Consider the following 56604-nt stretch of genomic DNA (forward strand, 5'->3'; position numbering starts at 1 on the left):
CCTCCCGGGTCCGGCCGCCGTCGGACGGCGACGCGGCGGCGCCGAGCGAGCCCGACGCGCTGGACGGCTGGCTGGCGGCGTCCACCGGACAGCTCCTCGACGCGCTGCGCGAGGCCGGGCCGGAGCGCGGCTGCTGGACGTGGTGGGGCGACTCGCAGTCGCCCGGGACGTGCGGCGCGGTCGCGCGGCACCAGCTCCAGGAGATCGCGGTGCACACGTACGACGCCCAGCTCACGGTCGGTACGCCTCAGCCGCTCCCCGACGCCGTGGCCCTCGACGGTGTCGAGGAGTTCCTCTCCACGTGCTGCGCGACGACGAGCCCGTGGCCGCACGAGCCCGCCGTCGTCGACTACGCCGCGACCGAGGGACGCTCGTGGCGGCTCTGGGTCTCGGGCGACGGCGCACGCACCGCCCCCCGGCCCGAGACCGCCGGGCCGGTCGATGCCCGCGTCACCGGCACGGCGAGCGAGATCGTCCTCGCCGCGTTCTACGGCCGCCGTCCGCTGGAGGCACTGACGATCGAGGGCGACCGAGAGGTCATCGACCGGCTCATCGCCTGGGAGCCCGAGTAGCCCGACCGGGCGCGCCCTCGTGCAATGGGCGTATGCCGTCCTCCCACTTTCGGTGGGGGTGATCGTGCGGGCCGGTCGACAAACTGGAGGATCAGGCAGCCGCAGGATGGGAAGGACGAGTCATGGCCCCCCCGCACACCCCCGCTCGACGAGCCGTCCTCGCCCTCAGCACCCTCGTGGCCGGCCTGGGCCTCGCGGTCAGCTCCGTCGAGGCCGCGGCAGGCGCCGCCGCCTACCTCTACGTGGGCGGCGGCGGCTGCTCGGACACCGGTGCAGGCACGGCCGCGGTGCCGTTCTGCACCATCGCCAAGGCCGCGAAGGTCGCCGTCGCGGGGCAGACGGTGCTCGTGTCCTCGGGGACGTACACCGACGAGGTGTTCCCCTGGCACTCCGGCACCGCCGGCTCCCCCATCATCTTCCAGCCGGCCGCGGGCGCGGTCGTCACCATCGCGGGGGCCAAGCACGGTTTCACGATCTCCAACCAGAGCTGGATCACCGTGTCGGGCTTCACCGTCCGGGACACCACGAGCAACGCGTTCTACGTCTTCAACGCGACCGGCGTCCGGCTGTCGAACAACACGGCGCGGGGGTCGGGTAGCCCCGTGGCGGGCGCCACGGCATACGGCATGTACCTCAACTCGATGACCGGGTCGGTCGTCACCGGCAACCTCGTCACCGACAACTCGGCCTCCGGCATCTACCTGACGAACGGCTCGACCGGCAACCAGATCACGGGCAACGAGAGCTCGTGGAACGCGTACGGCTACGTGCGCAACGCGGTCGGGATCGACCTGCGGGCGCCCGGCAACCTCGTGAGCGGGAACCGCGTCCACGACAACGAGGACTCCGGCATCCAGTCCTACCCGGGCGGCGACCGCAACACGATCGTCGACAACGTCAGCTACCACAACAAGGGGTTCACGACCGCGGCCCTGACGAACTGCAGCGCCCCGCCGACCGGTAACACGGCCGGGTGCATCACCGGCGACCACGGCATCGACGACTTCGGCGTCACCGGCAGCTCCGTCGTCGGCAACACCGTCTACGACAACGTGGCGGCCGGCATCAACCTCGAAGGCGTGGCGTCGGGCACCCCGAGCGGGTTCACCTTCGCCGACAACATCTCGGTCGACAACGCGGCCTCGTGCCCCAACGGCGCGGGCGGCACCGTGAAGTGTCCCCGGACGAGAGGTGACATCCGCGTCGACGCGACGTCGCAGCTCGGCACGAGACTCGACTACGACCTCGTCAACCTCAGTGTCAGCGGCACGATGATGGTGTGGGGATCGACGTCCTACACGTCCCTGGCGGCGTTCCAGGCGGCGAGCGGACAGGAGTCGCACGCACGGCAGGCCGACCCTCGCTGGAACGGCCCCGCGCAGGCCGACTTCAGCCTCCGCGCAGGGTCACCGGCGATCGACTCGGCCGACTCGGGCGCGCCCGGCCAGCCGGCGCTCGATGCCGCCGGCCGTCCTCGGGTCGACGACCCGAGCACCCCGAACACCGGGGTCGGCGTGCGCTCCTACGACGACCGCGGCGCCTTCGAGTACCAACCTCCGACCACGAGAGGGGCGACATCATGAGCGCGTCGACGACCTCCACCCACCGCTGGCAGCTCCTGCTCGGCGTCGCTCTGACGATCGTCGTCGCGCTCGGATCAGCCTTCGTCCTCACCGGCGCCACACGCGGGGCCGCCCCTGCCGCGCAGAGCGCCGCAGCCCAGCCGCTCGGCGGTGACTGCCCCGACATCGGGTCGCTCGTCGCGGCCGCCTCGACGACGACCGCGTCGACGACCGCGACGACGCACGGCGCGTCCGCGGCGGCCGTCCGTGCCGGGCTCGACACCGTTCTCTCCCGGGCCAGGGGCCTCGCGAGGACGACGGCCTCCGACGACGCCCGCGAGTCCGTGCAGAACCTCGCCGACGACCTGGCCGCCTACCGGCTCAGTGTGACCCGACCGGCCACCGACCGCCACGCCGACATCGCCGCGACCGTCCGCGCCGACCTGACCGCCCTGCGTCGGCTCTGCGGACACTGAGGCTCCGTCAAACGACGTAGACGCGGGTCAGGCCCACGCGGGTGTCCAGCGGACGCGCGGCAGCGGATCGTCGAGGCATGAACGGACCACTCGTCACCTCCCTCGGCCACGCCGGTCTGCGCATCGACGCGCCCGGCATGCGGATGCTGTGCGACCCGTGGATGTCGCCACGCGGCGCGTTCCTCGGGTCCTGGTTCCCGTTCCCCGACAACGCCCACGTGCGGACACCGCAGATGCTCGATGCCGACTGGGTCGCCATCTCGCACGAGCACCTCGACCACTTGGATCTGCCGCTGCTGCAGGGCCTTTCGCCATCGACGCGTCTCGTCATCCCGCGCTACCCCTCGAGGGAGATGCGCAACCGCATCGCGGGTGCGGGCATCCGCAACGTCGTCATCGAGCTCGACGCGTGGGAGCGGCTGGCCCTGAACGACCGCGGCGACTGGGTCACCGTCATCCCCGAGCTGAGCCCGATGTGCCACGACGCCGCGATCCTCGTCCACGTCGACGGGCACGCCGTGCTGCACACCAACGACGCGCGTCTCAGCGTCAGCCAGCTCCGCCGGGCCGCCGAGGAGTGCGGGCGTCCCCTCGACGTCATGGGGGTGCAGATGTCCGGGGCCTCGTGGCACCCCATCTGCTACGACTACCCGCCCGAGGTCGTCGAGCGGATCAGCTCCGAGAAGCGCCTGGGCAAGTTCCGCGCGGTGACCCGCCTGCTGCGGTCGGCGCCGCCGAAGATCGTCATGCCGTATGCCGGCCCGCCCGCCTTCCTCGACCCCGCCCTCGCGCACCACAACGCCGCGGTGCAGGCCCCCGGCATCTTCCCCGACCAGGCCCAGGCGCTGGCGTTCCTGCGCGACCGGCTCCCGGGCCAGACCTCGCTCTACCTGCTGCCCGGCGACCGCCTCCACGTCGGGTCCGGTGACGTCGAGCGCGACCCGAGGTGGGCCGACTTCTCCTTCGACGACACCTCCGAGTACCTCAGGGCGTATGCCGCCCGGCGCGCCGACGAGATCGCCGCGGTGTACGCAGAGCTGCCGGACCCCCCTCCGGAGAGCCGGCTGGGCGAGCGCTTCCGCGACCACTTCCTCGCACTGGGAGCCCTGTCCGGCTACTTCCTGCAGAGGATCGGCATGACGGTGCGGTTCGAGGTCGTCGGCCGGGCGGGCGGCACGTGGGACGTGCGGCTGGGGCCCGAGACGACGGAGGTGGACCTGTCCCCCGTCGGTGGGACGCCCGGCTACCACCTGACGGTCGAGGCCCGCTGGCTCGATGCGGTGCTCACGGGTCGCATCCGGTGGGAGGACCTCTTCCTCTCCCTGCGCATCCGCGCCAGCCGGGATCCCGACGTCTACAACGACTACCTCGTCGGCCTGCTCAAGCACGCGGACCGGGACGCCCTCGAGGCCGTCGAGGGGTACGAGACGAGCCGCGACCCGGCCGAGACGGTCGTGCTCTCCGACGGCCGGACGGACTACGTCGTGAGCCGCTACTGCCCCCACGCCGGCGAGGACCTCCAGTACGGCGGCGTCGTCCGCGACGGGAGACTCCGGTGCCTCGGGCACAACTTCGAGTTCGACCTCGAGACCGGGACCTGCCTCAACGCCAGGTGCGACCCGCTCCAGGTGACCCGGGCGCCGGCGCCGCTGCCGTCCGGTCGCTGAGGCAGAGACCGGAGGGCGGGTCGTCGCGTCGTCGGCGGCGGTTCACTGGGGGTGGAGCAGGTAGACCGCGGTCTCGAGCAGCACGGCCACGGTGCGCGACAGCGACGGAGCAGAGAGGTAGCCGGCATCGAGGTCCACCCGGCGCGGGACGACGTGCTCCAGGTACCACGTCTCGGGGTCCGGGGCGGGCGCGGAGGAGACCGCGGCGAGCGGTGGCTCGAGCACCCGTGAGTCGCGCATCCTGATCTGCGCCGGTCCGGTCAGTCCCGGTGTGGCCTCGAGCACCCAGCGGCACCCGGACGGGTAGCGGCGCGCCAACGCGACCGTCTCAGGCCTGGGGCCGACGAGGGTCATCTCGCCGCGAAGGACGTTGAGCAGCTGCGGCAGCTCGTCGAGCGAGGTGCGCCGGAGCAGGGCCCCGACCCTCGTGACGCGAGGGTCGCGCCCCATCGTGATGTCGAGACCCTTGCCACCCGAGGTCATGGTGCGCAGCTTGAGTATGGTGAAGGGGCGTCCGCCCGCGCCGACCCGCTCCTGGCGGAACAGCACGGGCCCCGGGCTCGTCGTGCGGATCGCGACCGCCGCCGCCACGACGACCGGCGCGCTCAGCACGAGGGCCACCGCGGCGACCACGACGTCAAGTGCCCGACGAGCGCGGCTGACCCGAGTGGATTCCGTCGTGCTCAGCCGGTCCCGGCCGCGACGAAGACGACGTCGAACTGGCTCGTCACCGCGCGGACGTCGTGTCCCCGGTCCACCACGTAGGCCGACGGCGTCATGTGTGTCCACAGCCGCGCTCCCTTCTTCCGCCTCTGCTCCAGCGCCCTGGTTAGCGCGTTCGGGACGTCCCCCGGGTCGACGAGGGTGACGAGCTGGCCGCGGTAGTGCTGCGCCCAGGTCCAGATGTCGACCGCTCTCGCCCCCTCGGCGAGGGGGATGTCCACGTAGGTGTGCACGTCGGCCTCGGCGCGCGCGACGTCGCCGGGATACGCCCCGGGGTGAGCCAGTGCCTTGCGCGCCTGGAGGGTCACCCGGGTGCCCCACCGGCGTACGGCCTCGCGCCAGCTCTGCTGCATCGCGTCGTCGCGGGAGCTGCCCTGGGAGGCGTACCAGGCATCGTCCTGCAGACCCGGGCTGAGGTCGATGACGTCCACCCCGGAGGCGGCGTAGCCGTCGACCGCGGCGAGGCTCGCTCCGGGGCTCGTGCTCGCGGAGCCGGCACCGCACATGCGCATGACCGCCGTGGACGAGGCGGTCCACGACAGGCAGCCCAGCTCGGGGACGACCACGTCGATGAGCACCTTCGTGCCGGGCGAGGAGGCGTGGATGTCGGCGACGGTGCGCCTCAGCATGTCCGCCGCCTGTTCCGGGGTCGTGCCGTCGTGGTAGCCGAGCTCGTCGGCGATCTTGATGCCGGCCACCCCTCGGCGGCGCGCGAGAGCGAGAGCGGTGCCGAGAACCTGACGGTAACGGGTCGGTCCTGCGAGGTAGGCCTTGACGACGTCGGACTCGACCCAGACGCCGGTTCCCGTCGCCCTGAGGTCGTCGACGAGCTCGGCGTACCGTCCGTCCGTGGGCGTCTGGGTGCCGAGGACGCTCGCCGCCCGTGGGGTCGCGCTCGGGGCCGGCGCACCGCAGCCGCCTGCGAGAAGGGCCGACGCCGCGACGACCGAGGCCAGCACGCGCCTGGTCATCGCGGGGTGCCTGCCGTGAGCCGTCGCACGACGAGCACGGTGCTGACATCGGTGACGAGGTAGGCGACGGCGCTGGCCACGGCTGCCCCGGTCACCCCGAACGACGGGATGAGGGCGAGGTCGAGTCCGAGTGTCGCGAGCAGGCCGACGGCCTGCAGCACCGAACCGGTGCCGGGGCGCCGGGTCCCCAGCAGGTAGCCGCCGGCCAGGCCCCCCGCGGGTGAGGCGCAGAGGCCGACGGCGATGATGGCGGCCGGCACGACGGAGGCGACGAACTCCTGACCGTAGAGGGCCGGCAGCAGGGGTCCCGCGGCGAGCGCCAGCACGACGGCACCGACGATGCCCACGCCACCGAGCCACGGCAGCTGTCGACGCACGACCGTCGCGGAGGCCTCCGGCCCGAGGCGGGCGATCCGCGGATAGCTGACCCAGGTCACCGCGAGCGACGGCAGCCTGACGAGCTCGGCGAACTTCGAGGCCACGGCATACACGCCCAGCGGTGCCGGACCGGCGATGGAGCCCAGGACGAGGAAGTCCAGCCGCAGGTTGAGCAGGTTGACCAGGCCGCCGACCTGACCGAGCAGGCCGAACGACACGATGCTGCGGCCGAGCGGGCGGTCGGGACGCCCGGTCATCCGCATCCCCCGGCCGTGCACCTGGCGCACGAGACGGGCCCACCCCGCCCCGGCGACGACGACGTCGGCGACGATGAGCACGACGACCAGCAGCAGGGGCCCGCGCAGTCCGAGCAGCCAGGCGACACCGAAGGCGGGGAGGAAGGCTGCTTCCTCCCCGGCAGTGACCGCGTTGGACCCCTTCCGGTCGTCGAGCCCCTGGAGGCTCGACTTGGCGACGGCGAGCGGCAGCTGGGTCGCGACACTGACGCCGGCGAGGAGCATGACCAGCGGGCTCGCCGTCGGGAGCAGGACCGCATGGATGACGGGAACGAGCAGCAGCCACACCGCGGTGCCGATCCCCATGCCGGCGCCGAGCAGCACGAGGATCGTGGGCCACAGCCGCGAGTGCCCGGCGTGGGGGCCGGCGAGGAAGTAGCCCATCGCACCCGGCAGACCACAGGCGGCGAGGACGCCGACCAGACCCGGCAGGACGCGCAGCAGGGCGAGGACCCCGACGTCCTCGGCGCCTCCGACCCGCGCGACGAGGATCGTGCCGATCCCGAGCGCGACCACGGCGACGAGCCGGGCGCCGAGGTTGTCGAGGACGGCCCGCCCCGGGATGCGGAGGCGACGGGAGGCGTGGCTCGGGTTGAGACGCACCGACACGTCATCGCCTCCCCGGAACGGGGGCGGGCAGGACCTCCGGAGCCGGTCGCCGCGACTCGGCCACATCGGCGAGGATCAGGTCGAGACCGGCGACGAGGCCCAGGACCGCCCACAGGTGCCGGAAGTGCAGCACCTCGTAGAAGAGGCCCGACATGAGGAACGCCGCGCCGAGGGCGGCGAGGAAGTGCGGCGACGGGACGAGCCGCGTCACCGGCCCCGGGTCGCCGCTGCGTCCCCGACCTCCCTCGGCCACGCCACGTCCCCGGCGTCCCGCGACGCGCGCCAGCCGTGCCGCCACGGACGCGAGCAGGACGACGAGGCCGACGCCTCCGATGAGGCCGAGCTCGACGAGCGTCGCCACGTAGTCGTTGTGCGCCTCCTTGACGTAGGGAGCAGGGATCGACGCCAGGGCCTCCTTCGTCCGCCCGGGACCGACACCGACCAGGGTCCCGTCCCAGAAGAGCCGGACGCCTTCGGAGAAGAGGACCTGCCGGTCCTGGCTCGACGAGTCCCCCCGACCGAACGAGTCGTGCAGGACCGGACCACCGGCGGCGGCGCTCGCCTGCACCGACCCCCAGTCGACCGAGGTGACGACCACCCCGGCGGCCGCCGCCAGGACGCACGCGAGCCCGGTCGCGGCGATGGCACCACGCGACCGCCATGACCCGACGACGACCCCGACGCCGAGGCCCACCACCATGCCGAGCATGGCGCCGTTCGACCCGGTGAGGACGGTCGCGACGACGAGGAGGAGCACGGTCGCAGCGCGCGCGAGGCGGCGGCGCGGGTGTCGCGAGGCGAGGACGACGAACAGGCACGCGACGAAGTAGTTGCCGGCGAGGTTGGGGTCGCCGAAGGTCAGGGCGGACCGCGAGCCGTCCCGGGTGGTCTGGCCGGCGAGCCACGGGATCCCGGCGAGGCGACCGGCCACCAGCAGGCCGGCGCTGACGATCCCGCTCCAGCACCACGTGACGCACACGAGTCGGACGAGGGAGTGGTCGGCACGCACGGCGTTGGCGATGGTGGCGGCCCAGAGCAGGAGGAACAGGTCCTGTCCGAGGACCGTCGTCGAGAGGAGGTCCCGGCTGGCGAGCGCGGCGACGGCACCGGCCAGGACCAGGAGCCACATGCCTGCGGCGTACGGCACGTGGAGGCGTACGCCGTTGCTCGACAGCCAGAGGAGCACCCCACCCATCGCGAGGAGGATGGGCAGGTCCGCAGGTGAGGTGTTGCCGGGACCGGTGGGCGTGAGGACCGGCATGCACGCGATGGCTGCGGCGATGAGGAGGCGCACGGACCGTGACGCCGGCACCACGGTCCGGCGCGCCGGCAGCGGTGCGGACGCAGCGGCCCGTCCTGTCGTCGTGGGCGCAGCGGCCGCCGTCGTCGTCACGACCCCACCTCCGCGAGGAGAGACGCGTGGGCGCGGGCGAACGGCGGTGAGTCGCTCGTCGTCGCCACCTCGCCGAGACCCACGAGCACGGCGTCCCGCCAGGCCGTGGTGCTCGGGTCGCGCCCGAGCGCGGGCGCGATGAAGTCGGCCACACCGGCGGCATACCACCCCTCGCCCCTCAGCAGATGCCGCACGGGGTCACCCCATGCACCCGCGCGGAGGCCCGCGTGCCCGTGGACCCGGGCACCGCTCGGGGTGTGCCGGTCGAGGTAGAGCGTGTAGGCGAGGGCGAAACGCACGCGGTCCCACAGTGGGGATCCACCGAAGCGAGCGTGCTCCCAGTCGACGACGCCGGTGACCCGACGACCCGTCCGCAGGAGGTTGCCGCACCAGAAGTCGCCGTGGGTGACGTGACCCGTGTCGAGGTCGCCCACCCGAGCCCTGGCGCGCCGGCACGCCTGCGCTGCCGCCATCCCGACCTCGTCCGGCCAGCGGCTCTCGAGCGCAGCGGCGCCGTCGACCTCCGGCTGCGGCGGGACCGTGAGGCCGTGCAGCTGGGAGAGCCACCCGGCCGCCGCGTCGAAGTCGGCCCGCACGTCACGGCGACGGCCCGTGTGGTGCCAGCGGTGGTAGTCGACCGAGAACGGCCGACCCGACGAGACCGTCGTGACGAGGAACGTGCCGGCCACGGTCTCGTGCAGGGCGAGCAGGCGGGGGACCGTCCCGCCGACGAGACCGGGGTCGAGCTGCCCCAGCTGCTCGAGTGCGGCGGCCTCGGCACGGACCGCCCGGGCGGCCCCACCGGTCAGGGCCACCTTCACCGCGAGGACCGGCGTCGTCGCACCGGAGGGCGTCGCCATGACGACCGCCTTGGGATGGTCGTCCCGCGACATGGCCACGACCGCGAGCCGGACCGTCCGGTCGTCCAGGTGCCGCCGCAGGACGTCCTCGACGGCCCCGAGGTCGGGGAACGCCGTCTGCCTCGTCGACGTGGTCATGGTCGGTGGACGATGACCATGCGCCCGGCCACGAGCGGACCGACCCAGCGGACGAGGTGACGGTTCCGGCCGAGGCACGTCGTGGCCGTGATGAGCAGGGATCCACGGGACCGCCCCGGGGGGACGGTCGCGAAGGCGTTCCAGAACCACGTCAGGCTCTCGACCGAGTCCTCGACGACGAAGGCTGCCGTCCTCAGGCCCGGCAGCACGACGAGCTCACGGTCGACGACGAGGCCGGCCTCCCGTGCGAGACGTGTCAGGCGCCTGGCGCTGAGCCGCCGCCCGTCGAGGAGGACGAGCCGCTTCGCCGACGACACTCCCGCGATCGCCGCCGCCGAGCCCCGTCGGGAGCCGCGGACCTCGACCACCGGCGTGCCACCCGGCACGAGCAGGGCCAGCGCGGCCTCGAGGGCGCTCACGAGGCCCTCCCCCACCCGGGCACCGACGCCAGCAGCGGCCGGCGGACCTCGGGGTCGCCGGTGTAGACCTCCTGCAGGGTCGCGCCCAGGGTGCTCGCGTCGTAGCGGGTGCCGAGATGGGCCCTGGCCCGCTCCGCCCAGGCCGCGGCCTGTCTCGGGTGGGTGAGTGCGTGGTCGAGCGCCCGGGCCAGCTGGTCCGGGTCCTGGGGCGCCACGAGCAGACCGGTCACTCCGGGGACCACGACGTCGGAGACCGCGTTCACCGACGTCGCGACCACGGGTATGCCGCACGCCTGGGCCTCGACGATGGCGCACGGCAAGCCCTCGTAGCGGCTCGACATGGCGAAGACGTCGAACGCCGGCAGCAGCTCGGCCACGTCCGTGCGGTGACCGAGCAGCAGCACGCGACGTTCGAGGCCCGACGCCTGCGCTCGACGGGCGGTCTCCTCCAGGAGGGGACCGCCACCGACCCAGACGAGCACGGCCGGCGTCGCCATCCGGGCCAACGCCTCGAGCATGACCTCCGGCGCCTTCTGGAAGTCCATCCGTCCGACCGTGCCGACGACCGTCGCGTCCGCGGGCAGCCCGAGCAGCGCCCGCGCGCGCAAGCGTGACGCCGGCGACGCGGTGACCGACGCGGGCTCGACCGCCGGACCGATCGTGACGAGCTGCTCGGGGCGGACCACCTTGCGCCGCAGCGCCTCGACCGCGACGCCGGTGCCGATGGCGAGATAGGCGTCCGTGACGTGCGAGAGCTCGCGCTCGGTGCGGATGTAGGCGTGCCGCACGGCAGCGGACTGGAATTCGTGCCAAGGGAATCCGTGCAAGGTGTGCACGATGCGGGGCACGCCTGCTCTCGAGGCCGCCACGCGTCCCAGGACGCCCGCCTTGGCGCTGTGGGTGTGCACGACGTCGAAGCCCTCGGCCCTGAGCAGCCGCGAGATCGACCGGAAGGCCCTGGCGTCCTGGGCCGGGTTGATCGGTGAGACGAGCTCCGGCACGACGACCACGTCGACGCCGCTCGAGCGGGCGACGTCGAGGAGAGCGTCACCCGAGCCGACGACGAGAGTGCTCGCGTACAGCTCTCGGGGCAGGCTCACCGCCCCGCGCACGGCGACCCCGCCGGCCCCGGCGACGCACCGGGTGATGATGTGCGCCACACGCTGCGTCATGCCCGCGCTCCTGTCATCCCCGGGTTCGTCGCTCGCCCGGCTCGCGCGGCCTGCTCGGCGCGGTCGACGAGCTCGACGAGGGACGTCCCCGGGCGTGCCGGGAGCACGACCTCGACGCAGTGGAGGGACCGGGCGAGGCGCTCCGACTCGCCCACGATCGACGGATGCGCCGGGCCGAGGCCGGTGCCCAGTGCCAGCGTCGCGGCGAAGGCCCAGTACCGGCGCAGCTCACCCGCGGCGTACGTGCCCGTGGCGAGGGCTCTCGCGGCGACCACCGGCGGGACCGGCCTCACCGAGGGTCGCGCCCCGGAGCCACGTCGGAGCACGAGGAGCAGGGACGGCGTCATGGCGGGCAGCGTGCCGTCCCACGGCTGCTCCACCCGGCCGTGGGGCATCGCCCGACGGCCGGCCCGGACCGGGCCCGCGTCGACGCGTCGGGGCTCACGCAGCCCGTGGATCATCGCCCCGTCGTAGGTGCAGAGGTTGTCGCTGACCGACGCGCCCTGGTCCGGCCCGAGGCCGGCGACGAGCGTCGACTTGCCCACGCCCCCCGGCCCGGCGAGGAGCACGCCCAGACCTGCGACCTGCGCCGCCGAGACGTGCAGCGGAACGGCTCCCCCGACACCGGCCCACCACAGGGTCGGGTACTGCAGGAGCGCGGCACGCCAGAGCAGCTCGGTGCGCCCGGGAGCCACGAGGCGCAGGGCGCGGTGGGAGGGCCCCGGGCGGGAGCGTCCCGTCACCGAGACTGCCCTCGACGACGGCTCGACGAGCAGGTCCAGACCGCTCGCGCAGGCGTCGGTGAGCACGACGCGACGGCCGTCTGCGAAGGCACCGCGGGTGAGCGGCGTCAGGCCGTGCACCTCGAACGGCTCGCGGGAGGACTCCAGCTGCACGACGACATCGGCGTCCCGGCCCGGCTGCGGCACCTCGGCCCGGTGCGGCGCCTCCGCTCGAGGAGGGTCGCCGAGGGCGCGGTCGATGACCTGCGACCAGCCGCGTGGCACCGACCGGACCTCCAGGGTCAGGCCGCAGGACTCGCCGCGCCGGCTCACGGCATCCTCCACATCTTGTGGCTGCTCAGGGCCCCGTGGTCGACGCGACGTGGCTCGGGGACGCCGTCGGCCGGATCCACCGGGATCTCGGGGGTGACCTCCGTGAGGGGGGTGATGGGGGGACGGTGGACCCGGCCACCCTCCGCGAGGGTCTGCCGGTCGATGAGCCACCGGCGCCGGAAGGTGAGCACGCCGACGACGGGCCAGTCCATCACCGCGGCGGTGCGCGCCAGCTCCTCGAGGCGGCGCTGCGCCTCGACGCTCGGGCTGAGCACGATCACGACGGGGTCGGGAGGGCGACCGACGTCCTCGGCCGGCCGCGCGACCGTCGCGTCGGGGGCGTGGTCGACATGCAGGCCGGTGAGCGCCTCGAGCTCGGCGCAGACGCGCGCAGCCCACCGGTCGTGCTTCCTCTCGACCGGGAGCAGCAGCAACGGCCGCCCGGTGAACCGGGCGGCGAGCACGGCTGCAGCACCGCCGAACTCACGCAGGGCGCGGGCACCCCGTGGTCCCCCGAGGTCGAGCGTGGGCAGGTGCCCGAGGAGCGGGGCGTGCAGCTCGGCCGCCACCCACCGACGGCCCCGGACCCGGGGGTGGAGCGCCTCGAGGATCGCCACGAGGCCCAGAGCGAGGATCAGCGCGGCCAGACCCGCCAGAGCCACGAGCTGGCCGACCTTTGGGCCGACCGGATCAGAGGACGCCGTCGCGGGATCGAGCAAGCCGATGCTCGATCGCTCCGACGCCGCCAGGACGAGGTCGGAGCGCTGCCGCAGCAGGTCCGTGAGGGTCGGTGCGTCCGCCGCGATCCGCGCCTGCAGCTCGAGTACCGCGCCCGGGGCAGCCGCCGCCAGCTGGTGGATGAGGCCGTCTCGCTCCTTCGTGAAGCGACTGATCTGGTGGTCGAGAGCGGTCATCTTCACGGCGTCGCTCTGGTGAGCGGTGTTGGCGTACTTGAGAGCCTGCTGGACGAGCGAGTTCGCGACGATGACCGAACGGTCCGCGTTGCCCGTGGTGACGAGGACGTCGTTGACCGTGGAGACGCCCACTCGGTTCACGACGATCGAGTGGGTGGCGAAGGGAGTCGGGTCGCCCTCGAGCCCAGCTGCAGCCATGGCGTGACGCACCGTGTTGGGGGTCGTGATCACACCCTGGAGCCACTGTGTCGCAGCGTCCGCCTGGACATTGGTGCTGGCGAGACCACCGGACATCTGGACCCGCGCCGAGGCCTGGTACTGCAGGTCCTGGTTGGTGGCGTAGACGCCCGCCGCCAATGACGCCACCAGGACCAGCAACCCGATCAGCCACCAGTAACCACCGATCATGCGGCGGAAGGCTTCATCGATGCGCATGTCTTCTCTCTCTCAAGACGTCCGGGAATCAGTGCAGGACGGCGAACGGCCGCATCCGCGCCACCGGGCGGATGATCCGGTGCGAGGACAGGACCGACATCGCCGCGTTGACGCCGGCGTCGTCGAGGTGCGCCGTCTCGCTCGGAGCGGTGTCGTCGTAGCGGAACCGGAGCGTGGAGCGCCCCGCGGGATCGGGCTGGGAGGCCCCGCTCGTCGCGAACTGGTCGATGACGGTGCCCGCCCCGTGGCAGGCGGAGTGGAGGCTCTGGCCGCTGGACGGGCCGGCGACCGCGAGGTACGACGACGTCCGGTGCGTCCCGGGCAGCAGGACCGCCTGACCCGTCTGCGCGAAGGTGGTCCCGGGCACCATGAGGTGCGCCGGGTAGGCGCGGCACGAGTTGTGGCGGTGCACGACGGCACGTTCGCCGGCGACGTCCTCCTCGTAGATCGAGTTGTGGGGCGAGTCGACGACGAGCCTGCCCGGGGCGCCGCCGAAGGCGTCCGCCGCCAGCTGCCGGAGTGCCTGGTAGGTCGCCATGCGGAAGGCGAAGCCGTAGTTCATCGCCGCCGCGTTGGCGAGCATGAGCCGCTTCCCCTCGTCCGAGTCGAGACCGACCGGCGGGCACGCCGAGCTGAAGAAGAGGCGCATCCGCTCGCGGACCTGCTGGGTGGATCGCGCCGTGGCGATGTGGAACAACGGCTTCTGGACCGCCATCGCCGCCCTCATGACGCGGGCGGTGTCACGCCGGCGGGCGAACAGGTGACCGATCTCGCCCGTCAGCACGCCGCCGCCGGCGTGGTACTGCAGCGTCACCTGGCCCTCGTGGACGCCGAGCTGCCGGGCGGCGACCGGGTCGAGGATCTCCTCGACCACCTGCAGCTCGACGAAGTGGTTCGTCGGACCCACGGTGCCGAAGCGGAGCCGGGCCAGCTGCCACGTGAGCGCGGGGACCTCGGCGACGAGACGCTCGCTGCCGCCCCACGCCGCGAGGTCGATCCGGCCGCTCTCCTCCACCCGCTCGAGCTCGGCGGGGTCGACCCCGTTCCGCTCGACGGCGAAGCCGGCGCCCTCGGTGGCGGCGGCGACCACGTCCCGATACGACAGGTCGCGCCGGTTGGTCGTGGGATAAGGGTAGCGCTCGCGCACCCGGCGGTAGAAGTCGCTGACGGCGGCATCGGTCGGTCGGTCGCAGCCCAGGGCGATGAGCGCCATGCCGCAGTTGACCGAGGAGCTCGTGAGCGTCGGTCGGATCGTCCCTGCCGTCGCCACGGCGATGCTCGAGGGCATCTCCATGGCCGACTTGTGGTGGAAGTCGGGAAGCACGACCGGTGGCGCCACGAGGTCCATCCCGAGCGTGGCGGAGTTCAGCGACGCGACGAGGTCTCGGTCCGCCGGGACGCGGTCGCTGTCGAACACGCGTGCCTCGTGGTGGCCTGCCGGCCGGACCGACGTCGGCTCCGCGGCGCGACCGGCGATGACGGTGATCTTCATGGGGCGAACCTGTCCTCGTGGGGTGCGGGCTGCATCAGTAGTCGTCCGGGTACGGGGCGGACGTCTGGAGGGCGAACACGTCGCCGGGTTCGGGGCGGTAGACCGGCAGCACCGCAGCGAGGGCGCGGCGCACGTCGTCCGCCGCGTTCCGCCGGGCGGCGTCGTAGAGCGCGAGCATCAGGGCGTCGAAGTGCTCGTGCACGGGGACGGCCTGCGCGCCGAAGATGCGTGGATGACTCGTGGGGAGGCATTCCTCGTCGTCGCTGAACAGCGACTCGTGGAGCTTCTCCCCGGGACGGAGCCCGGTGAACCGGATGTGGACGTCGCGGACGCCGAGCTGCCGTGCGAAGTTGGCCACGAGGTCGACGATCCGGACGGGTGAGCCCATGTCGAGCACGAACGTCTCCGAGCCGGTCGTCAGGTGCGCGGCCTCGAGCACGAGCCCGACCGCCTCCTCGATCGTCATGAAGTACCTCGTGACGTCCGGATGCGTCACGGTCACGTCCCGTCCGGCCGCCATCTGGGCCACGAGCACGGGCAGGAGCGAGCCGCGGCTGCCGAGCACGTTGCCGAAGCGCACGGCCGAGACCACGGTGCGGCCTCCCGCGTGCTTCTTGACCACCTGCTCGGCCAGGGCCTTGGTCGCTCCCAGGACGGAGGTCGGGTCAGCGGCCTTGTCGGTGGAGATGGCGACGAAGCGCTCGACTCCCGCCTCGACCGCGGCGACCAGCACGTTCTCGGTGCCCTGGACGTTCGACTTCACGCCCTCGCACGGATGCTCCTCGAGCATCGGCAGGTGCTTGAGCGCCGCCGCGTGGAAGACGACCTGCGGCTTGTACTGCCCCATGACCTGCCGCATGCGTTCGGCGTCGCGGATGTCGGCCACGACGGTGTCGTGCGACTCGAGGAACGCCTCTCCCCGCAGCTCGAGCTGGAGGCGGTGGAGGTTGGACTCGTCGTGGTCGAGCATGACGAGGCGGTGGGGCACGAAGCCGTTGACCTGGCGGCACAGCTCGCTGCCGATCGAGCCACCGGCCCCGGTCACGAGCACCGTTCTGCCCGTGATGATCTCGGCCACCTCCGGTGACGCGACGTGGAGCTCGCAGCGGCCGATCAGGTTGGCGACGTCGAGCGAGCACATGTCCGTGCCCACGACGTCGCGTCGCAGCAGGGCCACGAAGGACGGCAGCCTGCGGACACTCGCCCCGACGCGGGCGGCGGCGGTGGCCAGCCTCGTCACCTCGGCCTCGGGAAGCCCCGGGATCGCGAGGACGACGACGTCGATCCGCTCGGCCGTCGCGACCCGCAGGACGTCGGCCAGCCGGCCGAGCACGGGGAGGTGGCGAACCCGGCGCTTGCCGGGGTCGTCGTCGAGGAAGCCCACGGGACACAGCCCGAAGTCGTCGACTCGCTGCAGGTCCCGCGCGAGAGCCTTGCCTGCTGCCCCGGCTCCGACGATGAGGGTCCGGAGCCTGAGTCCGGGACCGGCGCTGCCGAGCCCCGGCAGGGTGACCAGCTGTGACGTCATCGCGTGCCCCCGATCCGCCAGAGCGCCGCACAGACCTCGTCGACGTCGTCATCGGTGAGGTTCTGGTCGAAGGGCAGCGACAGGGTGGTGGCGAAGACGGCGTCGGCGCCGGGAAGCCCGCCGGCAGGCACGACGCAGTGCTCGACGTGCCACGTCAGCCGGTGCAGGGGGATGAAGTGCACCGAGGTCCCGATGCCCTGGTCGTTGAGCCGGTCGATGAGCTCGTCGCGGGCGACCGGGAAGCCTGAGTGGACCCGCACCGCGTAGAGGTGCCAGGCGTGTCGGCCCTCGACCGGGCGCGGCGGCAGGCTGACCCAGGGGAGGCTGCTGAGCTGCGCGTCGTAGCGCGCCGCCACCTCGCGACGGCGTGCCTGGTCGGTGTCGAACCGGCGCAGCTGCGCACGACCGATCGCTGCCTGGACGTCCGTGAGGTTCGCCTTGAGGCCGTCGTCGGCCACGTCGTAGCGCCAGCTCGCCCCGGGCGAGTAGCGGCGCCAGGCGTCGCGGGACATCCCGTGCAGCCGGGTGCGGGCCATGACCTCGGCGAAGTCCTCGTCGAGGGTCGTCACCATGCCGCCCTCCCCGATCGCCAGGTTCTTCGTGGCGTAGAAGCTGAAGCAGGTCGCGCGGGAGATCGACCCGACCGGTCGCGTCCCGACGCACGTGCCGAGCCCGTGCGCGGCGTCCTCGATGACGTGGTCGAGTCCGATCCCGGCTGCCGCGGCGGCGGCCTCCACGTCGACCGGGTTGCCGCCGAGGTGCATGACGACCATGGCCGACACGCCACCGACGTCGCGCACGGCAGCGCGGATGTGCTCCTCGGCCGGGACGGCCGTCCAGGGGTCGACGTCGACGAGGACCGGCACGAGGCCGGCATGGGTGATGGCTCCGGCTGCGCCGCAGAACGTGTTCGTCGACATCAGCACGCGCGACCCACGGGCCAGACCCAGGCCCCGCAGAGCGAGCTCCAGTCCCGCCGTGCAGGAGCTGACCGCGACGCCCCGGGCGGCACCGACGTGGTCGGCGAACTCTCGCTCGAAGTCGGCGACCTGCTGCCCCGTCGTCACCCACCCCGACTCGAGGACCTGGGCGACGGCGGAGCGGGCATCGGGACCGATCACCGTGCGCGCGAAGGGAATCGAGCGAGCCGCGGCCACTCGTGGTGCGGATGTGTGGACCGTCATGGCTACCCCTGGACGTGAAGAGACTGCGAACGTGGGCGCGGGTGGTGCCCGCTCCCTCGACGGTAGGAACAGGGCGGCAGCCCCACACCCGCTCAGCGCCCGAGTCCGCCTACGCCATTCGCGGTAGACGCTCCCTCGGCACTCCGACCGAGGAGCCCGCCGCGGCGGGCCTCCGCCACGGCCGCGAGCGTCGAGTGGACCTGGAGCCGCCGCAGGATGGCTCCCACGTGCGTGCGGACGGTGTTGGGCGACATGTCGAGCAGCCGTCCCGTCTCGTCCCGCGAGCACCCGTCCATGAGGCAGCGCAGGACGTCCTGCTGACGCGGAGTCAGGCGCAGGAGAAGGCGGTTCGACGCGTCCGACGTCGTCGGGACGCTCTGTGGGGCCAGCACGGCGGTCATCCGGGACACCGGCATGAACACCTCGTGCGCCCCGACCTCGCGAACGGCGGCCACGAGTCGGTCGAGCGACTCGTCGCTGCACACCCATCCACGGATGCCGGACTCGAGGGCGTCACGCACGAGGTCGGCCGCGCCCGCCTCGGTCAGGAGCACGATCCCCAGGTCGTGATCGCGTGCGAGTGCAGTGCGCACGAGGTCGGACGACAGCTCCTGGCGCGTGACCGCGTGCAGGACGAGCACGTCCACCCGGCCCGAGCCGAGGAGCTGGGGCAGACCCGCCGACGTGCTCGTGCGGCCCACCACCCGCATGCCGGGTCGCGTCTCGAGGGCCTCCGCCAACGCCTCCAGAACCAGCTGCTGTCGGGCGAAGACCGCAACCCGAACAGGTTGGGGCGCCATCGACACAGCATCGTTCGGGACGGTGCCTCGCGCACCCGCCGTCTGGACGACCTCCGGCTACGTCACATGGCCGACCGTGTCGTCCTCAGGCGCGCAGTCGCGCCGGCCAGATCGCCGCGCTCCCGTGGTCGGCGAGCAGCGCTGCAGCCTCGAGCCGGGAGTGGACCCCGAGCTTGGTGAGCAGGTTCTGCACGTGCGTGCGCGCCGTGCTGTTCTGTACGCCGAGCCGGTGGGCGATCTGCTGCGTCGCCAGTCCCCTCGTGATGCACCACAGCACGTCCCACTCCCGGTCGGTCAGGAAGCGGAGGGCCCAGAGCGGGTCGTGGGCGGACGGAGGCAGGAAGGCGCGCTGCAGCAGCGTCGCCTCCACGGCGACCTGCCCCTCGACGGCCCGGTCGAGCATGAGGCAGATCGCATCGAGGGACATCGCCTTGCAGAGGAAGCCGGCAGCACCGACGGAGAGGGCCCCGACGACCGCCTGGGGGTCGGCCGTCGCCGAGAGGACGACGACCTTGGTGCCCGGATGGCGTGCCGTCAGGACGCGCACCGCCTCGAGGCTCGTCCCGTCCGGGAAGTGCAGGTCGATGAGGCACACGTCGGGTGCGTACTCAGCGACCGCGGCGACGGCGGCGTCGGGCGCCAGGGTCAGCGCCACGACGTCGTGGCCGCGGGCCTCGAGGGAGGCGCCGAGAGCCTCGAGCAGGAGGCGATGGTCGTCGCAGACCACGATCCTCATCGCGCCTCGGCCCACGGCAGGAGTGGCAGCTCGACCGTCGCGACAGCGCCCCCGTGGACACCGTTCTCGAGCCGGAGCCGTCCACGACACTCCTCGAGAACAGCTGCCACCGTCACCAGACCGATGGAGTGCTGGGGCACGAGGCGCCCCAGCCCCGGCCCGTCGTCGACGACCGTCAGCACGGCCCACGGGGCGTTCGCACCGACGGCGACCGCCACGTGCCCGTCCGTTCCTGCGGCCCGAGCAGCGTTGTCCAGCAAGCAGATCAACGCCCGGACGAGCGAGATGCGCGACGCGAGCACGGGCACGGGCCCCTCCGCCTCGATCGTGACCGTGGACGACGTGACGAGGGCACAGCACGACACCGCGTACGTCGCGACGTCCCTCAGGTCGAGCAGTCCCGGGTCGTCTCCGGGTGCGTCCCCCAGGACGGATCCCACGAGCTCGGTGAGCCAGGCGACCTCGTGCTGGATCCGGCTCAGGCGCTCCTTGCTGTCGAGGACCTGCGGGTCGGCGAGCAGGCTGATCGTGGCCAACGGCTGGATGAGGTCGTGGCACAGCGCGCGCATCGCGTCATCGCCACCCGGACGACGCGGCGCCCGGTGACCACCCTCGATGAGTACGTCGCGACGAGGCTGCGCCTCACGACGGATGTAGTCCGACTTTCGGTTCGACATGCGGTCCCCCCGGACTTGTCTTGTGTACTCAGGCCGAGAACCCCGCTCGGCCCGGGTCAGGCGGTGACACGGCAGAGCACCGTCGCGTCCGGCGACGGATCATCACCCATCCCAACGGGTGACGTGACGGGATCTGACCGACGCGGCGGCAGCCGCCGGGCGCCCCAGCACCCGACGCACATCCGACCCCCCAGGTCGGAAGGCTGCCGTCTCACTGTCATCACTCAGGTCCAGAACTGTAGGAGCCAAGGCCCACTCCCGACCCTCCGCCGGTCGTGGACCTAGTGGTGAGGAGTCGGCGACCTCCTGCCGTTTCACGGTAACACCGGGTCACTGCGACTGAGCACGATCGAGCGAGGATCGCCGAGTTCCCTTGCACGAACTGGACATCCGACACAACTCTCCCGTTCGCAGGCGAAAATCGCCGACGAGGAGATCCTCGACTCAGCGGCGGACGAGGCGCGCCCGGCGGCGCACGACCGACCGCGGCACGACGCGGAGCAGCCCGACGATCGCCTTGTACTGCAGGCCCGGGACCGAGACGACCCGGCCCTTGTCGACGTCGTCGAGGCAGTCGGAGACGAGGCGCGTCGGGTCGAGCCACATGAAGTCGGGGCCCGGCTTGCTGATCCCCGCGCGCTGCTGGAACTCGGTGTTGGTGAAGCCGGGGCACAGGGCCGTCACCGTGACCCCCGAACCGGCGAGCTCGCTCGCGAGCCCTTCGCTGAAGGTCGTGACCCACGCCTTGGCTGCGGAGTAGGACCCGGAGGCGATGAAGCCGGCCACCGACGAGACGTTGACGATGCGGCCCCGGCCGCGCTCGCGCATCGCGACACCGGCCGCGTGCGAGAGGACGAGCACCGCCCGCGTCAGCACGTCGAAGGCGGCCTCCTCGACGGCGACGTCGTTGCGCAGGAAGCTGCGGCGCTGGCCGTAGCCGGCATTGTTGACGAGCACGTCGACGGGACGCTCGGGGTCGGCGACGCGGTCGGCGACCGTCTGCAGGGCCGACCGGTCCGAGAGGTCGGCGACGAGCACCTCGGCCGTGACGGCATACCTGCTCGTCAGCTCGGCGGCGACGGCGTCGAGGCGCTCACGGTCGCGCGCGACGATGACCAGGTCGTGCTGGCGGGCGGCGAGCTGCCGCGCGAACTCGTGTCCGATGCCGGCGCTCGCGCCGGTGACGAGGGCCGTGGGTCGCGTCGTGCGCGGTGCAGTCATGTGGCTCACCCTAGGGATCGGCCGTCGGCGCGGCGGTCTAGGGTGGCCGACTGTGCGCATCGCCACCTGGAACGTCAACTCCATCCGATCCCGCGTCGACCGCGTCGCCGCCTGGCTCGAGCGCAGCGACGTCGACGTGCTCGCGATCCAGGAGACCAAGGCGCGCGCCGACCAGTTCCCGCTCGAGCGGTTCGAGGCTCTCGGCTACGAGGTCGCCCACCACGGGCTGAGCCAGTGGAACGGCGTTGCCGTCGTCTCGCGCGTCGGTCTCGAGGACGTGCAGGTCGGGTTCGACGGGATGCCGGGCTGGGGCGACCCGGTCGCGCCCGAGGCGCGCGCCATCAGCGCGCTGTGCGACGGCGTACGCGTGTGGTCCCTCTACGTCCCGAACGGCCGCTCGCTCGACGACCCGCACCTCGCGTACAAGCTGGGCTGGCTCGAGGCGCTGGCGGCTGCCGGTCGCGGATGGCTGGCGAACGACCCCGGGGCGCAGATCGCCCTGCTCGGCGACTGGAACATCGCGCCCACCGACGCCGACGTGTGGAGCGTCCCGTACTACGAGGACAAGACCCACACCTCGCCCGGTGAGCGCGCCGCCTTCCAGGGCGTCGTCGACGCCGGCTTCAGCGACGTCGTGCGCCCGCACACGAGCGAGCCCGGCACCTTCACCTACTGGGACTACACGCAGCTGCGCTTCCAGAAGCGGCAGGGCATGCGCATCGACTTCGCGCTGTGCTCCCCCGCCCTCGCCGACCGCGTCGTCGGTGCCGCCATCGACCGCGAGGAGCGCAAGGGCAAGGGTGCCTCCGACCACGCGCCCGTCGTCTTCCAGGTCGGCAACGCCGAGCCCGTCGGGACGACGGGATCCGACGCGTGAGGCGCCACGACCGCCGCGGCATCGTCACGCCGGACGGCGCCATCCTGTCGGTCCACACGTACGCGGAGCCCGACCTGCCGCCGGACGCGCCGACGCTCGTCCTTGCCCACGGCTGGGCCGTCGACCACGAGAGCTGGATGCCGGTCGTCGAGCAGCTCGCCGGCGAGCCGATCCGGGTCGTGCTGTGGGACCAGCGGGGGCACGGACGCTCGACGCTCGGGCTGCGTCGGGCCGAGATCGCGTCGATGTCGGTCGGGCACACGGGACGCGACCTCGACGTCGTGCTGCGCAGTGTCGTGCCGCCCGCCTCCCCGGTGCTGCTCGCCGGACACTCGATGGGCGGCATGACCGTCATGGCGCTCGCCGAGCAGCGGCCCGACCTCTTCGGCACACGCGTGCGGGCGGCGCTCCTCGTCGCGACCGCGGCCTCCCACGTCGCCCTCGGCGAACGCACCGGTGAGGCGGCCGTCATGCGGCTGGCCGCCCGCGGCCTGCCGCTTCCCCCCGGCGGCAACGCCAGGATCCGCGCCCTCGTGCGCGGCCTCTTCGGCGAGGACGCCGACCCGGCGGACGTGGAGACCGCCTGCGAGCAGGTGGCCGCCACGAAGCTGACGACGTTCGCCGCCTTCTACGGTGCGCTGCTCACCGTCGACCAGCGGGCCGGCTTCCCCGCCCTCGAACGCGTGCGTGTCGCCATCGTCGCCGGCCGCCTGGACCCGCTCATGCCGGTGACGCGGGCGCGCGCGCTGCGCGTCGCCCTCCCGCACGCGACGTTCGTCGACATCCCCCGCGCCGGCCACATGCTGCCGTGGGAGGCGACCGACGTCGTCGCCGACGAGGTACGCGGTCTGCTCGCCGAGCTGCGCGCCCGGCCCGCCACCGTCTGAGTCCCGGGCAGGACGTCCGAGCGGCGTCGCCTCAGAGGGCGACGAAGCGGGGTGCGTCGGCGTCTGCAGGCTCGGCAGCGCTCGTCCGGCGGCCCACCCCGAGGGTGAACGCCACGCCGGCCCCGAGCAGGGCGGCGATCGCGCCCCCGAGGAAGACCGTCTGCACCTGCACGACGCCGGCCCCGATGAGCGCGTCCGTGTCGAGCTGGTCCGGCAGCCGGCGCACCGCGTCGAAGTAGCGGTTGAGCCCGATCGACGTGAGGAGCGCGAGCCCGACGACCATGCCGACCATCCGGGCCACGACGACGAGCGAGCTCGCGACCCCGTGCGCGTCGGCCGGGGAGTCTGCGAGCGCCGCGTTGTTGACCGGTGCGAGCGCGAGGCCCATGCCCAGGCCGACGACGACCAGGACGACGGTCGCCGGGACGGTGTCGCCGACCGACGCGAGCGTCCAGCGCGACATGACGACGAGGCCGACCCCGGCGAGGAGCAGGCCGGCGCCGGCGACGGCACCGTCACCGAGGCGGCGCAGCGACCAGCCGCCGACGAGGGCCCCGACGGGCACGGCGAGGAGGAAACGGACGAGGACGAGCGCCGCACCGGTCTCGTCGTAGGTGTCGGTGAGCCGCGCGAGGAGCGGCACGTCGACGACGACCGAGACGAGGGCCGCCCCGACGAGGAGGCTGACGACGAGCGAGCGGCTGCCACGGGCCCCGACGACGCCGCGAGGGATGAGCGGGTCGGCCGCGTGACGGTGCCACCACACGAGGGCGACGAGGGCGACGGCGCCGACGGGCAGCAGGCTGTAGCCGAGCGGGCCGACGACCTCCTTCTCCGGGTCGGAGGACGCGAAGGTCAGCACCAGGCTGCCGAGCGCGACGGCCACGAGCAGTGCGCCCACGAGGTCGGCCCGCCGCAGGACGGCCCACCACCGGGGCGCCGTCAGCACCGCGACGACGACGAGCAGCGCGAGGCCGACGACACCGACCGGGGTCAGCACGCGCGAGCTGCCGGCGAAGGGCACGAAGGGCGCGCCGAGGGTCACGTCGGTGACGAGCGCCTCAGGAGCCGCGAGCGCGAGCCCGGTCACGGCGAGACCGACGACGAGCAGCACGGCCGTGATCGCCGACAGGACGCGGCGGCTACCGGAGGGCGTGGGGCGCGGCACGTCAGCCGACCCCTCCGTGCCCGCGCGGGGACCGAGGAGGTGGATGACGGCATACAGCACGAGGGCAGCGGCGACGTTGAGCCAGAAGATCGCCCGCCATCCGGACCACGCCAGCACGACCGCGCCGAGGACCGGCCCGAGCACCGAGCCGAGCTCCTGCACGGCGCCGACGACCCCGAGCGGCGTCCCACGACGGTGCGGCGGCCAGAGGTCCGCGACAAGGGCGAGGGTGGCCGGGACGAGACCGCCGCCACCGATGCCCTGGAGCACCCGACCGGTCACGAGCACCGGCATCTCGACGGCGAGCGCCGTGACGGCCGAGCCGGCGACGAAGACGAGGAGGCACCCGAGCAGGATGCGCCGGCGGTCGAGCAGGTCGGAGAGCCGGCCGATGAGCGGCAGCACCGCGATGTAGCCGAGGAGGAAGCCGGAGATGATCGGTGTCGCCCGCTGGAGGGCGTCGATGCCGATGCCGACGCCGGCCATCATGTCGGTGAGCGCGAGGACGACGACGTACGTGTCGGCGGCGGCCAGCGCGACCGCGGCGGACGCGGCCGAGAGCAGCGCGAGGCGATGCGTGCCGGCAGCGGCCCCGGACGGGTGTGGTGTCGTCACCGGCGCGTCAGGGCTTGGTGATGGTGACGGGCTGGCCGTACTGGTCGAGCGTCAGGGTGTAGGTCGACGTCGTGCCGGCGCCGAAGAACGGGCCCGTGATGACGACCTGGCGCAGCTCCTGGGAGTCCGTGAGGCCGTAGGTCGCCTGGAACGTGCCGTTGGGGTCGCCGATGAGGAAGAGGTCGGTGACGGCCTTGCCGGGCACGGTGCCCTTGATCGTCGTCAGCACCTCGGAGCCCTGGCGCACCTTCTCGCCCGCGACCGGGGAGGTCGTCGCGGTGAGGAGCGTCGTCAGCCCCCTGTCGGGTGAGAAGAGGACGGCCGGGTCGGGAAGGCCGAAGGTCTTGGGGTCGATCTTGTTGGTGCCCGGGACGAGCGGCAGCTTGGCGTAGACGTCGCCGTCGAGCGAGGTGATCTCGGCGTCGGCCTGGATACCGTTGAGCGTCACCTTGAAGGTGCCCTTGAAGGCCGGTGGGTGCTTGCCCCAGCCGTCGGCCGACACGACACCGCTCGCACCCTGCGGGACGTTGCTGCTCGCGAGCCCCAGGTGCACGGACGGTGCGGCGTCGACCGTGGCCTTGGCAGCCGCGAGCTGCTGGGCCGGCGAGAGCTGCGACGCGCTCGGCGTCGACCCGTCCGGGCTGCTCGAGCAGGAGGCCACCCCGACGACGCAGAGCGCCGAGAGGGCAGCGGCGGCGAGCGTTCCCGTGATGCGCATGGGGGTCAGGCTAACCGAGGGCGCCCCTCCCCTCGGTCCGCCACGGCAATGTGGGTATGGCTAGGGTCGGGGACGATCACGGCGGGACAACCCTGCCACCAGACGAAGGAGCACGAACCCATGGCCCTGCTCGGAGTGATCCTGCTGCTCGTCGGCGCCGGAGTCGGCGTCGTCTCCTACCTGGCGACCCACGCCGCCGCCGGGACGGTCGCCGTCACGGCCTTCGGCTTCACGCGCAACGCGACGCCGCTCGAGCTCGTCGTCTACGGCGCCGCCGCGGTCCTGCTCTTCGCGCTCGGCTGGGCCATGGTCTCGGCCGCCGCCCGCCGCCGTGCCCGCCTGCGCCGCGAGGACAAGGAGGCGACCCACGTCACCGAGCTCGAGGAGAACGCCGAGGCCGCACGCCTCGACCACGAGCGCCGCTTCCAGGAGGCCGGCCTGCGGGACGAGGACCTGCGCCGCCGCGAGAGCGAGCTGTCGGCCCGCCACGAGGGCCTCGACACCCGTGAGGCCGAGCTGTCGCGCCGCGAGGCGGAGTGGCGCGAGCGCGAGGGCCCGTCGGTCGCCGACGTCGTGACCGGCCGCGCCGACGGGAGCGTCAACGAGGGCACCGCGTCGTGGGCGGACGAGCCGCGTTCGGCCGGCAGCGTCGAGCGCCCGGCCGAGACGCGGGGCAGCCGTCGCACCGACCGCACCGACGCGCTCGACCCGACTGACACGGCTGACACGGCTGACACCAGCTCCTCCGACGAGCGCGAGCAGCGCGACTCGACGGTGTGAGGGACCACACCGCCTACGTCTTCGACCTCGACGGCGTCGTCCGGGACTTCGCCCCGGGCGACGCCGACCCCGCGATCGAGGCAGCGCTCGGGCTGCCCGCGGGGCACGTCTCGGCGACGGCGTTCCGCAGCGAGCTGCTCCTGCCGACCATCACGGGCCGGCGCACCTTCGACGAGTGGTATGCCGCCATCTGCGCTGCGCTCGAGGAGGTCGTCCCCGAGCCGGCGCGAGTGCGCGAGCACATGGCGCAGTGGCACGCGAACCGCGGCACGGTCATCGACGAGACCGTCGAGCGCCTCGAGCAGCTGCGTGCGGGCGGCCACCGCACGTACGTCTTCACCAACGGCACCGACCAGGTGCCGCAGGAGATGGAGCTGCTCGGGATCACCCGGCTCTTCGACGGCCTGCTCAACACCGCCGACTTCGGCGTGGCCAAGCCCGACCCGATGGCGTATGCCGCCGCCCACCGCGCCATCGAGGACGACCTCGGGCGCGGGGTGGCCCGCGCCGAGGTCTGGTTCACCGACGACCGCGAGGACAACGTCGAGGCCGCCCGTGAGTTCGGTTGGGACGCAGAGCTCTTCACTCGCTGAGTGCCGTGTGTCAGACGAGGTCGAGCGCCTCGCCGTCGGGGTCGACGCCCACCGCGACCGTCGAGCCGTCGCGCACCTCGCCCGAGAGCAGGCCGCGGGCGAGGCGGTCGCCGATCTCCCGCTGCACGAGCCGGCGCAGCGGCCGGGCGCCGTAGGCCGGGTCGTAGCCGCGGGCCGCGAGCCACTGGCGTGCGTCGTCGGTGACCTCGAGGGTGATGCGCCGGTCGGAGAGCCGCTCGGCGAACGCCCGCACCTGCAGGTCGACGATGTGGGCGAGGTCGTCCCGGCTCAGGGCGTCGAAGACGACGACCTCGTCGAGGCGGTTGAGGAACTCGGGCTTGAACGACGAGCGCACCACACCCATGACCGACTCCCGGCGTGCGTCGGGGCTCAGCGTCGGGTCGGTGAGGAACTGCGAGCCGAGGTTGGAGGTCAGCACGAGGATGACGTTGCGGAAGTCGACGGTGCGGCCCTGGCCGTCGGTGAGGCGCCCGTCGTCGAGGACCTGGAGCAGGATGTCGAACGTCTCGGGGTGGGCCTTCTCGACCTCGTCGAGGAGGATCACGGAGTATGGACGACGGCGGACGGCCTCGGTCAGCTGGCCACCCTCCTCGTAGCCGACGTAGCCGGGGGGCGCCCCGATGAGGCGCGCGACGGAGTGCCGTTCGGAGTACTCCGACATGTCGATGCGGACCATGGCCCGCTCGTCGTCGAAGAGGAAGTCGGCGAGGCTCTTGGCCAGCTCGGTCTTGCCGACACCGGTGGGTCCGAGGAAGAGGAAGCTGCCCGTCGGCCGGTCGGGGTCGGAGACCCCGGCGCGCGTGCGGCGCACCGCGTCGGAGACCGCACGCACCGCGTCGGCCTGGCCGATGAGCCGGGCGCCGATGTGCTGCTCCATGTGCAGCAGCTTCTCGGACTCGCCCTCCATGAGCCGGCCGGCCGGGATGCCGGTCCAGGCTGAGATGACGTCGGCGATGTCGTCGGCGCCGACCTCCTCCTTGACCATCGGCTCCTCGTCGCCGGTCGTGGCCGCGGCCTCGCGCTCCTGGGCGGTCGCGAGCTCCTTCTCGAGGGTCGGGATGTCGCCGTAGAGGATCTTGGAGGCGGCGCCGAGGTCGCCCTCGCGCTGGAGCCGGTCGGCCTGGGTGCGCAGGTCGTCGACGCGGGCCTTGAGGTCACCGACGGCGTTGAGCCCGGACTTCTCGGCCTCCCACCGGGCGTTGAGGGCGGCGAGCTCCTCGGAACGGTCGGCGAGGTCCTTGCGCAGGCGCTCGAGGCGGTCCTTGCTCGCCGCGTCGCTCTCCTGCTCGAGGGCGAACTCCTCCATCTTGAGCCGGTCGACGGCACGCCGGAGCTCGTCGATCTCGACGGGGCTCGAGTCGATCTCCATGCGCAGCCGGGAGGCGGCCTCGTCGATGAGGTCGATGGCCTTGTCGGGCAGCTGGCGGCCGCTGATGTAGCGGTCGGACAGGCTGGCCGCGGCGACGAGCGCCGAGTCGGCGATCGTCACCTTGTGGTGGCCCTCGTAGCGCTCCTTGAGCCCACGGAGGATGGCGATGGTGTCCTCGACGGAGGGCTCGCCGACGAAGACCTGCTGGAAGCGGCGCTCGAGGGCGGCGTCCTTCTCGATGTGCTTGCGGTACTCGTCGAGGGTCGTCGCGCCGACGAGACGCAGCTCACCGCGGGCGAGCATGGGCTTGAGCATGTTGCCGGCGTCCATCGCGCCCTCCCCGCCGGCACCCGCGCCGACGACGGTGTGGATCTCGTCGATGAAGGTGACGATCTGGCCGTCACTGCCCTTGATCTCCTCGAGGACGGCCTTGAGACGCTCCTCGAACTCACCGCGGTACTTCGCCCCGGCGATCATCGAGCCGAGGTCGAGGCTGTAGAGGGTCTTGTCGCGCAAGCTCTCGGGCACGTCGCCCTCGACGATGCGCTGGGCGAGGCCCTCGACGACGGCGGTCTTGCCGACGCCCGGCTCGCCGATGAGGACGGGGTTGTTCTTCGTCCGGCGCGAGAGGACCTGGACGACGCGGCGGATCTCGGCGTCCCGGCCGATGACGGGATCGAGCTTGCCCTCTCGCGCGCGGGCGGTGAGGTCGGTGCCGTACTTCGACAGCGCCTCGAAGGTTCCCTCGGGGTTGTCGGACGTCACGGGACGCCCCCCGCGCAGCTCGGGGATGGCCCCCTCGATGGCGTCGGCGTCGAGGCCGAACTGGCCCGTGCGCGCGAGCGCGAGCAGGAGGTGGTCGGTGGAGACGTAGGAGTCGCCCATCGCCGTCATGTACTGCTGGGCCTGCTGGACCACGCGTCCCGCCGTGGCCGAGAGCTGCGGCTGCTGGGCGCCGCCGGTGACCTGCGGCATGGCGGCCATGGCCCGCTCGGCGACGGCGGTCGCGGCGGCGACGCTCGAGCCTCCGGCGGTGAGCAGGGCCGGGGTGGTCGTGCCGCTCTGGGCTGCCAACGCGAGCAGCAGGTGTGCCGGCTCGATGTTCGGGTGGTGCTTGCCCGTCGCGGTCGTCGCGGCCTGGGCGAAGGCCTCCTGAGCCTTGTTGGTCAGCTGTAGGTCCATGCGTACTCCTGGTGAGGGGATCGGTTCACTGGGGTCAACTGGCGCTGACTTGAGTCTATTCCACTCAACTTAGTGCCTGACCTGACGGTGACCGGCCTTCAGGTCAGGCAGAACTCGTTGCCCTCGGGGTCCTGCATGACGAGGTAGTGGTCCACCTCCGTGAGCGTCTCGCGCACGACCGTGGCGCCGAGGGCGACGAGTCGGTCGGCCTCCGCGTGCAGCTGCTCGCCCTTGCCCTCGGCAGGACCGGGCACCCCGCTGACCCGGACGTCGAGGTGCAGGCGGTTCTTCGCCGTCTTGCCCTCCGGCACCTTCTGGAGGAAGACCCGCGGCCTCGCTCCGTCGGGGTCCACGACGGCATACGCGTCGTTGTGGCGCTCGGGCGGCAGCCCCCAGGCGGTGAGCGCTTCGGTCCACGTCGCGAACCCCGGCGGCGGGGCGTCCTCGACGTAGCCGAGCACCTCGGCCCAGAAGCCGCCGAGGGCGCGCGGGTCGCTGCTGTCGATCGTCACCTGGAACGCGCGGGACATCGTCACTCCTCAGTCGTGCGGATCGGGGTCGTACCAGCCGTCGTGGGCCGCGGCGAGCGCCTGGAAGCGGACGGCATACGCCCGGTCGGGCGGGGTGCGCACGTAGACGGCCCACTCGTGGGCCTCGGAGTCGTCCTCGCCCGCGAGCGCCTCTCGCACGACGCGGACATCGGCCAGCCCCTCGGCCTCGAGCTCGTCCGCGAGCTCCTCGGCGGTGTCACGCTCCGGCAGCACGATGAGGTGCTGGGCATCGTCGGTCGGGCTCACGCGCCCAGCCTAGGACCGACCGACGACCTCGTCCGGCTCGGCGCCGGTCTCGATGACGCGCTGCGCGACCTCGCGCAGCTTGACGTTGTGGTCCTGGGACGCGCGGCGGAGCACGTCGAAGGCCTCCTCCGACACAATCCGGTGTCGCTCGATGAGGATGCCCATGGCCTGGCCCACGAGCCGGTGGCTCTCGACGGCGCGCTCGAGGTTGGCCTCGTTCTGGCGGAAACGGTCGACCGTGACGATCCGGTCCACCGCCTGCGCCAGCGAGTGCAGGAGCAGCTCTGCGACGGTCCGCTCGGCCACACCGGGAGACGGCGTCCGGCCGACGCCGGCCCACACCCGACACGTGGCGTGGATCCCCGACGACTCCATGAGGACGCCGCGGGTCCCCGCGTCCGCCGGGTCCACCGTCGCCCCGTCGAGGTCGACGGGTCCGGAGAGCACCTCACGGACGGCCGGGGGCAGCGCGGACGGCGGCACGACACCGGAGGCGCCGGCGAGCAGGTCGTGCTGGGTCGCGGTCACCCGGATCACGGCCTCGCCGACGAGCGCCTCACCGATGGCGGACGCGGCGAGCGAGAGCGCCTCCTCGAGGTCCTCGGAGCGGACCAGCAGCCGCGCTGCGGCGGTGATCCGCGCCGCGGCGTCGAGCCAGCGGTCGTCGTTCGCTGCGGTCGCCGGACGCAGGTCGGTCACGGGCCCTCCAAGGTATGCGTGGGAAGGCCCGCGAACTTGGAGGCAGGACAGTGTTGCATCCCGTGACGCCGTCGGACAAAGCACGACACGAGGCAATTGCGAGGAGCGACCAATTCCCGCGCGGCACAAGGCCGCACGCACGCGACCTCCGGAGCTGGGCCCCGGAGGTCGCGTCTCGACAGCGGCGGTCAGGCCTGGTCGGGGTCCTGCCCGCTCTCGACGACGCGCGCCGCGATCTCGCGCAGCTTGACGTTGCGGTTGAGCGAGGCCTGCCGCAGCATCTCGAAGCTCTGTGTCGCCGTGATGCGGTGGCGCTCGATGAGGACGCCGACGGCGTGGCCGATGAGCCGGTGGCTCTCGATGGCCTGCTCGAGCTGGTGCTCCTTCTGCGCGCGCGCCTGCCGCGCGACGACGCGGTCGACGGCCTGGCCGAGCGACTGCGCGAGCAGGTCGCCGACGATGAGCTCGTCGCTCGAGACGAGACGCGGCTCGTCGAACTGCACCCAGGCCCGGCAGTCCGACTCGTGCGCCGTCGGGAGGAGCAGCAGGCCCTCCCGCTTGTCGCCGACCAGGACGTCGTGGCGGTGCGGCGAGGAGTCGAGCCCCTGCCGGATGCCCGGGTCGAGGTCGCCGACGGCCACCCGTCCGCGCGGGGACAGCACGACCGGCTGCCCCTTCGTCGGTGAGACGCGCAGGGTCACCGCACCGTCGAAGAGCACGGTGAAGCCGGTGACGGCCGTGGCGAGCACCTGGTCGAGCTCCTCCGCGGTGGCGAGGTCGACGGCGATCCGGGCGGCGAGCTCGCGCCGCAGACGGGACTCGCGCTCGCGCGTCTCGTCCCGGACGACGACGATGACGAAGCCGTCGTGCTCCGCCGTGCCCGGCACGCTCGCCGACCGGACGTGGACCCAGGCCTCACCGCCGCCGCGCCGGAGGATGCGGTAGCGGTCGTCCTCGACGGGTCGGCCGGACTGGAGCAGCTCCATGCGTCGCTGGTGCTGGTGGTGCTCGTCGGAGGACTCCGACTCCGGGATCCACCACGGGTACGGCGGCACGAGCGGGCCGTCCGCGAGCGACCAGCCGAAGGTCCGGGTGAACCCGTCGTTGACCTGGACGACGAGGCCCTCGGCGTCGACGACGACGAACGGCTCCTGGATGGCTCCGAGGATCGCCCGCAGCCACGCGGCGTCGCGCGACCGCGATCGCGCCCGCACGAGGTTGGCGGCGAGGCGCGCGCGGAGCTCCTGGGGCTGGAACGGCTTGATGACGTAGTCGTCGGCACCCTCGAGCAGCCCGGTGGTGCTGGCCTCGACGCCGGCCCGCGCGGACAGCAGGACCACGGGAAGGTCGCGCAGGCTCGCGTCGGCCCGGATCTCGCGCACGAGGGTCAGGCCGTCCATGCGGGGCATCATGACGTCGGCGAGGACGATCGACGGACGTCGGGCGCGCAGGTGCTCGAGGGCCTCGACCCCGTCGCGCACCGACACGACGTCGTAGTCGACGACGCAGTGGCGCGCGATGTAGTCGCGCATGTCGTGGTTGTCCTCGACGACGAGCAGGGTCGGACGCACGCCGTCCGGCCGCGTGGCCGGTGACATCGGGCCGGGGAGCTGCTCGGCGTCCGCGGACGACGCCTGCATCTCGGCCGCGACCGCGTCGCGCACGACCCAGCTGTTCGCCTCGTGGATGAAGGACTCGGCCGAGCGCGGCGTGATCGAGGGGCGCAGCGCGGCCCGCTCCGCGGGCCGGCCCCACGGGAAGGACACGGTGAAGGTGCTGCCCCTGCCCTGCCGTGACTGCACGGCGACGCGGCCGCCGAGCAGGTCGACGAGCTGGCGCACGAGCGACAGGCCGATGCCGGCGCCCTCGCGCGATCGTCGGTCGTCGCCGCGGTCGAGCTGCCGGAAGCGGTCGAAGACGAGGTCGAGGTCCTTCTCGGCGATGCCGATACCGGTGTCGGTGACCGAGACGGCGAAACCGGTGTCGGTCCCGCCCAGGTGGAGCGAGATGCGTCCGCGCGCCGTGAACTTCAGGGCGTTCGACAGCAGGTTGAGCACGATGCGCTCGAACATGTCGACGTCGACGTAGGCCTCGTGGTCGAGGTCGTCGCACACCACCTCGAACTCGAGTCCGGTGCGCTCGATGGCCGGGCGGAAGTTCGCGCCGATGCCGGTGACGAGCTCCTCGACGTCGGCCTGGACCCAGTGCGGCTCGACGGCCCCGGCCTCGACCCGCGTGAGGTCGAGGATGCGGTCGACGAGGCCGGCGAGACGGTCGGTGTTGCGGCGGATCAGCTCGAAGCGCTGGCGCTGCTCGGGGTCCAGGCCGTCGGCGGTGAGAGCGTCCTGCACCGGTCCGGCGATGAGGGTCAGCGGCGTGCGCAGCTCGTGGCTGACGTTGGCGAAGAAGTCGGACTTGGCGACGTCGAGCTCGGCCAGTGCCTCGGACCGGTGACGCTCCTCCTGGAGGCGGCGGATGCCGCTCAGCGCCATCGCGACGTGCGCGGCGCACAGCTCGGCGTAGACCTGGAGCTGGGCGTCCCACGGGCGGCGGGGGTTCTCGGTCAGCAGCAGGTGCGCGGTGGGCTCGAGCAGCCCGGGCTCGACGGCGGGCACGACGTGCACCGTCCGGCCCTCGCCGTCGACCCCGTCAGGAGCCGGGTCCCCCGGCGCGCACCAGCGCAGGTCGATCGCGAGGTGGTCGAAACCGTCCGAGCGGAGCACCTCGAGGGCACGACGGCGTACGTCCTCGGCGTCCTCGGCGTCGGCCAGCGAGGCGAAGAGCCGCGACGCGACGTCGGCGCGGCGCTCGGCCACCACCTTCGCGGTGGTCTCGGTCGCGACGTTGAGCACGCCGACGACGGAACCCGAGTCGTCGTGGATGGCGCCGTAGGACCACGTGAAGTAGGCCTCCTCGAGGTAGCCGGCGCGGTCGACGACGAGCAGCTCGTCCTCGACCCACGTCGCCGGGCCGCCACTGGTGACCCCCTCGAACATCGGGCCGATGACGTCCCAGACCTCGGGCCAGACGGCCCGCACCGGCCGCGCCCACGCGTCGGGGTGCTTGCTCTCGCCGAGGAGGGTGCGGTAGCCGTCGTTGTAGAGCATGAGCAGGTCGGGTCCCCAGCAGACGAGCATGGGGAAGCGCGACGACAGGCAGACGTCGACGAGGATCCGCAGGTTCGCGGGCCAGGACTCGACCGGCCCCAGCGAGGTCGCCGACCAGTCGGTGCGCAGGAACAGGTCACGCATGCTCGTCGGGGACGAGGGCACGCCGAGGCTCGAGGCGTTCGTCGTGGGGGCGCCGGGCAGGGCGCCCTCAGGGTGGTGCGGGGTCACACGACCTCCGGGACTGGGGTCAAGAAGCTGCCTCCGGCGGCATTCCACAACGGCGCGCCCCGTCTGCTTGAGGCGAGCACAGTCTGACACACGAGCACCGCCTCGGGCGGCGGAGACCTAGCGCTCGGGCCGCCACACGACGAGCGCCTGCGACGACGGGGCGCGGGGCGGGCGCTGGCCGGGTCGGACCGCCACGACCTCGCCACGTGGACCGACCGCGAAGACCCGGGCGCCGGCCGATAGAGCCGCCTGGGCCGCCGCCAGGTCGGCGGCGAGCTCCTCGACCCGTGACCGGAGGGCGGTCACGTGGTTCTCGAGGTCGAGGATGCGCTGGATGCCGGCCAGCGAGACACCCTCCTGTGACAGGCGCTGCACGTCGCGGAGCAGTTCGACGTCGCGCGCGCTGTAGCGCCGTCCGCCCCCGCGCGTGCGCGACGGGGAGACGAGGCCGAGCCGGTCGTACTGCCGCAGCGTCTGCGCGTGCATGCCGGCCAGCTCGGCCGCGACGGAGATGACGAAGACGGGTGCGTCGTCGTCGTGCCCACCGGGGCGGGCGCTCTTGCGGGCCATCGTCGTCACCTCGCTCGTCAGGCTCGGGCGCGCTGGAAGAGGTCGGCCCGGGGGTCGTGGCCGTTCTCGGCCGCAGCCATCCGCTCGATGGCCTCGCGGGCCTCGTCGGTCAGCCGTTGCGGCACGACCACCTGCACGCGGGCCAGCAGGTCGCCGGCGTGGTCGCCCCGCTTGACGCCGCGCCCCTTGAGCCGCAGGACGCGGCCGCTCGGGGTGCCCGGCGCCACCTTGACCTTGACCGACCCGCCGTCGAGCGTCGGGACCGCGACGGTCGCGCCGAGCGCGGCCTCCGCGAAGGTGACGGGCAGGTCGAGGGTGAGGTTGTCGCCCTCACGTCCGTAGACCGGGTGCTTGTCGACCCCCACCGTGAGGATGAGGTCACCGGCCGGCGCGCCGGGGTCGCCCTGGCGACCCTTGCCGCGCAGGCGGATCCGCTGCCCGTCCTTGACGCCCGCCGGGATGCGGGCATTGATCCGACCGAGGTCGGGGGAGCTGAGCGAGACCGTCGAGCCCTCGACGGCGTCGCGGAAGCCGATGCGCGTGTTGGCCTGGACGTCGGACCCGGGGCGCGGACCGGCCGTCGCGCCGTAGCCGCCGTAGCCGGCGCCGGGTGCACCCCCGCCGAACATCTGCCCGAGGATGTCCTCGAGGTTGGGCTGGCCGCCGGCGCCACCGGTGTCGAAGCGCACGCGCTGCCCACCGGGACCACCCGCCCCACCGAAGGCGGAGAAGATGTCCTCGAAACCGGCGCCCTGGCCGCCCGCGCCGCCCGCGGTGAAGCGGGCACCGCCGTGCGACATGGCCCGGATCGCGTCGTACTCGCGCCGCTTCTCGGGGTCGGACAGGACGGCATACGCCTCCCCGACCTCCTTGAAGCGCTCCTCGGCCTTGGGGTCGCCGACGTTGTGGTCGGGGTGCATCGTGCGCGCGACCTTGCGGTACGTCTTCTTGATCGTCGCGGCGTCGGCGTCCTGGGGCACGCCGAGGATCGCGTAGAAGTCCTTCTCGAACCAGTCCTGACTAGCCATGGCGCACCTCCTCGTTCACGGTGACTCTCACGCTGCTCCCATCATCGGGTATGCCGCCGGGCTGCGTGCGCAGCCCGGCGGCGGACGTCTCAGGCGGGGTCGGCAACCGAGACCCGGGCGGCGCGGACGAGCCGGTCGCCGATGCGGTAGCCCGGCTGGAGCACCTGGACGACGGTCGTGCCGGTCGCGCCCTCGGGCAGCTCGGCCTCGACGTGCATGAGGGCCTCGTGCACGTTGGGGTCGAACTCCTGTCCGGCCTCGCCGACGCGCTCGACGCCGAAGCGACCGAGGGTCGCCTCGAGCTTGTCGGCGATCGCGGCGAAGGGGCCACCGGCGAGGTCGCCGGCCTGGCGGGCCATGTGGATGTCGTCGAGGACCGGGAGCAGGGACTCGACGACGCTGCCGACCGCGGTGTGGCGGATGACCTCGCGGTCGCGGTCGACGCGCTTCTTGTAGTTGACGTACTCGGCCTGCAGCCGCTGCAGGTCGGCGAGCAGCGTCGCGGCCATGGTGTCCTCCTCGGCGAGGGCCACGCCCTCGGTCTGCGAGGACTCGCCGGCGTCGCCGGTCTCGTTGGAATCGGTTGCGGTGTGGTCGAACTCGTCCTCGCCACCGGGCTCGGACGACGCGCCTGCGCCGCCCTCGTAGTACGTGTGGTGGCGCTCGCCGTGGGCGGAGTCTGCCCGCGGCGGGGTGCCGGCGGCGTCGCCGCCGGCACCCGTCGCGCCCGTCGCGGTCACGTCAGGCTGCTCGCCGGGCGTGCCGTGCTTCGGGGACTCGGTCACTTGGCTTCCTTGGCCTCGTCGTCGTCGACGACCTCGGCGTCGACGACGTCGTCGTCGGACGCGCCGGACGCACCGGGCGTGGTGTCGTCGGCAGGAGCGCCGTCCTGCGCCCCGGCGGCACTCGCAGCGTTCGCGGAGGCCTGCTCGGTGGCGTACACGGCCTGTCCCATGGCCTGCGACTTCGTGTTGAGGTCCTCCACCTTCGCCTTGATGTCGTCGGCGCTGGCCTCGGACCCCTCGGCGATGGAGGCCTTGAGGTCGGCGAGCGACTCCTCGACCGGCGTCTTGACGTCGGCCGGGACCTTGTCGCCCGACTCCTTGAGGAAGGACTCGGTCGAGAAGACGAGCTGCTCGGCCTGGTTCCTCACCTCGGCCTCCTCGCGACGCTTCTTGTCCTCGTCGGCGTGCGCCTCGGCGTCCTTGACCATCTTGTCGATCTCCTCCTTCGACAGGGCCGAGCCGCCGGTGATCGTCATCTTCTGCTCCTTGCCGGTGCCCTGGTCCTTGGCGGAGACGTTGACGATGCCGTTGGCGTCGATGTCGAAGGTGACCTCGATCTTCGGCACACCGCGCGGCGCCGGCGCGATGCCGGTCAGCTCGAAGGTGCCGAGCGACTTGTTGTGCTGCGCGATCTCACGCTCACCCTGGAAGACCTGGATGAGGACCGACGGCTGGTTGTCGTCGGCGGTGCTGAAGATCTCGGAGCGCTTCGTCGGGATCGCGGTGTTGCGCTCGATGAGCTTGGTGAACAGGCCACCCTTGGTCTCGATGCCGAGCGAGAGCGGCGTGACGTCGATGAGCAGGACGTCCTTGCGCTCACCCTTGAGGACACCGGCCTGCAGGCTCGCGCCCATGGCGACGACCTCGTCGGGGTTGACGCCCTTGTTGGGGGCCTTGCCGCCGGTCAGCTCGGTGACGAGGGCGGTGACGGCCGGCATGCGGGTGGAGCCACCGACGAGCACGACGTGGTCGATGTCGGCGACCTTGATGCCGGCGTCCTCGATGACCTTGTGGAACGGCGCCTTGGTGCGGTCGAGGAGCGACTTGGTCATCTGCTCGAACTGCGCGCGGGTGAGGTTCTCGTCGAGGTGGATCGGGCCCTCGGGCGTCATCGAGATGTACTGCGCCGAGATGTTGGTGCTCGTCGCGGTGGAGAGCTCCTTCTTGGCGCGCTCGGCCTCGTCGCGGAGGCGCTGCATCGCGATCTTGTCCTTGGACAGGTCCTGGCCGGTCTTGTTCTTCACCTGCGTGATGAGGTGCTGGACGACGACGTCGTCCCAGTCGTCACCACCGAGGTGGTTGTCACCGTTGGTGGCGCGCACCTGGATCGTGGCGAAGCCGTCCTCGGCGTCCTTGCCGACCTCGAGGAGGGACACGTCGAACGTGCCGCCACCGAGGTCGAAGACGAGGATGAGCTCGTCCTCCTTGCCCTTGTCGAGGCCGTAGGCGAGCGCGGCCGCGGTGGGCTCGTTGACGATGCGCAGGACGTTGAGGCCCGCGATCTCACCGGCCTCCTTCGTGGCCTGGCGCTCGGCGTCGTCGAAGTACGCGGGGACGGTGATGACGGCGTCCGTGACGGTCTCACCGAGGTAGGACTCGGCGTCGCGCTTGAGCTTCTGCAGGATGCGCGCGCTGATCTCCTGGGCGGTGTAGGTCTTGCCGTCGATCTCGGGCGACTTCCAGTCGGTGCCCATATGGCGCTTGACCGAGCGGATCGTGCGGTCGACGTTCGTGACGGCCTGGCGCTTGGCGACCTCGCCGACGAGAACCTCGCCGTTCTTGGAGAACGCGACGACGGAGGGGGTGGTGCGCCCGCCCTCGGCGTTCGCGATGATGCTCGGCTCGCCGCCCTCGAGGACGGAGACGGCCGAGTTGGTGGTACCGAGGTCGATTCCGACGGCACGTGCCATGGGTGACTCCTTGATGATCTAGGTGGAGACCGTGGTGCTGGTGGTCCGGGTGAAACAGGTCCTCGCTCAATCTGCTCCCGCTCCGACGTGATTGTCAAAACCGGACTCGCAAATCTTGCGTTCACCCGACTCAACTCTGGGCTCTCGCGGATTGTTCCCGTCCGAGACACAGTCTTGGTGGCTAGCGTCGTGACCGGAGGTGCCTCATGCCGACGCACACGACTCGCACCGCGCTCGCCTCGACCATCGCCGTCGGCCTGAGCGCGCTCTCGCTGGCCGCCTGCTCCGCCGGCGCGCCGAGCACCGCCGGCGCCACCTCCGCGGGCACGTCCTCGACGTCGTCTCCGGCCGCCTCGACGGTGGCGACGACCAGCGCGACGACCTCCCCGATCACCTCCCCGATCACCTCCCCGACCACGGGGACGACGCGTACGCCCTCGGCGACCTCGAGCGGGCCGGCCACCCCGACGGCCGCGCCGGCCACCTCGACGCCGGGCCGGGCGACCGGGACGGCGACGGTGGTGCGCACCCTGGCCACCGGGATCGACGTGCCGTGGGGCCTGGCCCGGCTGCCCGACGGGACCGTCCTCGTCTCGGCGCGCGACAGCTTCCGGGTCTACCGCCTCGACGTCGCAGCGGCCCGGCTGGCCCGGGTCGGCACGGTGCCGGGCGTCGTCTCGAACGTCGCACAGCAGGGTGAGGCTGGCCTGCTCGGCATCGCCGTCTCGCCCACCTTCACCCGCGACCACCTCGTCTACGCCTACTACTCCACGGCGGGCGACAACCGCATCGCGGCGATTCCCTGGGACCCGTCCGCGCCGGCCGGTCGCCAGCTCGGGACGCCGCGAGTGCTCGTCAGGGGCATCCCCCACAACGTCCACCACAACGGCGGCCGGATCGCGTTCGGGCCGGACGGCTACCTCTACGCGACGACCGGGGAGGCGCAGCAGCCGGCGCTCGCCCAGGACAAGGGCTCGCTCGGCGGCAAGATCCTGCGGATGACGACCGCCGGGCGCCCGGCCCCGGGCAACCCGTTCGGGACGCTCGTGTGGTCCTACGGCCACCGCAACGTCCAGGGCATCGCCTGGGATGCCGCCGGTCGCCTCTGGGCGTCCGAGTTCGGTGACCACAGCGAGGACGAGCTCAACCTCATCCGCCCCGGCCGCAACTACGGCTGGCCGCAGACGGAGGGGCGCACGAGCCGGGCGGGCATCACGGGCCCGGTCGCCCAGTGGGGCCCACCGGAGGACTCGCCGAGCGGCATCGCGATCGCGCAGGGATCGGTGTGGATGGCGGCCCTGCGCGGGCAGCGGTTGTGGCGCATCCCCCTCGACGGCTCGGCGACCACGGGGACGCCCCAGGACTTCCTCGTCGGTCGCTACGGGCGGCTGCGCAGCGTGCTCGCCGTCGGATCGGACACCCTGCTCGTGACGACGAGCAACCGCGACGGGCGGCAGAGCCCGGCGACGGGGGACGACCGCATCCTGCTCGTCCGGGTGATCTGAGCCTCTTCAGATCGACAGGCTGGAGGTCGCCGGCATGGTCCTGTTCGCCGTCACGCTGACCGCGCTGCTGCGCTTCCTCATGGAGCCCGCGGTGACGCACTGGCCGCTGCTGCTCGTCGTCGCCGTCGCCGGCGCGGGACTGGTGGTGCAGGGGCTCATCGGCCTGGCCAACCAGAACGCCCTCTACCGTCAGGCCGACCCCGACCGCCTGGGCTCGTCCGCCGGCCTGCTGCGCACGTTCATGTACCTCGGCGCCATGCTCGCCGCCGCCGCCAACGCGGCAGCCTTCCCCGACCGCGCGGCCCACGAGCACGGCTACCACGTGACGCTCGCGACCGACGCGATGACCGATCTCGACGCGGCGTCCCACGAGAGCTCCGTGACGCGGATCTTCCCGCGCCTCGGCGAGACCGCCACGACCGACGAGGTCCTCGTCCTGCTGCCCTGAGCCACGGCGACGCGCCGCGGCCGCCCCCGACCCCTAGGCCCCGACGACGCGTCGCTGCTCGAATGCCGCCCGCAACGGGCCGACGTCGGCCTCGGGCACCCGCTCGTGCGCGAGGTCGTACGTCTCCTCGACGAGGGCGACCAGGGTCGCGACCGCGTCGTGCGGGGACGCGACGAGGAGAGACCGGATGCGCTCGACGAGACGGTCGGGCCGGTGGGCGAGCAGGGTCGCCTCGCGGTCCAGCCACTTGTGGAAGGGATGGGGCATCCACACCCGGTTGACGGCGAAGAGCGCGTCGAGCACCCCCTGCACGCCGTCGAGCAGGTCGCGGTGGAGCAGCACGACGTCGTCCCGGGCCCCAAGCATCTCGAGCCGCTCGCGGGGCCTCAGGTCGAGGGCCTCGAGCACCTGGGCGACGGCCAGCGCCTCCGGGTAGACGTCGCACCGCGTCCGCCACGCCTCGATGACCGCGTGGCCGTGCAGGGGTATGCCGTCGCGCAGGGCCGTGACGCGCACCTGCAGCTCCGCGTCGGTGTCGCCCGCGAGCACGCGGTCGAGATAGGTGTCGATGGTCGACGTGACGAAGCCGCTGACGTCGGTCTTGACACCGCCGACGAGCAGGCCGTCGGCCCACTCGTGGTCGTCCTCCTCCGCATAGACGCCGGTGAGCCCGGCGCCCTCGATCGCCGCCTCGCGGTCGGCGACGGTCGGCGGGGAGGACCAGTAGACGTCGAGCTCGATGTCGGACGACGCGTCGGCGAGGCCGCGCGCCACGGACCCGCCGATGAGCGCCGCTGCGACCTTGGGGTTCGCGGCATACGCCCGGACAGCCCTGCGCGCCAGCGCAATCCGCCGGTCGACATCGTCCACGGACATCCCGTCAACCTGCTGCAGGGATGCGCACGCTCGACACCGTGGTCAGCACCGGGTGGGCGTCGTCGCCGTCGCGGATCTCACCACCGCGCCAGACGATCGAGAGGTCCCGACCCTGGACGGTGAGCTCGGCGAGACAGTTGTCGAACCACGGACCGTCGGTGACCGCCCACGGGTAGGCGGGGTCGGGCACGTGCTTCGAGCGCTCGGCGACGAACCGCATGGGGCGCACCAGCCCACGGGCGAAGGCGGACATCATGACGCGCACCATCCGCGGCATGGGGTTGCGGATCGGCGAGCAGACGGCCTGGATGACGCGGGACGTCGCGCCGTGGCGGGTCCTCGCGTCGACGACCTCGGCGACGTAGGAGTTGTGGACATCGCCGGAGAGGAAGACGACGCTGGCCGGAGCCGCACCGCGCTCGCCCCGCGCCACCTGCATCACCATGTCGAAGACCTCGACGAAGCCGTCGTTGAAGGCGGCCCAGTGCTCGAGGTCGATGGACTGCCGGACCTTCTCGGCCCGGTCGGCGACGACACGTCCGTGGGTGCCCATGGCGAGCACCTCGTCGATCGCCTCGAGGTCGTGCAGCCCGGGAGGGAGCATGAACGGCAGGGACGTCCCGATGAGCAGGTGCTCGACGTCGCCGGTCAGCTGCTCGTCGAGCCAGCTCATCTCGTCGGGGTCGAGCATCGAGCGGTGCTTCGGCTCGAGGACCCGGGCGGCGCGCGAGTCGACGACGACGAGCCGGACGTCACCGAGGTCGCGCCGGAAGCTCCAGCGGTAGACCTCGGGGTGGCGGTCGGAACGGCGGGCGAGGTCGAAGACGGCCTCGGTCAGGTCGAGCTCCTCCCCGCCGGGGTCGGCACCGGCGATGACCTGCGCGTAGATCTCGTCGTCGGCGAGCTGCGACGGCGAGAGGTTGCCGATGTGCTGGTAGACCCAGTACGAGGAGAGGCCGCCCATGAGCCGCTCGTGCCACCACGGGGTGCGGTTGATCTCCTCGTGCCAGGTCCACGACGTGTTCCAGTCGTCGCGGATGTCGTGGTCGTCGAAGATCATGCAGCTCGGCACCGTCGAGAGGAGCCAGCGGTTCGCTGCGTCACCCCACGCGAGCCCGTAGAGGTGGGCGTACTCCTCGTAGTCCTTGATCTCCTCACCCGGTAGCTCGGTGATGTCGCGGCGGGAGGCGATGAACTCGCGCATCGCCTCGGACGTCTCGTCGGCGTAGACCTGGTCACCGAGGAAGGCCACGAGGTCGGGCCACACCTCCTCGCCCCGGGCCAGGGCGAGCGCGAGCGTGCGCAGCGCGTCGACGCCGTTGGTGCGGTGCCCCTCATGGTCGTGCGGCACGGTGGTGCGGCAGGAGCCGAAGAGCAGCCGCGTGGATCGGCCGCGGTCGATGGTGCGGATGCGTGGGGGTGGGAAGGCGCTGTCGGGCTGGGGCCAGACCGGTGTGTCGTCGATGCTGACGGTGTAGTCCCACGACCCGCCCGGCTCGAGGCCGTCGACGGCGACGAGCGCGTAGTGGTGGCCCTTGACGGCGAAGGTCGGGGCCGTCCAGTCGCGGCCGTCGGCGTGCACCGCGACGACTCCCGCACCGGAGGTCTCGACCCACACCGTCGCATCGGTCTCACCGATGTAGCGCAGCATCGGGCCGAGGACGAGCGGCGCGATCTCGTGGCCGGTCACGACGGCAGGTTCTCGTCGAAGAAGGCGAGCGTCCGGTCCCACGCGTCGGCCGCCACCTCGGCGTTGTACTTCGACGGCGAGGTGTCGTTGAAGAAGGCGTGCCCGACGCCGTGGTAGACCCGCGCCGTGAAGTCGACGCCCGCCTGCTCCATCCGTGCCTCGAGCTCGGGCACCCCGTCGGTGATGCCGTGGTCGTCCTCGCCGTAGAAGGCGAGGACGGGGCACCCGATCGTCGCAGGGTCGGCGTTCTCGGGGAAGTGACCGTAGAAGGGCGCCGCCGCGCGCAGCCGCGGGTCGGCAGCCGCGAGGGCGAAGGCGTACGTCCCGCCGAAGCAGAAGCCGACGACGCCCACCCGGCCGTCGACGCCCGGCTCGTCGACGAGCGCGTCGACGACGGCGCGCAGGGCCGGCACCGCCCACGCGGCGAACTCCGGCTGCCGCGCCGGCGTGGTGGCCGCGCGCATCTGCGGCTGGGCCGCGAGCCGGTCCTCCTCCGACGCGCTGAACATCAGCTCGAAGATCCGCGCACCCACCTCGGGCGTCAGTCCGACGTGCCCGAGCAGGTCGGGCGCGACGGCCACGTAGCCCTGCGCCGCGACGCGGTCGGTGACGTCCTTGACGTGGTCGGCCAGACCCCAGATCTCCTGGATGACGACCACGGCGCCGCGCGGCGTCCCGGTCGGGTCGGCGCGGTACGCGGTGAGGTCGTGGTCGGGGAAGTCGATCATCGTGCCCATGCCCCATTCCTACCCCCTGGCGCCGGGTCGCGGGTGTGAGGATGGCGTCGTGCCCACCCAGCCCGCCGCCGTCACGAGGGCGCTCGCGCACGTGCGCGGCCTCTCGACGGGACGCCCGCTCGACCCGACGTTGCGCGTCACCGTCAACTTCCACCCGGACCGGCTCGTGCGCGGCGAGCCGATCCTCGCCGTCATGGCCCGCGACGGCGTCTACCGCTCCCAGTTCGAGACGGGCACGGGCAACGGTGGGCTGACGGCGCACCCCGGTGGTGACCGGTGGCGCTGGGAGCGCCGGATCTTCGGCGGCGCCTACGACGACGCCGAGCCGGCGCTGCGGCCGAAGTACGGCGCCCTCGACCTGCACCGGAGCCCGTACGGCGCCGCGCCACGCTTCGGGTCGGCCCACGTGCGGCTGGCGGCGCACACGCTGGACCGGACGACGTTCTGCTTCCCCGACAGCGTCTTCGAGCCCGAGCACTTCGGCACCGCAACGGCCTTCGCGCTCGGCGAGCATGCCGAGGCCGCTGACCACGACCTCCTCGACGACTACGTCGAGGCCCACGCCCACGGGGTGCTCGACCTCGCCCGTGACGTCGAGGCGCTCGTGCTCGACCCCGGTTATCGAGGCACCGACGTCGAGGCCGACGCGCTCCGGCTCGGCGTGCCCGTCGAGTGGCACCCGGGCTACCGGCTCGACGTCGGGACCCTCCGCGCCCACCCGGGCTACCGCGGGCCGGAGTTCGTCGCGCTCGGTGAGTCGCTCGCCGTCGACGGCGTCGTCACCCCGCAGGTCATCGGGGACGCCTCACGAGCAGGGCGGCACGACGAGCAGTCCCTCAAGCGGGTCTGGCACTACGTCGCGCGGTTCGGATCCGCTTCTGCCTGAAGGGTGCCCGCCTCGTCGCCGGTGACCACGGTCGTCACGACCGATGTCACCGACGGGCGGCGAGGCGTCGACGAGAAGCCGAACCGGCAGGGCGGGTCGACCGGCGCGAGGCCACCCAACACCGCGCCCTCGAAGCAGCCGTCGAGCGCCGTCACCGCGTGCAGGTCGGTGGCTCCGTAGAACTCCTGACGGCCCTCGAGCGCCGTGCCGCGGGTGCGGACCCCGCGCAGGACGACCCGGGCGACAGGGTCGACGACCGTCGCCCACCTCGGACTCGACGCGACGCGCGCGGGCACGGCCCGCAGGAGCCGGCCGAGCGGCCTACGCCCTCCGACCGTGAGGTCGAGGGACAGGGAGGGCGAGCTGACCTGCCAGCGGTCGCGGCCGGCGCGCACGGTGATCGGCTCGAGGCGCACCTCGTCGAAGGCGTACGTCGCCTCGATGAACGCCGCGACCTCCGGGGTCGGGGCGACGAGCACCCGGTGCCCGTCGGCCGTCTCGACCATCGCGTCGCCGAACGACCCGAGCGGCGTGCGCAGCCACGACCCGACGACGACCCGGACGCCGGACGTGGAGCCGACGCCGGCGATCTGCCCGTGGAAACGCTGCGCTGGCACGGTCCGAGCGTAGGTCAGCCGCGGAGCCGCACTCACTCGACCCGCGAGACGGTGTCCTCGATCCCTGCGACGAGCTTCGAGTAGTCGTCGGTGGGCGAACCGCCGAGGACCGAGCCCCACGCCGGGACGAGCTCGGGACCGTAGCGGTGGCCGTAGCCGTCGGGCGGGTCGTGGCCGACGGCCATGTCGGTGGTCAGCTGCCAGAACGTCACGAACGGGATCCACGTGACGTCGGGGTTGACGTCGTGACCCCGCGGCTCGCGCAGCCAGTCGGGCTCGGCGCCGAGCAGGGCCGGGTTCCACCAGACGACGGGGTCGGACGGGTGCTGGGCGTAGACGAAGCGCGGGAAGTCCCAGGCGCCGTAGTCGCGACCGTAGTAGTCGTGGGTCAGCTGGTCGCCGCTCGCCGCGAAGCGGATGTGCAGTCCCGCGTCGACGACCGGGACGATCTCGGGCGACCCCTCGTTGCGCCGGGCCGTCAGCGACTCCGCGATGTCGGTGAAGCTCGGGGTCCCCACCCAGACCCCGCCCTGGGCGCGCGCGAGCATGTCGTCGGCGTCGGTGAACGCCGCCTGGCCCCCGTAGGACCCGAGCGACTCCCCGCCGACGACGAGCTGCGGACGGTCGTCGGGCGGCAGCGTGCGCCACACGGCATACACCTTGTCGAAGAGCGCCTTGCCCGCCTCGCGAGGGGTGTCGCGGTCGGTCATCATCGACATCGCGCTGGGCAGGTAGGAGTACTGCATCGCAGCGATCGCGCTGTCGCCGTTGCTGAGGTACTCGACGGACTGGGCCGACCAGTCGTCGACCCACCCGGTGCCGGTCGTCGTGAAGACCGCGAGCACCCGGCGGTTGAAGGCCTTCGTGCGCTGCAGCTCGGCGACCACGGCGTCGGCGACGTCGTTCACCGTGCGCCCAGGCGTGCGCCCGGCGTAGACGCGGATCGGCTCGATGGCCCCGCGGTCGGTCGCCGCGGTGATCTGTGCCGGCGTGGGCGCGCTGGTGACGAACATCTGGCCCTGGAAGCCGAGGCTGTCCCACGACTCGAGCGACCCCGGACCGCCCGACCGCAGCGGCGACGTCGGCGCGGCCCGACCGGTCGGGGCGGTGTTGACCTGGGCCGCGACGCCGGCGAAGGCTTGCATGCCGCGGTGGAAGAGCACGCTGTCGGTCACCCACGCCGCCGCGAGGGCCACGACGACGACGGCGGTGAGCGTCGCGATCGTCTTGGGCAGCACGTGACCGGCGGCCTCGGCGAGCTGGTGGGTCGCCCCGCGCAGACCCCGCGCGATCGCGAGGAAGAGGACGGCGACGACGGCCGCGAGCGCGAGCGCCAGGGCCCAGTCGAACGGGTCGAGGGGCGTCAGCCGGACGAACGCCGCCGTGCGCGCCTGCGACCGCACGTTGGCGACCGTCAGCCCGAGGACCGCCACCGCCCCGAAGAGCGGCGCTGCGACGAGCAGCCAGTGCCGGGCCTCCCCGCTCACCGTGACGTGCAGGTCGATGAGGCGGGCCACCCGACGGACGACCCACGCGACGAAGACACCGAGCGCGTAGCCGACCACGGCGCACAGGCCGCTGATGAGGCCCTGGTAGTACCACGTGCGCGGCAGCAGGCTCGGGGCCATCGACGTGAGGAAGTAGGCGGCGCCGAAGAACAGCCCGGTGCGCGACACGTGCCACCAGGCCCGGCTCGCGCCGGGCTGAATGCGCTGGTCGGACACGTCGGGCATGGATCCACAGTAGGTCGCCCCGCTGTCCCGCCGCCTCGGGTTTGGCCCCTAGGTGACGACCATGGCCCGGGCAACCAGCCGGGCACCCTGCCGGGCACCCGTCGGCCCGCCGGGGCACGATGGGGACATGCGAGCCCTCGAGAGCCGGATCACGACCTACAGCCGCGACGGGCTGCGCTTCGACGTGACCGACGCGGGGCCCCTGGGCGGTGACGTCGTCGTGCTGCTCCACGGCTTCCCGACCGACCGCACGAGCTGGGACCGGGTCGCCGCCCGGCTGCACGAGGCGGGGCTGCGCACCCTCGCCCCGGACCAGCGCGGCTACTCCCCCACGGCCTGCCCGCCGGGCCGGGACGCCTACCGCCTCGACGAGCTCGTCGCCGACGTCGTCGGTCTCATCGAGGCCTCCGGGCGGGAGCGGGTCCACCTCGTCGGCCACGACTGGGGCGGCGCCCTCGCGTGGCTCGTCGCCGGCAACCACCCGACCCGCATCGCGTCGCTGACCGTCCTGTCGACGCCGCACCCGGCCGCGATGTCGCGGGCCTGGCGGTCCGGCACCGAGCAGAAGCGCAAGTCCTGGTACATGGCGGCCTTCCAGGTGCCGCGGCTGCCCGAGCGGGCCCTCGCCGCCCGCTTCGACCGCCTCATGGCCCGCTCGGGCCTCCCGGCCGCCGACCGGAGCAGGTATGCCGTCCGGCTCGGTCACGCCGAGGCGCTCACCGGGCCGATCAACTGGTACCGCGCGGCCCGGCACTCCGGCGTCGCGGCACACCGCGTCGAGGTGCCGACGACCTACGTCTGGGGCTCGCGTGACCCGTTCCTCGGCCGGACCGCGGCCGAGCTGACCCACGAGCACGTGACGGGCGACTACGAGCTCGTCGAGCTCGACGCGGGGCACTGGCTGCCCGAGACCCGGGATGCGGAGTCCGCCGCGGCGATCCTGCAGCGGGTCGCGCGAGCCGGCTGAACGGCATACGCCCGCTCACCCGGAGGGTGACCGACGCCTCGCCCGATGCGGGGAACACGGGCGCGCGCGGGTAGGTTGCACGACCGTGAAGATCGACATCTGGTCCGACATCGTGTGCCCGTTCTGCTACCTCGGCAAGCGCCGGCTCGAGACCGCGCTCGCGCAGTTCGAGCACGCTGACGAGGTCGAGTTGCAGTGGCACAGCTTCGAGCTCGACCGCGGCGCCGCCCCCGTGTCCGACCGGCCGCTCGTCGACCTCGTCGCCGCGAAGTACGGCACGACGCGCGAGCAGGCGGTCGCCCAGCACGAGTCGATGGCCTCGGCGGCCACCGAGCTGGGTCTGACCTTCAACTGGGAGCACGCCCGCTACGGCAACACCTTCGACGCGCACCGGGTCGTCCACCTCGCCGCCGAGCAGGGGCTGGCCGATGCCGCCCACGAACGGCTCATGCGCGCCTACTTCACCGACGGCCTCGCGGTCGGCGACCGCGACGTCCTCGTGCGGCTCGCGACCGAGATCGGTCTCGACGGCGACGTCGTGCGGGAGATGCTCGAGTCCGACGACTACGGCAACCACGTGCGCAGCGACGAGGCCACGGCCAAGATGCTCGGCATCGAGTCGGTCCCCTTCTTCGTCCTCGACCGGAAGTACGGCGTCTCCGGCGCCCAACCCGTCGAGGTCTTCACCCAGGCCCTCGAGACCGCGTGGTCGACCCGGCACGACGTGCCGGAGCCGGTCCCTGCCGGCGGCGGGTGCGGCGGCGGCTGCGGCGCGGGTGGCTGCGGCGGGGTCTGCGGCGCCTGAGGAGCCTCTGAGGGGTGCCGCGGCCCTACCGTGGTCGGGTGGCCCACCCCCTGATGTTCGACGGCGCGGACCCCTATCTGGCCCGGGTCCGCGAGATCTGCCTGGCGCTGCCGGGCGCCGACGAGAAGGTGTCGCACGGGCGGCCGAGCTTCTTCACGACGAAGGTCTTCGTCACCTACGGCGGCACCGTCAAGGGCGACCACGACCCGGAGCCCTACCGCCAGTCCGTCCTCGTGCTCCCCGACGCCGCCGAGCGGCCGGCCCTGCTCGGTGACGGACGCTTCTACGACCCTGCCTACGTGGGTCCGTCCGGTTGGGTCGGGCTCGACCTGCGTGCGTGCGGCCCGCCGGAGGAGGTCGACTGGCAGGAGGTCGCCGAGCTCGTCGACGCCTCCTACCGGCTGACGGCACCGGCCCGCCTCGTGTGCGAGCTCGACGCCGGCTGAGCGCGGGCGCGCCCATCGTCCTCCCGCGGCCGCGGGGCGCGTAAGGTACCGCTCGCTGGACGACGAAAGGCGCACATGGGACGGCACACCGATCCCGCGGCCATGGGGTCGCGGCGCGCCGCGGTGGTGACCCTGACGCTGTCCGCGCTGCTCGTCATGGGCGGCTTCGCGATCCTCCACGAGTCCGGTGGGCTGCGTCCCGGCCACCGGTCCACGCCCTCCACGCCCTCGGCGCCGGTGGTCACCCCGAGCAGCCGCGTCGCCGACGCCACCGAGCCCGGACGCACGCCCTCGACGCCGGCGACGACACCATCGACCTCGACGTCGACGTCGTCACCCCAGCCCTCGCTCACCACCCGCGCCCCGGCTCCTCTCGTCACCGCCCCGCAGCCGGCTCCGACCTCCTCCCCGCAGCCGTCGGGAACGGCCGACCCGACGAGCCCGATCGGTCCAGCGCCCTCGACGAGGCCGGCGCCGCCGGAACGGGCCGGCGTCGCCCGGCAGGTCGTGGCCCTCGTCAACGTCGAGCGATCCCGCGCCGGCTGCGGCCCGGTGTCGGCGAACGCCGCCCTCCGGCACGCCGCGCAGGGTCACAGCGACGACATGGCGAGCCGCGACTACTTCTCGCACACGAGCCCCGACGGGGTGACCTTCGCCCAGCGGATCCGCGCCGCGGGCTACGACGGCGGCGCCATCGCCGAGAACATCGCGGCCGGCCAGACGAGCGCCAAGGAGGTCATCCGCGCCTGGATGGCGAGTCCCGGGCACCGGGCGAACATCCTCGACTGCGCCTACCGGGACCTCGGCGTCGGCTATGCGACGGGCGGTACCTACGGCACGTACTGGACCCAGACGTTCGGCGGCTGAGCCACCCCTAGGTTGGTGCCATGCAGCCGTGGCACGCGCAGGACCGGCACGTCGTCCGACTCGACTGGGGACCCGGCGCCGCCGAGGCCCAGACGGCGTATGCCGTCGCCGCGGGCTCGCCCGTGTGCGCGGTCGTCGTCGACGTCCTCAGCTTCACGACGTGCGTGTCCGTCGCCGTCGACGCGGGCATCCGGGTGCACCCCTACCGCTGGAAGGACGGGTCGGCCCGGGCCTTCGCCGACGGGGTGGGCGCGACGCTCGCCCGGGGTCGGTCCGAGGCCCGCGTCGACGGCGGGGTCAGCCTGTCCCCGGCCTCGATCCGTGCGGCCGGACCGCTGGGCGACCTCGTCCTGCCCTCGCCCAACGGCTCGACGACCACCGCCGTGCTGGCCGGCGCCGGGGCCGACGTCGTGGCGGCCTCGCTGCGCAACCGCGCTGCGGTGGCCGGGTGGATCGTCGACTGGCTCGACGCGTCCCGGCGGTCGCACGGTCCGGCGTCGCAGCCGGCGGTCCTCGTCGTCCCGAGCGGTGAGCGCTGGCCCGACGGGTCCCTGCGCCCGGCCGTCGAGGACCTGTGGGGTGCGGGAGCGGTCGTCGCCGCCCTGGCCGGCCTCCTCGAGCACCGAGGCGGACCCCTCCTGCTCAGCCCCGAGGCCGAGGCCGCCGGCGCGGCGTGGCTCGCCGTGGAGCACCGGGTCGACGAGGCCCTGCACGCGTGCGCGAGCGGCCTCGAGCTCGTCGAGCAGGGCTGGCCCGACGACGTGGCGGTCGCGGCCGAGCTCGATGCGTCGTCGCTCGTGCCGGTGCTGACGGACGGCGCCTACACCGGACGCGCCTCGGTCAGGTGACGATGACGCTGGCCACCATGACGAGGGCAAAGCCGAACACCGAGATGACGGTCTCCATGACGGACCACGACTTGATCGTCTCGCCCACGGTCAGACCGAAGTACTCCTTGACGAGCCAGAACCCGGCGTCGTTGACGTGTGAGAAGAACAGCGAGCCACATCCGATCGCGAGGACGAGCAGCGCGAGGTGGTTGGCCGACAAGGTCGGCGCGAGCGGCGCGACGATGCCCGCCGCGGTGATGGTGGCGACCGTGGCCGACCCCGTACCCAGCCGGATGAGCACAGCCACGAGCCATCCGAGCAACAGCACCGAGATGCTGACGCCCTCGGCCCAGTCCTTGATGACGTTGCCGACCCTGGCGTCGATCAGCGTCTGCTTGAACCCGCCACCGGCGGCGACGATGAGGATGATGCTCGCGATCGCGGGCAGCGCGGACCCGACCGAGTCGCTGACCTGGCCCTTGTTCAGGCCCGACCCGAGGCCCAGGGCGATGTAGCAGTAGAGCACCGCGATGAGCAGGGCGACGATGGGGGTCCCAATGAAGTCCATCGTCTGGCGGACCCCGGTCTCCTCGTCGGTGACGAGAAGCTTGGTGATGGCGTCGACCAGCATGAGGACCACCGGCAGGGTGATGCCGATGATGGCCGTCGCGAAGCCGACGCGCTTGCGCCCGGGCGCCAGCGGTTCCTCGAAGGAGCCCAGCCCGCGGTTGGCGCCGGCATCCTCACCGGTGGCCCCGCGCCGAGCGCCGCCGGTCTCAGGGCCATCGTCGCCGGAAGGACCTGCGACCGCGGTCCCGCGGCCCGTGGCCCGAGCGCCGGCGGGCACCGCGGTCCGGGACGCGGCGGTCGCGCCAGCGGATGCCGTGCCGAGCAGCACGAGGTCGTCCGCCGACTTGGGCACCCACTGGTCGACGAAGCGCGCGAGCAGCGGTCCGGCCACCACCACGGTCGGTATCGCGATGATGATGCCGAAGATCAACGTGCGCCCGAGGTCGGCGCTGAGCAGACCGATCGCGGTCAGCGGGCCGGGGTGCGGCGGCACCAACCCATGAAGCACCGAAAGCCCTGCCAGGGCAGGGATGCCGACCTTCATCAAGGACAGCCCTGTTCGTTGGGCCACGAGGACGACCACCGGCACGAGCAGCACCACGCCCACCTCGAAGAACAACGGCAACCCGAGGATGGCAGCGATGGCTGCCATCACCCAAGGCAGCCGACCCGGCCCGACGCGTCCGACCATCGTCCCGACGATCCGGTTGGCGCCGCCGGAGTCCTCGAGCAGCTTGCCGATCATCGCCCCGAGCGCGATGAGGATGCCGACGGCCCCGGCCGTCGTGCCAAAGCCGGCCACGAAGCTCTTGACCGTCTCACCGGCCGGCATCGTCGCGACGGCTCCAAGCACCGCCGACCCGAGCATGAGCGACAGGAACGGGTGGACCTTCGCCCACGTGATGAGGACGACGACGGCGAGGATGCCGAGGATGCACGCCGCGACGAGCTGCGCGTTACCGGCATACACCGGGGGCGCGTCGGCGGCCGGCAGTCCGCCCGGAATGGCCGTGGACACTGCAGCGGGAACTGCGATCAGAGACATCAGACGTGCTCCTTCCGGTGGCCGAGGGCGGTCAGCGCCCGGTCCAGGACCTGAGCGGCGCTCCCCTCGTTGGTGATGGTCACTCCGGGCTCGTCTTCTTCGAGCGGCTCGAGCGTGGCCAGCTGGCTGGGCAGCAGGGACGGTGGCATGTAGTGGCCAGGGCGGTGCTCCATCCGCTCCTGGATGACTTCGGACTCCGCCGTGACGTGCAGGAACCGGACGTGTGGTCTGCCCTCGCGGAGCAGGTCGCGGTAGACACGGCGCAGGGCCGAACACGTCACCACCGCCGACTCGCCCCGGCTCTCCTTGCGCGAGATCCACGCCCCGATCGCCTCCAGCCACGGCCAACGGTCCTCGTCCGTCAGCGGCGTGCCGCTGCGCATCTTCGCGACGTTGGCCTCGGGATGAAAGGCGTCGCCCTCGGCGAACTCCCACCCGAGGACGGTCGACAGACCCTTGGCAACCGTCGACTTCCCGCTCCCGGAGACTCCCATGACGACCACCACGTCGGGGTCGGGACCGCTCTCGCTGTCCAGCATTCTCCGAACCTAGCGCGCCGTCGCATGACGGAGGCCGTTGTGGCGGCGGGCATCTGGCAGGGTTCGGTGACACCGACGCGGAGCCCGGGTGCCACCGGACAGGTGATGGGGTCACCGGTGGCCGCCCATCGGGGCGGATGGCAGCTACTGGCCGAGCGCCGTCCAGAAGGCCGAGGCGGCCCGGGAGGGGCGGCCGGTGCGGCGCTCCGACCAGTCGGCCGAGGTCATGAGCGCGGTGACGGCGTTGACGCCGAGCCAGCGCAGCGGCTCGGGCTCCCAGTCGCGCGACGTGCGCCCCGCCCAGGGCAGCGTCGCCAGGCCCTCGGGGTCGTCGCCGCGGATCATCGCGGCCAGCGTGCGGCCCGCGAGCGCCGAGGTGGCCACGCCGTCACCGACGTAGCCGCCCGCGAAGGCGAGGCCGGTGTGGCGGTCGTGACGGACCGACGGGAACCAGTCGCGTGGCACGCCGAGGTTGCCGCCCCAGGCATGCGTGAAGGTGACGCCGTCGAGGACGGGGAAGAGCTCGAGGAGGATCCGGCGCAGGGCTGCGTGAACGCGCTCGTCGCGGTCGTAGAGCGGGGAGACCTTGGACGCGTAGTGGTAGGGAGCGCCTCTGCCGCCGAAGGCGATCCGTCCGTCCCGGGTGCGCTGGCCGTAGATCGTCAGGTGCCGGTTGTCGGCGAAGGTCGTGCGCTTGTCGAGGCCGATCTGCGCCCAGGTGTCGTCCGGCAGCGGCTCCGTCGCGGTCATGAGCGAGTAGATCGGTGCGATGGCGCGGCGGCGGCCCGCGACGGTCGGCGTGTAGCCCTCGGTCGCGAGCACGACGTGCTCGGCACGCACCGTGCCGTGCGGCGTGACGACGCGTCGGCTGCGCACGTCGACGGCCGTCGTGCGCTCGTGGACGACGACGCCGCGGCGCTCGACGGCATCGGCGAGCCCGCGGACGAGCCGCGCCGGGTGGATGGCCGCGCAGTGCGGGGTGAACGAGCCGCCGAGCGCGTCGCTGACGCCGGCGACCGCGGTGACCTCGTGCGCGTCGAGGAGACGGTGGTCGTCCTCGCCGAAGCCCCACTCGCGATGGTCGGCGACCTCCTCGCGGACCCGTTCGAGCTGGGCCGGGTTGCGCGCGACCGAGAGGTAGCCGCCCTGGTCGAAGTGGCAGTCGATGCCCTCGGCGTCGGCGATCCGGCCGACGTCGGCGACCGTGTCGTGGAGCAGGTGCTGCATCCGCACCGCCGCGTCGCGCCCGCGCTCGGCGGCCATCCGCTTGAGCGACGCGGGGAAGAGGGCCGAGCACCAGCCACCGTTGCGGCCCGAGGCGCCGAAGCCGGCCACCTCCTTCTCGATGACGGCGACCCGGATCGTCGGGTCGGCAGCGACGAGGTGGTAGGCAGTCCACAGGCCCGTGTAGCCGGCCCCGACGACGGCGACGTCCACGTCGATGTCGCTGTCGAGCGACGGGCGCGGCTCGATGTCGTCGATCGTGTCGTGCCAGAGGCTGAGGCCGCGGTAACCGCTCGGGGGCATGGGCGGGATCATGCCACCTCCCAGGCCCTCCGCAAGCCCTGGGAACCTGTGCCTTTTCGCTTGAATCCCCTTCCAACACCTACGGAATCCGCGGTCCGGCGAGGTTTGGGCCATCACTTCCGCCGCGTCGCTCGGCGGGGCATGATGCGGGCATGAGCACCGTGGATCGCGTCCGTCTCGCCGAGCTGCACGCCCGAGAGCGGACAGCCTTCTCCGGGGCGCGGCCACGCTCCCGGGCCCTGGCCGAGCAGGCGGCCGCACACATGCCCGGCGGCGTCCCGATGAGCTGGATGGTCAAGTGGCCGGGCGACTTCCCGGTCTTCGTCGAGCACGCCGAGGGGGCGCACTTCACGTGCGTCGACGGCATCGACCACGTCGACCTCTGCCTCGGTGACACGGGGGCGATGATGGGGCACTCCCCCGCACCGACGGTCGAGGCCGTGACCCGTCAGCTCTCCCGCGGGATCACGACGATGCTGCCCACCGAGGACGCCATCGCGGTCTCGACCGGCCTCGCCGAGCGCTTCGGTCTGCCCTACTGGCAGTTCACGCTGACCGCCACGGACGCCAACCGCCACGCGATCCGCTACGCCCGCCACCTCACCCGTCGCAGCAAGGTCGTCGTCCACAACTGGTGCTACCACGGCTCCGTCGACGAGGCCTTCGCGACGCTGGGCCCGGACGGCTCAACGGTCGACCGGCGCAGCAACATCGGCGCCCCGGTCGACACGTCGGAGACGACGCGGGTCGTCGAGTTCAACGACCTCGAGGCGCTCGAGCGCGCCCTGGCCCACGGCGACGTCGCGGCGATCCTCGTCGAGCCGGCCCTGACCAACATCGGCATCGTGCTGCCCGACCCCGGCTACAACGAGGGCGTGCGCGAGCTCGCCACCCGCTACGGCGCAGTGCTCGTCAACGACGAGACGCACACGATCTGCGCGGGCCCCGGCGGCTACACCGGCGCGCACGGTCTCGATCCCGACCTGCTCGTCATCGGCAAGTCCATCGGTGGCGGCATCCCCTGCGGCACCTTCGGTTTCACCCGGGACATCGCCGACCGGATCGCTCGTTCCATCGAGCTCGAGGACATCGACGTGGGCGGCATCGGCGGCACGCTCGCCGGCAACGGGCTGTCGATGGCGGCCATGAAGGCCACGCTCGAGCAGGTCATGACGGCCGAGGCGTTCGAGCACATGGTGCCGCTCGCCGACGCGTGGGCCGACGGGGTGCAGGCCGGCATCGACGCGGTCGGTGCCGACTGGCACGTCACGCGGCTCGGCGCGCGGGCGGAGTACAACTTCTCGGGCCGCCCCTCGCACGACGGCCAGGAGGCGCACGACGCCGACGACTTCGAACTGCAGCAGTACCTCCACCTCTACGCCCTCAACCGCGGGATCCTCCTGACGCCCTTCCACAACATGGCGCTGATGAGCCCGGCCACGAGCGCCGCCGACGTCGAGGCGCACACGACGATGTTCGGCGAGTGCCTCCACGAGCTCTTCGCGTGAGCCGTCACGACCTGGGCGTCACGCCACCCGGGCCGGGCGCCCGAACCGCGTGGCCACTCCGGGTGACCACAACGCGCGCAGCCGCGGCCCGGCCGGGGTGACACCGCTCGCCCCGAGAAGGTCGTCGGCGAGCTCGACGACGTCGGCGGCATACAACGGCCACGGCCCGTGCTCGTTGGGCACCCAGAGCGTGCGCCCGGCGACGCGGGTGTGGGCGCCCCAGCGGGCCGTGAGCCAGGTCTCGAGCGGCGTCGGCTCGACCGGCTCACCGACGCGGACCGTGAGGAGGCTGCGCAGTCCGCGGGCCGGGGCTCGGCGCCGGCTCGTGTAGGTCACGACGTCACCGTCGCGGCGCAGCCGCATCCGGGCCCACGTGTAGGGGATCCCGAGGCC

The 56604-nt window shown here is 72.7% G+C and carries 54 protein-coding genes (1 of these 54 only partly in view); 17 read left to right on the forward strand and 37 right to left on the reverse strand.

Annotated elements, in window-relative coordinates:
* The 4 genes from AC1DW8_RS18205 to AC1DW8_RS18220 form a co-directional block, all read left to right on the forward strand.
* A partial coding sequence (locus AC1DW8_RS18205) for a maleylpyruvate isomerase family mycothiol-dependent enzyme (RefSeq protein WP_478095399.1) occupies positions 1–572 on the forward strand: 572 nt, incomplete at its 5' end.
* Positions 573–694: 122 nt separating this feature from the next.
* Positions 695–2155 carry a right-handed parallel beta-helix repeat-containing protein gene (locus AC1DW8_RS18210; protein ID WP_478095400.1) on the forward strand — a complete coding sequence of 487 codons (1461 nt, stop codon included), beginning with the start codon at positions 695–697 and terminating at the stop codon, positions 2153–2155.
* Positions 2152–2610, forward strand: coding sequence for a hypothetical protein (locus AC1DW8_RS18215; protein ID WP_478095401.1), 459 nt, complete (start codon positions 2152–2154; stop codon positions 2608–2610). Before AC1DW8_RS18210 ends, AC1DW8_RS18215 begins: the two co-directional genes overlap by 4 nt.
* 77 nt (positions 2611–2687) lie before the next feature.
* On the forward strand, positions 2688–4277 hold the full coding sequence (locus tag AC1DW8_RS18220) for a Rieske 2Fe-2S domain-containing protein (RefSeq protein ID WP_478095402.1): 1590 nt from the start codon (positions 2688–2690) through the stop codon (positions 4275–4277).
* Positions 4278–4319: 42 nt separating this feature from the next.
* Here the strand turns inward: AC1DW8_RS18220 and AC1DW8_RS18225 are convergent, their stop codons facing one another.
* The 16 genes from AC1DW8_RS18225 to AC1DW8_RS18300 form a co-directional block, all read right to left on the reverse strand.
* Positions 4320–4964: a sugar transferase gene (locus tag AC1DW8_RS18225; RefSeq protein ID WP_478095474.1), complete on the reverse strand. Its 645-nt coding sequence runs from the start codon at positions 4962–4964 to the stop codon at positions 4320–4322.
* The gene (locus tag AC1DW8_RS18230) at positions 4961–5971 is read right to left on the reverse strand and encodes a hypothetical protein (protein WP_478095403.1); all 1011 of its coding nucleotides are present in this window, start codon (positions 5969–5971) and stop codon (positions 4961–4963) included. Before AC1DW8_RS18230 ends, AC1DW8_RS18225 begins: the two co-directional genes overlap by 4 nt.
* A complete protein-coding gene (locus AC1DW8_RS18235; protein ID WP_478095404.1) occupies positions 5968–7254 on the reverse strand; it encodes a lipopolysaccharide biosynthesis protein in 1287 nt (428 codons plus the stop codon). The genes AC1DW8_RS18230 and AC1DW8_RS18235 overlap by 4 nt, the downstream gene beginning before the upstream one ends.
* Before the next feature lies 1 nt (position 7255).
* Entirely contained in the window at positions 7256–8647 is a 1392-nt protein-coding gene (locus AC1DW8_RS18240; protein WP_478095405.1) for an O-antigen ligase family protein, read from the reverse strand.
* Complete coding sequence (locus tag AC1DW8_RS18245; RefSeq protein WP_478095406.1) at positions 8644–9645, reverse strand: phosphotransferase; 1002 nt, start codon at positions 9643–9645, stop codon at positions 8644–8646. The genes AC1DW8_RS18240 and AC1DW8_RS18245 overlap by 4 nt, the downstream gene beginning before the upstream one ends.
* Entirely contained in the window at positions 9642–10064 is a 423-nt protein-coding gene (locus AC1DW8_RS18250) for a hypothetical protein (RefSeq protein ID WP_478095407.1), read from the reverse strand. Before AC1DW8_RS18250 ends, AC1DW8_RS18245 begins: the two co-directional genes overlap by 4 nt.
* Positions 10061–11236, reverse strand: coding sequence for a glycosyltransferase (locus AC1DW8_RS18255; protein WP_478095408.1), 1176 nt, complete (start codon positions 11234–11236; stop codon positions 10061–10063). The genes AC1DW8_RS18250 and AC1DW8_RS18255 overlap by 4 nt, the downstream gene beginning before the upstream one ends.
* On the reverse strand, positions 11233–12291 hold the full coding sequence (locus AC1DW8_RS18260) for a hypothetical protein (protein ID WP_478095409.1): 1059 nt from the start codon (positions 12289–12291) through the stop codon (positions 11233–11235). The genes AC1DW8_RS18255 and AC1DW8_RS18260 overlap by 4 nt, the downstream gene beginning before the upstream one ends.
* A complete protein-coding gene (locus AC1DW8_RS18265; protein WP_478095410.1) occupies positions 12288–13640 on the reverse strand; it encodes a YveK family protein in 1353 nt (450 codons plus the stop codon). The genes AC1DW8_RS18260 and AC1DW8_RS18265 overlap by 4 nt, the downstream gene beginning before the upstream one ends.
* Before the next feature lie 28 nt (positions 13641–13668).
* Positions 13669–15132 carry an RtcB family protein gene (locus AC1DW8_RS18270; protein WP_478095411.1) on the reverse strand — a complete coding sequence of 488 codons (1464 nt, stop codon included), beginning with the start codon at positions 15130–15132 and terminating at the stop codon, positions 13669–13671.
* Between the two features lie 34 nt (positions 15133–15166).
* Entirely contained in the window at positions 15167–16660 is a 1494-nt protein-coding gene (locus tag AC1DW8_RS18275; protein WP_235509528.1) for a polysaccharide biosynthesis protein, read from the reverse strand.
* Positions 16657–17844, reverse strand: a complete 1188-nt coding sequence (locus AC1DW8_RS18280; RefSeq protein WP_478095412.1) for a DegT/DnrJ/EryC1/StrS family aminotransferase — start codon at positions 17842–17844, stop codon at positions 16657–16659. Before AC1DW8_RS18280 ends, AC1DW8_RS18275 begins: the two co-directional genes overlap by 4 nt.
* Before the next feature lie 92 nt (positions 17845–17936).
* On the reverse strand, positions 17937–18644 hold the full coding sequence (locus AC1DW8_RS18285; RefSeq protein WP_082622654.1) for a response regulator transcription factor: 708 nt from the start codon (positions 18642–18644) through the stop codon (positions 17937–17939).
* Between the two features lie 85 nt (positions 18645–18729).
* A complete protein-coding gene (locus AC1DW8_RS18290) occupies positions 18730–19380 on the reverse strand; it encodes a response regulator (protein WP_156415433.1) in 651 nt (216 codons plus the stop codon).
* A complete protein-coding gene (locus AC1DW8_RS18295) occupies positions 19377–20057 on the reverse strand; it encodes a sensor histidine kinase (protein ID WP_056772116.1) in 681 nt (226 codons plus the stop codon). The genes AC1DW8_RS18290 and AC1DW8_RS18295 overlap by 4 nt, the downstream gene beginning before the upstream one ends.
* A gap of 444 nt (positions 20058–20501) precedes the next feature.
* Positions 20502–21278, reverse strand: coding sequence for an SDR family NAD(P)-dependent oxidoreductase (locus tag AC1DW8_RS18300; RefSeq protein ID WP_478095413.1), 777 nt, complete (start codon positions 21276–21278; stop codon positions 20502–20504).
* A gap of 52 nt (positions 21279–21330) precedes the next feature.
* Here AC1DW8_RS18300 and AC1DW8_RS18305 point away from each other — a divergent pair, with 52 nt between their 5' ends.
* Together AC1DW8_RS18305 and AC1DW8_RS18310 are read left to right on the forward strand one after the other, a co-directional pair.
* Entirely contained in the window at positions 21331–22155 is an 825-nt protein-coding gene (locus tag AC1DW8_RS18305; protein ID WP_478095414.1) for an exodeoxyribonuclease III, read from the forward strand.
* Positions 22152–23042, forward strand: coding sequence for an alpha/beta fold hydrolase (locus tag AC1DW8_RS18310; protein WP_478095415.1), 891 nt, complete (start codon positions 22152–22154; stop codon positions 23040–23042). Before AC1DW8_RS18305 ends, AC1DW8_RS18310 begins: the two co-directional genes overlap by 4 nt.
* Before the next feature lie 31 nt (positions 23043–23073).
* Here the strand turns inward: AC1DW8_RS18310 and AC1DW8_RS18315 are convergent, their stop codons facing one another.
* Together AC1DW8_RS18315 and AC1DW8_RS18320 are read right to left on the reverse strand one after the other, a co-directional pair.
* Entirely contained in the window at positions 23074–24825 is a 1752-nt protein-coding gene (locus AC1DW8_RS18315; protein WP_478095416.1) for an MFS transporter, read from the reverse strand.
* Between the two features lie 7 nt (positions 24826–24832).
* Positions 24833–25543, reverse strand: coding sequence for an LppX_LprAFG lipoprotein (locus tag AC1DW8_RS18320; protein ID WP_478095417.1), 711 nt, complete (start codon positions 25541–25543; stop codon positions 24833–24835).
* Positions 25544–25663: 120 nt separating this feature from the next.
* On the opposite strand from AC1DW8_RS18320, the gene AC1DW8_RS18325 reads away from it, so the two are divergent.
* Together AC1DW8_RS18325 and AC1DW8_RS18330 are read left to right on the forward strand one after the other, a co-directional pair.
* Complete coding sequence (locus AC1DW8_RS18325) at positions 25664–26323, forward strand: hypothetical protein (RefSeq protein ID WP_478095418.1); 660 nt, start codon at positions 25664–25666, stop codon at positions 26321–26323.
* Positions 26320–26916: an HAD family hydrolase gene (locus AC1DW8_RS18330; RefSeq protein ID WP_478095419.1), complete on the forward strand. Its 597-nt coding sequence runs from the start codon at positions 26320–26322 to the stop codon at positions 26914–26916. The genes AC1DW8_RS18325 and AC1DW8_RS18330 overlap by 4 nt, the downstream gene beginning before the upstream one ends.
* 10 nt (positions 26917–26926) lie before the next feature.
* Here AC1DW8_RS18330 and clpB read toward each other — a convergent pair whose 3' ends face one another.
* The 10 genes from clpB to AC1DW8_RS18380 all read right to left on the reverse strand — a co-directional run bounded on the left by clpB (position 26927) and on the right by AC1DW8_RS18380 (position 39144).
* On the reverse strand, positions 26927–29488 hold the full coding sequence (gene clpB / locus AC1DW8_RS18335) for an ATP-dependent chaperone ClpB (RefSeq protein WP_056772136.1): 2562 nt from the start codon (positions 29486–29488) through the stop codon (positions 26927–26929).
* 98 nt (positions 29489–29586) lie between these two features.
* Entirely contained in the window at positions 29587–30018 is a 432-nt protein-coding gene (locus AC1DW8_RS18340) for a VOC family protein (RefSeq protein ID WP_056772736.1), read from the reverse strand.
* 9 nt (positions 30019–30027) lie between these two features.
* On the reverse strand, positions 30028–30285 hold the full coding sequence (locus AC1DW8_RS18345; RefSeq protein ID WP_056772139.1) for a hypothetical protein: 258 nt from the start codon (positions 30283–30285) through the stop codon (positions 30028–30030).
* A gap of 9 nt (positions 30286–30294) precedes the next feature.
* Positions 30295–30984 carry an ANTAR domain-containing protein gene (locus AC1DW8_RS18350; protein ID WP_478095420.1) on the reverse strand — a complete coding sequence of 230 codons (690 nt, stop codon included), beginning with the start codon at positions 30982–30984 and terminating at the stop codon, positions 30295–30297.
* A gap of 188 nt (positions 30985–31172) precedes the next feature.
* Positions 31173–34322 carry an ATP-binding protein gene (locus AC1DW8_RS18355; RefSeq protein ID WP_478095421.1) on the reverse strand — a complete coding sequence of 1050 codons (3150 nt, stop codon included), beginning with the start codon at positions 34320–34322 and terminating at the stop codon, positions 31173–31175.
* A gap of 117 nt (positions 34323–34439) precedes the next feature.
* On the reverse strand, positions 34440–34892 hold the full coding sequence (locus AC1DW8_RS18360; RefSeq protein WP_056772738.1) for a heat shock protein transcriptional repressor HspR: 453 nt from the start codon (positions 34890–34892) through the stop codon (positions 34440–34442).
* Positions 34893–34909: 17 nt separating this feature from the next.
* Entirely contained in the window at positions 34910–35920 is a 1011-nt protein-coding gene (locus tag AC1DW8_RS18365; protein ID WP_056772146.1) for a DnaJ C-terminal domain-containing protein, read from the reverse strand.
* A gap of 89 nt (positions 35921–36009) precedes the next feature.
* Positions 36010–36705 (reverse strand): nucleotide exchange factor GrpE, encoded by a 696-nt coding sequence (locus tag AC1DW8_RS18370; protein WP_056772148.1) that lies wholly within the window; start codon positions 36703–36705, stop codon positions 36010–36012.
* Positions 36702–38615: a molecular chaperone DnaK gene (gene dnaK, locus AC1DW8_RS18375; RefSeq protein ID WP_056772150.1), complete on the reverse strand. Its 1914-nt coding sequence runs from the start codon at positions 38613–38615 to the stop codon at positions 36702–36704. Before dnaK ends, AC1DW8_RS18370 begins: the two co-directional genes overlap by 4 nt.
* A gap of 181 nt (positions 38616–38796) precedes the next feature.
* Positions 38797–39144 carry a hypothetical protein gene (locus AC1DW8_RS18380; RefSeq protein ID WP_478095422.1) on the reverse strand — a complete coding sequence of 116 codons (348 nt, stop codon included), beginning with the start codon at positions 39142–39144 and terminating at the stop codon, positions 38797–38799.
* Here AC1DW8_RS18380 and AC1DW8_RS18385 point away from each other — a divergent pair.
* Positions 39134–40120 (forward strand): PQQ-dependent sugar dehydrogenase, encoded by a 987-nt coding sequence (locus AC1DW8_RS18385; protein WP_082622656.1) that lies wholly within the window; start codon positions 39134–39136, stop codon positions 40118–40120. The two genes, AC1DW8_RS18380 and AC1DW8_RS18385, sit on opposite strands and share 11 nt — an antisense overlap.
* 34 nt (positions 40121–40154) lie before the next feature.
* Positions 40155–40568, forward strand: a complete 414-nt coding sequence (locus tag AC1DW8_RS18390) for an isochorismatase family protein (RefSeq protein ID WP_478095423.1) — start codon at positions 40155–40157, stop codon at positions 40566–40568.
* Between the two features lie 33 nt (positions 40569–40601).
* Here the strand turns inward: AC1DW8_RS18390 and AC1DW8_RS18395 are convergent, their stop codons facing one another.
* Genes AC1DW8_RS18395 through AC1DW8_RS18405 form a run of 3 tightly spaced genes read right to left on the reverse strand, consistent with a single transcriptional unit; the run spans position 40602 to position 43871 of the window.
* Positions 40602–41444 carry a hypothetical protein gene (locus tag AC1DW8_RS18395; RefSeq protein ID WP_478095424.1) on the reverse strand — a complete coding sequence of 281 codons (843 nt, stop codon included), beginning with the start codon at positions 41442–41444 and terminating at the stop codon, positions 40602–40604.
* Between the two features lie 4 nt (positions 41445–41448).
* Entirely contained in the window at positions 41449–43134 is a 1686-nt protein-coding gene (locus AC1DW8_RS18400; RefSeq protein WP_478095425.1) for an alkaline phosphatase D family protein, read from the reverse strand.
* Positions 43131–43871 carry a dienelactone hydrolase family protein gene (locus AC1DW8_RS18405; RefSeq protein WP_056772162.1) on the reverse strand — a complete coding sequence of 247 codons (741 nt, stop codon included), beginning with the start codon at positions 43869–43871 and terminating at the stop codon, positions 43131–43133. Before AC1DW8_RS18405 ends, AC1DW8_RS18400 begins: the two co-directional genes overlap by 4 nt.
* 49 nt (positions 43872–43920) lie before the next feature.
* Here AC1DW8_RS18405 and AC1DW8_RS18410 point away from each other — a divergent pair, with 49 nt between their 5' ends.
* Complete coding sequence (locus AC1DW8_RS18410; protein ID WP_478095426.1) at positions 43921–44757, forward strand: DUF3626 domain-containing protein; 837 nt, start codon at positions 43921–43923, stop codon at positions 44755–44757.
* On the opposite strand, the gene AC1DW8_RS18415 is transcribed toward AC1DW8_RS18410, so the two are convergent.
* On the reverse strand, positions 44724–45374 hold the full coding sequence (locus AC1DW8_RS18415) for a hypothetical protein (protein WP_478095427.1): 651 nt from the start codon (positions 45372–45374) through the stop codon (positions 44724–44726). The genes AC1DW8_RS18410 and AC1DW8_RS18415 overlap by 34 nt on opposite strands.
* Before the next feature lie 32 nt (positions 45375–45406).
* Complete coding sequence (locus AC1DW8_RS18420; protein ID WP_478095428.1) at positions 45407–47107, reverse strand: alpha/beta hydrolase; 1701 nt, start codon at positions 47105–47107, stop codon at positions 45407–45409.
* 127 nt (positions 47108–47234) lie between these two features.
* Here AC1DW8_RS18420 and AC1DW8_RS18425 point away from each other — a divergent pair, with 127 nt between their 5' ends.
* The 5 genes from AC1DW8_RS18425 to AC1DW8_RS18445 all read left to right on the forward strand — a co-directional run bounded on the left by AC1DW8_RS18425 (position 47235) and on the right by AC1DW8_RS18445 (position 51040).
* A complete protein-coding gene (locus AC1DW8_RS18425; protein WP_478095429.1) occupies positions 47235–48074 on the forward strand; it encodes an alpha/beta fold hydrolase in 840 nt (279 codons plus the stop codon).
* Between the two features lie 85 nt (positions 48075–48159).
* Positions 48160–48879 carry a DsbA family oxidoreductase gene (locus AC1DW8_RS18430; RefSeq protein WP_478095430.1) on the forward strand — a complete coding sequence of 240 codons (720 nt, stop codon included), beginning with the start codon at positions 48160–48162 and terminating at the stop codon, positions 48877–48879.
* Positions 48880–48917: 38 nt separating this feature from the next.
* Entirely contained in the window at positions 48918–49325 is a 408-nt protein-coding gene (locus tag AC1DW8_RS18435; RefSeq protein WP_478095431.1) for an MmcQ/YjbR family DNA-binding protein, read from the forward strand.
* A gap of 75 nt (positions 49326–49400) precedes the next feature.
* Positions 49401–50192, forward strand: coding sequence for a CAP domain-containing protein (locus AC1DW8_RS18440; protein ID WP_478095432.1), 792 nt, complete (start codon positions 49401–49403; stop codon positions 50190–50192).
* 20 nt (positions 50193–50212) lie between these two features.
* Positions 50213–51040: a 2-phosphosulfolactate phosphatase gene (locus tag AC1DW8_RS18445; RefSeq protein WP_478095433.1), complete on the forward strand. Its 828-nt coding sequence runs from the start codon at positions 50213–50215 to the stop codon at positions 51038–51040.
* Here the strand turns inward: AC1DW8_RS18445 and AC1DW8_RS18450 are convergent.
* The 3 genes from AC1DW8_RS18450 to AC1DW8_RS18460 all read right to left on the reverse strand — a co-directional run bounded on the left by AC1DW8_RS18450 (position 51033) and on the right by AC1DW8_RS18460 (position 54703).
* The gene (locus AC1DW8_RS18450; protein WP_478095434.1) at positions 51033–52637 is read right to left on the reverse strand and encodes a GntP family permease; all 1605 of its coding nucleotides are present in this window, start codon (positions 52635–52637) and stop codon (positions 51033–51035) included. The genes AC1DW8_RS18445 and AC1DW8_RS18450 overlap by 8 nt on opposite strands.
* Positions 52637–53176 carry a gluconokinase gene (locus AC1DW8_RS18455; protein WP_478095435.1) on the reverse strand — a complete coding sequence of 180 codons (540 nt, stop codon included), beginning with the start codon at positions 53174–53176 and terminating at the stop codon, positions 52637–52639. Before AC1DW8_RS18455 ends, AC1DW8_RS18450 begins: the two co-directional genes overlap by 1 nt.
* Positions 53177–53320: 144 nt before the next feature.
* Entirely contained in the window at positions 53321–54703 is a 1383-nt protein-coding gene (locus AC1DW8_RS18460) for an NAD(P)/FAD-dependent oxidoreductase (protein WP_478095436.1), read from the reverse strand.
* A 152-nt stretch (positions 54704–54855) separates the two neighbouring features.
* Between AC1DW8_RS18460 and AC1DW8_RS18465 the strand changes: the two genes are divergently transcribed.
* Positions 54856–56211, forward strand: a complete 1356-nt coding sequence (locus AC1DW8_RS18465) for an aspartate aminotransferase family protein (protein WP_478095437.1) — start codon at positions 54856–54858, stop codon at positions 56209–56211.
* An 18-nt stretch (positions 56212–56229) separates the two neighbouring features.
* Here the strand turns inward: AC1DW8_RS18465 and AC1DW8_RS18470 are convergent, their stop codons facing one another.
* On the reverse strand, positions 56230–56604 hold the final stretch of the coding sequence (locus AC1DW8_RS18470; protein ID WP_478095438.1) for a YqjF family protein. The gene runs 384 nt beyond the window's last position; 375 of the gene's 759 nt are visible here — the last part of the coding sequence; the start codon falls outside the window, past its right edge; the stop codon is at positions 56230–56232.

It is taken from the genome of Terrabacter sp. P2_E3 (assembly GCF_056403915.1).

Excerpts from the sequence above, each read along its gene's own strand:
- AC1DW8_RS18210 (WP_478095400.1), top strand. The coding sequence starts at position 695 with ATGGCCCCCCCGCACACCCCCGCTCGACGAGCCGTCCTCGCCCTCAGC.
- AC1DW8_RS18215 (WP_478095401.1), top strand. The coding sequence starts at position 2,152 with ATGAGCGCGTCGACGACCTCCACCCACCGCTGGCAGCTCCTGCTCGGC.
- AC1DW8_RS18220 (WP_478095402.1), top strand. The coding sequence starts at position 2,688 with ATGAACGGACCACTCGTCACCTCCCTCGGCCACGCCGGTCTGCGCATC.
- AC1DW8_RS18230 (WP_478095403.1), bottom strand. The coding sequence starts at position 5,971 with ATGACCAGGCGCGTGCTGGCCTCGGTCGTCGCGGCGTCGGCCCTTCTC.
- AC1DW8_RS18245 (WP_478095406.1), bottom strand. The coding sequence starts at position 9,645 with ATGACCACGTCGACGAGGCAGACGGCGTTCCCCGACCTCGGGGCCGTC.
- AC1DW8_RS18255 (WP_478095408.1), bottom strand. The coding sequence starts at position 11,236 with ATGACGCAGCGTGTGGCGCACATCATCACCCGGTGCGTCGCCGGGGCC.
- AC1DW8_RS18265 (WP_478095410.1), bottom strand. The coding sequence starts at position 13,640 with ATGCGCATCGATGAAGCCTTCCGCCGCATGATCGGTGGTTACTGGTGG.
- AC1DW8_RS18270 (WP_478095411.1), bottom strand. The coding sequence starts at position 15,132 with ATGAAGATCACCGTCATCGCCGGTCGCGCCGCGGAGCCGACGTCGGTC.
- AC1DW8_RS18275 (WP_235509528.1), bottom strand. The coding sequence starts at position 16,660 with ATGACGTCACAGCTGGTCACCCTGCCGGGGCTCGGCAGCGCCGGTCCC.
- AC1DW8_RS18280 (WP_478095412.1), bottom strand. The coding sequence starts at position 17,844 with ATGACGGTCCACACATCCGCACCACGAGTGGCCGCGGCTCGCTCGATT.
- AC1DW8_RS18285 (WP_082622654.1), bottom strand. The coding sequence starts at position 18,644 with ATGGCGCCCCAACCTGTTCGGGTTGCGGTCTTCGCCCGACAGCAGCTG.
- AC1DW8_RS18290 (WP_156415433.1), bottom strand. The coding sequence starts at position 19,380 with ATGAGGATCGTGGTCTGCGACGACCATCGCCTCCTGCTCGAGGCTCTC.
- AC1DW8_RS18295 (WP_056772116.1), bottom strand. The coding sequence starts at position 20,057 with ATGTCGAACCGAAAGTCGGACTACATCCGTCGTGAGGCGCAGCCTCGT.
- AC1DW8_RS18300 (WP_478095413.1), bottom strand. The coding sequence starts at position 21,278 with ATGACTGCACCGCGCACGACGCGACCCACGGCCCTCGTCACCGGCGCG.
- AC1DW8_RS18320 (WP_478095417.1), bottom strand. The coding sequence starts at position 25,543 with ATGCGCATCACGGGAACGCTCGCCGCCGCTGCCCTCTCGGCGCTCTGC.
- AC1DW8_RS18325 (WP_478095418.1), top strand. The coding sequence starts at position 25,664 with ATGGCCCTGCTCGGAGTGATCCTGCTGCTCGTCGGCGCCGGAGTCGGC.
- clpB (WP_056772136.1), bottom strand. The coding sequence starts at position 29,488 with ATGGACCTACAGCTGACCAACAAGGCTCAGGAGGCCTTCGCCCAGGCC.
- AC1DW8_RS18340 (WP_056772736.1), bottom strand. The coding sequence starts at position 30,018 with ATGTCCCGCGCGTTCCAGGTGACGATCGACAGCAGCGACCCGCGCGCC.
- AC1DW8_RS18360 (WP_056772738.1), bottom strand. The coding sequence starts at position 34,892 with ATGGCCCGCAAGAGCGCCCGCCCCGGTGGGCACGACGACGACGCACCC.
- AC1DW8_RS18365 (WP_056772146.1), bottom strand. The coding sequence starts at position 35,920 with ATGGCTAGTCAGGACTGGTTCGAGAAGGACTTCTACGCGATCCTCGGC.
- dnaK (WP_056772150.1), bottom strand. The coding sequence starts at position 38,615 with ATGGCACGTGCCGTCGGAATCGACCTCGGTACCACCAACTCGGCCGTC.
- AC1DW8_RS18390 (WP_478095423.1), top strand. The coding sequence starts at position 40,155 with ATGGTCCTGTTCGCCGTCACGCTGACCGCGCTGCTGCGCTTCCTCATG.
- AC1DW8_RS18395 (WP_478095424.1), bottom strand. The coding sequence starts at position 41,444 with ATGTCCGTGGACGATGTCGACCGGCGGATTGCGCTGGCGCGCAGGGCT.
- AC1DW8_RS18405 (WP_056772162.1), bottom strand. The coding sequence starts at position 43,871 with ATGGGCACGATGATCGACTTCCCCGACCACGACCTCACCGCGTACCGC.
- AC1DW8_RS18420 (WP_478095428.1), bottom strand. The coding sequence starts at position 47,107 with ATGCCCGACGTGTCCGACCAGCGCATTCAGCCCGGCGCGAGCCGGGCC.
- AC1DW8_RS18425 (WP_478095429.1), top strand. The coding sequence starts at position 47,235 with ATGCGAGCCCTCGAGAGCCGGATCACGACCTACAGCCGCGACGGGCTG.
- AC1DW8_RS18440 (WP_478095432.1), top strand. The coding sequence starts at position 49,401 with ATGGGACGGCACACCGATCCCGCGGCCATGGGGTCGCGGCGCGCCGCG.
- AC1DW8_RS18445 (WP_478095433.1), top strand. The coding sequence starts at position 50,213 with ATGCAGCCGTGGCACGCGCAGGACCGGCACGTCGTCCGACTCGACTGG.
- AC1DW8_RS18450 (WP_478095434.1), bottom strand. The coding sequence starts at position 52,637 with ATGTCTCTGATCGCAGTTCCCGCTGCAGTGTCCACGGCCATTCCGGGC.
- AC1DW8_RS18455 (WP_478095435.1), bottom strand. The coding sequence starts at position 53,176 with ATGCTGGACAGCGAGAGCGGTCCCGACCCCGACGTGGTGGTCGTCATG.
- AC1DW8_RS18460 (WP_478095436.1), bottom strand. The coding sequence starts at position 54,703 with ATGCCCCCGAGCGGTTACCGCGGCCTCAGCCTCTGGCACGACACGATC.
- AC1DW8_RS18465 (WP_478095437.1), top strand. The coding sequence starts at position 54,856 with ATGAGCACCGTGGATCGCGTCCGTCTCGCCGAGCTGCACGCCCGAGAG.